Source organism: Methylobacterium sp. J-059 (genome assembly GCF_022829485.1).
Classification (GTDB): Bacteria; Pseudomonadota; Alphaproteobacteria; order Rhizobiales; family Beijerinckiaceae; genus Methylobacterium.
The window spans coordinates 1-42,526 of record NZ_JAKSYA010000097.1 but is presented as its reverse complement, the minus strand read 5'-3'; the positions used below and the strand labels follow the sequence as shown (position 1 = coordinate 42,526).

General features: G+C 70.8%; 47 protein-coding genes and 1 pseudogene. 23 read left to right on the top strand and 25 right to left on the bottom strand.

Features of this window, described 5'->3' with window-relative positions; all coding sequences use genetic code 11:
• The 3 genes and pseudogenes from xoxF5 to xoxJ form a co-directional block, all read left to right on the top strand.
• A pseudogene (xoxF5, locus tag MKK55_RS10995) lies at window positions 1–532 on the top strand (lanthanide-dependent methanol dehydrogenase XoxF5); the annotation flags it as partial.
• 206 nt (window positions 533–738) lie between these two features.
• Window positions 739–1,284, top strand: coding sequence for a c-type cytochrome, methanol metabolism-related (locus MKK55_RS10990; RefSeq protein ID WP_210247496.1), 546 nt, complete (start codon window positions 739–741; stop codon window positions 1,282–1,284).
• Window positions 1,284–2,138, top strand: a complete 855-nt coding sequence (gene xoxJ, locus MKK55_RS10985) for a rare earth element methanol dehydrogenase accessory protein XoxJ (protein ID WP_243934690.1) — start codon at window positions 1,284–1,286, stop codon at window positions 2,136–2,138. The genes MKK55_RS10990 and xoxJ overlap by 1 nt, the downstream gene beginning before the upstream one ends.
• A gap of 77 nt (window positions 2,139–2,215) precedes the next feature.
• On the opposite strand, the gene folK is transcribed toward xoxJ, so the two are convergent.
• The 13 genes from folK to MKK55_RS10920 all read right to left on the bottom strand — a co-directional run bounded on the left by folK (window position 2,216) and on the right by MKK55_RS10920 (window position 12,913).
• Window positions 2,216–2,689, bottom strand: coding sequence for a 2-amino-4-hydroxy-6-hydroxymethyldihydropteridine diphosphokinase (gene folK / locus MKK55_RS10980; protein ID WP_243934689.1), 474 nt, complete (start codon window positions 2,687–2,689; stop codon window positions 2,216–2,218).
• On the bottom strand, window positions 2,686–3,060 hold the full coding sequence (gene folB / locus MKK55_RS10975) for a dihydroneopterin aldolase (RefSeq protein ID WP_243934687.1): 375 nt from the start codon (window positions 3,058–3,060) through the stop codon (window positions 2,686–2,688). Before folB ends, folK begins: the two co-directional genes overlap by 4 nt.
• The gene (folP, locus tag MKK55_RS10970) at window positions 3,057–3,836 is read right to left on the bottom strand and encodes a dihydropteroate synthase (protein ID WP_243934691.1); all 780 of its coding nucleotides are present in this window, start codon (window positions 3,834–3,836) and stop codon (window positions 3,057–3,059) included. The genes folB and folP overlap by 4 nt, the downstream gene beginning before the upstream one ends.
• 213 nt (window positions 3,837–4,049) lie before the next feature.
• The gene (locus MKK55_RS10965) at window positions 4,050–4,415 is read right to left on the bottom strand and encodes a hypothetical protein (RefSeq protein ID WP_147725787.1); all 366 of its coding nucleotides are present in this window, start codon (window positions 4,413–4,415) and stop codon (window positions 4,050–4,052) included.
• Entirely contained in the window at window positions 4,396–5,124 is a 729-nt protein-coding gene (locus MKK55_RS10960; RefSeq protein ID WP_243934686.1) for a hypothetical protein, read from the bottom strand. The genes MKK55_RS10965 and MKK55_RS10960 overlap by 20 nt, the downstream gene beginning before the upstream one ends.
• On the bottom strand, window positions 5,121–6,266 hold the full coding sequence (pqqE, locus tag MKK55_RS10955) for a pyrroloquinoline quinone biosynthesis protein PqqE (protein ID WP_147842604.1): 1,146 nt from the start codon (window positions 6,264–6,266) through the stop codon (window positions 5,121–5,123). The genes MKK55_RS10960 and pqqE overlap by 4 nt, the downstream gene beginning before the upstream one ends.
• Entirely contained in the window at window positions 6,263–7,342 is a 1,080-nt protein-coding gene (gene pqqC / locus MKK55_RS10950) for a pyrroloquinoline-quinone synthase PqqC (protein ID WP_147842605.1), read from the bottom strand. The genes pqqE and pqqC overlap by 4 nt, the downstream gene beginning before the upstream one ends.
• 151 nt (window positions 7,343–7,493) lie before the next feature.
• The gene (gene pqqB / locus MKK55_RS10945) at window positions 7,494–8,393 is read right to left on the bottom strand and encodes a pyrroloquinoline quinone biosynthesis protein PqqB (protein ID WP_243934684.1); all 900 of its coding nucleotides are present in this window, start codon (window positions 8,391–8,393) and stop codon (window positions 7,494–7,496) included.
• Window positions 8,394–8,438: 45 nt separating this feature from the next.
• Window positions 8,439–8,528 carry a pyrroloquinoline quinone precursor peptide PqqA gene (gene pqqA / locus MKK55_RS10940; RefSeq protein ID WP_243934682.1) on the bottom strand — a complete coding sequence of 30 codons (90 nt, stop codon included), beginning with the start codon at window positions 8,526–8,528 and terminating at the stop codon, window positions 8,439–8,441.
• A 212-nt stretch (window positions 8,529–8,740) separates the two neighbouring features.
• Complete coding sequence (locus MKK55_RS10935) at window positions 8,741–9,445, bottom strand: response regulator transcription factor (protein WP_243934681.1); 705 nt, start codon at window positions 9,443–9,445, stop codon at window positions 8,741–8,743.
• The gene (locus MKK55_RS10930; RefSeq protein WP_243934680.1) at window positions 9,442–11,064 is read right to left on the bottom strand and encodes a sensor histidine kinase; all 1,623 of its coding nucleotides are present in this window, start codon (window positions 11,062–11,064) and stop codon (window positions 9,442–9,444) included. Before MKK55_RS10930 ends, MKK55_RS10935 begins: the two co-directional genes overlap by 4 nt.
• A gap of 189 nt (window positions 11,065–11,253) precedes the next feature.
• Entirely contained in the window at window positions 11,254–12,129 is an 876-nt protein-coding gene (locus MKK55_RS10925; RefSeq protein WP_243934679.1) for a formate/nitrite transporter family protein, read from the bottom strand.
• A gap of 43 nt (window positions 12,130–12,172) precedes the next feature.
• Window positions 12,173–12,913, bottom strand: coding sequence for a competence/damage-inducible protein A (locus MKK55_RS10920; protein WP_243934678.1), 741 nt, complete (start codon window positions 12,911–12,913; stop codon window positions 12,173–12,175).
• 122 nt (window positions 12,914–13,035) lie between these two features.
• Between MKK55_RS10920 and sfsA the strand changes: the two genes are divergently transcribed.
• A complete protein-coding gene (sfsA, locus tag MKK55_RS10915) occupies window positions 13,036–13,752 on the top strand; it encodes a DNA/RNA nuclease SfsA (RefSeq protein ID WP_243934677.1) in 717 nt (238 codons plus the stop codon).
• A gap of 81 nt (window positions 13,753–13,833) precedes the next feature.
• Entirely contained in the window at window positions 13,834–14,451 is a 618-nt protein-coding gene (locus tag MKK55_RS10910; protein WP_243934675.1) for a Uma2 family endonuclease, read from the top strand.
• Window positions 14,452–14,483: 32 nt separating this feature from the next.
• Here the strand turns inward: MKK55_RS10910 and MKK55_RS10905 are convergent, their stop codons facing one another.
• Entirely contained in the window at window positions 14,484–15,314 is an 831-nt protein-coding gene (locus tag MKK55_RS10905; protein WP_147842613.1) for an FkbM family methyltransferase, read from the bottom strand.
• Between the two features lie 122 nt (window positions 15,315–15,436).
• On the opposite strand from MKK55_RS10905, the gene MKK55_RS10900 reads away from it, so the two are divergent.
• Window positions 15,437–16,201: an alpha/beta fold hydrolase gene (locus MKK55_RS10900; RefSeq protein WP_243934673.1), complete on the top strand. Its 765-nt coding sequence runs from the start codon at window positions 15,437–15,439 to the stop codon at window positions 16,199–16,201.
• Window positions 16,202–16,217: 16 nt separating this feature from the next.
• Here the strand turns inward: MKK55_RS10900 and MKK55_RS10895 are convergent, their stop codons facing one another.
• Window positions 16,218–16,544, bottom strand: coding sequence for a hypothetical protein (locus tag MKK55_RS10895; protein ID WP_147725775.1), 327 nt, complete (start codon window positions 16,542–16,544; stop codon window positions 16,218–16,220).
• 360 nt (window positions 16,545–16,904) lie between these two features.
• Here MKK55_RS10895 and rpsD point away from each other — a divergent pair, with 360 nt between their 5' ends.
• Window positions 16,905–17,522, top strand: a complete 618-nt coding sequence (gene rpsD / locus MKK55_RS10890) for a 30S ribosomal protein S4 (protein ID WP_147725774.1) — start codon at window positions 16,905–16,907, stop codon at window positions 17,520–17,522.
• Window positions 17,523–17,845: 323 nt separating this feature from the next.
• Here rpsD and MKK55_RS10885 read toward each other — a convergent pair whose 3' ends face one another.
• Complete coding sequence (locus tag MKK55_RS10885; protein ID WP_147842612.1) at window positions 17,846–18,793, bottom strand: ABC transporter ATP-binding protein; 948 nt, start codon at window positions 18,791–18,793, stop codon at window positions 17,846–17,848.
• A 30-nt stretch (window positions 18,794–18,823) separates the two neighbouring features.
• A complete protein-coding gene (locus MKK55_RS10880) occupies window positions 18,824–19,081 on the bottom strand; it encodes a hypothetical protein (protein ID WP_243934406.1) in 258 nt (85 codons plus the stop codon).
• Between the two features lie 108 nt (window positions 19,082–19,189).
• On the opposite strand from MKK55_RS10880, the gene MKK55_RS10875 reads away from it, so the two are divergent.
• The 6 genes from MKK55_RS10875 to MKK55_RS10850 all read left to right on the top strand — a co-directional run bounded on the left by MKK55_RS10875 (window position 19,190) and on the right by MKK55_RS10850 (window position 23,589).
• A complete protein-coding gene (locus MKK55_RS10875; protein WP_409566051.1) occupies window positions 19,190–19,597 on the top strand; it encodes a DUF2293 domain-containing protein in 408 nt (135 codons plus the stop codon).
• A gap of 87 nt (window positions 19,598–19,684) precedes the next feature.
• Complete coding sequence (gene tsaD / locus MKK55_RS10870) at window positions 19,685–20,740, top strand: tRNA (adenosine(37)-N6)-threonylcarbamoyltransferase complex transferase subunit TsaD (RefSeq protein ID WP_243934669.1); 1,056 nt, start codon at window positions 19,685–19,687, stop codon at window positions 20,738–20,740.
• Window positions 20,737–21,693, top strand: coding sequence for a GNAT family N-acetyltransferase (locus MKK55_RS10865; protein WP_243934667.1), 957 nt, complete (start codon window positions 20,737–20,739; stop codon window positions 21,691–21,693). The genes tsaD and MKK55_RS10865 overlap by 4 nt, the downstream gene beginning before the upstream one ends.
• A complete protein-coding gene (locus tag MKK55_RS10860) occupies window positions 21,690–22,694 on the top strand; it encodes an NAD(P)H-dependent glycerol-3-phosphate dehydrogenase (RefSeq protein ID WP_243934666.1) in 1,005 nt (334 codons plus the stop codon). Before MKK55_RS10865 ends, MKK55_RS10860 begins: the two co-directional genes overlap by 4 nt.
• Window positions 22,691–23,149: an opioid growth factor receptor-related protein gene (locus tag MKK55_RS10855; protein ID WP_243934665.1), complete on the top strand. Its 459-nt coding sequence runs from the start codon at window positions 22,691–22,693 to the stop codon at window positions 23,147–23,149. Before MKK55_RS10860 ends, MKK55_RS10855 begins: the two co-directional genes overlap by 4 nt.
• 23 nt (window positions 23,150–23,172) lie before the next feature.
• On the top strand, window positions 23,173–23,589 hold the full coding sequence (locus MKK55_RS10850) for an EVE domain-containing protein (protein WP_243934664.1): 417 nt from the start codon (window positions 23,173–23,175) through the stop codon (window positions 23,587–23,589).
• 72 nt (window positions 23,590–23,661) lie between these two features.
• Here MKK55_RS10850 and MKK55_RS10845 read toward each other — a convergent pair whose 3' ends face one another.
• Complete coding sequence (locus MKK55_RS10845) at window positions 23,662–25,212, bottom strand: sensor histidine kinase (RefSeq protein ID WP_243934663.1); 1,551 nt, start codon at window positions 25,210–25,212, stop codon at window positions 23,662–23,664.
• Between the two features lie 244 nt (window positions 25,213–25,456).
• Here MKK55_RS10845 and MKK55_RS10840 point away from each other — a divergent pair, with 244 nt between their 5' ends.
• From MKK55_RS10840 to MKK55_RS10820, 5 genes are all read left to right on the top strand, one after another.
• Entirely contained in the window at window positions 25,457–25,912 is a 456-nt protein-coding gene (locus MKK55_RS10840; RefSeq protein WP_147726027.1) for a (2Fe-2S)-binding protein, read from the top strand.
• A 99-nt stretch (window positions 25,913–26,011) separates the two neighbouring features.
• Window positions 26,012–28,228, top strand: a complete 2,217-nt coding sequence (locus MKK55_RS10835; RefSeq protein WP_243934662.1) for a xanthine dehydrogenase family protein molybdopterin-binding subunit — start codon at window positions 26,012–26,014, stop codon at window positions 28,226–28,228.
• A gap of 164 nt (window positions 28,229–28,392) precedes the next feature.
• Window positions 28,393–29,094 carry a uracil-DNA glycosylase family protein gene (locus tag MKK55_RS10830; RefSeq protein WP_243934660.1) on the top strand — a complete coding sequence of 234 codons (702 nt, stop codon included), beginning with the start codon at window positions 28,393–28,395 and terminating at the stop codon, window positions 29,092–29,094.
• A gap of 12 nt (window positions 29,095–29,106) precedes the next feature.
• Complete coding sequence (gene pyrF / locus MKK55_RS10825; protein WP_243934658.1) at window positions 29,107–29,826, top strand: orotidine-5'-phosphate decarboxylase; 720 nt, start codon at window positions 29,107–29,109, stop codon at window positions 29,824–29,826.
• 5 nt (window positions 29,827–29,831) lie between these two features.
• Window positions 29,832–30,176 (top strand): DUF1330 domain-containing protein, encoded by a 345-nt coding sequence (locus MKK55_RS10820; protein WP_147726031.1) that lies wholly within the window; start codon window positions 29,832–29,834, stop codon window positions 30,174–30,176.
• A 10-nt stretch (window positions 30,177–30,186) separates the two neighbouring features.
• On the opposite strand, the gene MKK55_RS10815 is transcribed toward MKK55_RS10820, so the two are convergent.
• A complete protein-coding gene (locus MKK55_RS10815; protein ID WP_147726032.1) occupies window positions 30,187–30,813 on the bottom strand; it encodes a TetR/AcrR family transcriptional regulator in 627 nt (208 codons plus the stop codon).
• A 144-nt stretch (window positions 30,814–30,957) separates the two neighbouring features.
• Between MKK55_RS10815 and MKK55_RS10810 the strand changes: the two genes are divergently transcribed.
• Window positions 30,958–31,728, top strand: a complete 771-nt coding sequence (locus tag MKK55_RS10810; protein WP_243934380.1) for an SDR family NAD(P)-dependent oxidoreductase — start codon at window positions 30,958–30,960, stop codon at window positions 31,726–31,728.
• A gap of 87 nt (window positions 31,729–31,815) precedes the next feature.
• Window positions 31,816–33,555, top strand: a complete 1,740-nt coding sequence (locus MKK55_RS10805) for a methyl-accepting chemotaxis protein (RefSeq protein ID WP_243934656.1) — start codon at window positions 31,816–31,818, stop codon at window positions 33,553–33,555.
• Between the two features lie 61 nt (window positions 33,556–33,616).
• On the opposite strand, the gene MKK55_RS10800 is transcribed toward MKK55_RS10805, so the two are convergent.
• From MKK55_RS10800 to MKK55_RS10775, 6 genes are all read right to left on the bottom strand, one after another.
• Complete coding sequence (locus MKK55_RS10800) at window positions 33,617–33,814, bottom strand: hypothetical protein (RefSeq protein ID WP_147842373.1); 198 nt, start codon at window positions 33,812–33,814, stop codon at window positions 33,617–33,619.
• Between the two features lie 353 nt (window positions 33,815–34,167).
• Window positions 34,168–34,734 carry a Gfo/Idh/MocA family oxidoreductase gene (locus MKK55_RS10795; RefSeq protein ID WP_313898960.1) on the bottom strand — a complete coding sequence of 189 codons (567 nt, stop codon included), beginning with the start codon at window positions 34,732–34,734 and terminating at the stop codon, window positions 34,168–34,170.
• Window positions 34,735–34,743: 9 nt separating this feature from the next.
• Window positions 34,744–35,265, bottom strand: a complete 522-nt coding sequence (locus tag MKK55_RS10790) for a Gfo/Idh/MocA family protein (RefSeq protein WP_243934651.1) — start codon at window positions 35,263–35,265, stop codon at window positions 34,744–34,746.
• Window positions 35,266–35,352: 87 nt separating this feature from the next.
• Window positions 35,353–37,149, bottom strand: coding sequence for an NADPH-dependent assimilatory sulfite reductase hemoprotein subunit (locus MKK55_RS10785; RefSeq protein WP_243934650.1), 1,797 nt, complete (start codon window positions 37,147–37,149; stop codon window positions 35,353–35,355).
• Between the two features lie 187 nt (window positions 37,150–37,336).
• On the bottom strand, window positions 37,337–39,109 hold the full coding sequence (locus MKK55_RS10780) for a sulfite reductase flavoprotein subunit alpha (protein ID WP_243934649.1): 1,773 nt from the start codon (window positions 39,107–39,109) through the stop codon (window positions 37,337–37,339).
• Between the two features lie 111 nt (window positions 39,110–39,220).
• A complete protein-coding gene (locus tag MKK55_RS10775; protein ID WP_147725948.1) occupies window positions 39,221–39,736 on the bottom strand; it encodes an Lrp/AsnC family transcriptional regulator in 516 nt (171 codons plus the stop codon).
• Window positions 39,737–39,970: 234 nt separating this feature from the next.
• Between MKK55_RS10775 and MKK55_RS10770 the strand changes: the two genes are divergently transcribed.
• From MKK55_RS10770 to MKK55_RS10760, 3 genes are all read left to right on the top strand, one after another.
• Window positions 39,971–40,765, top strand: a complete 795-nt coding sequence (locus MKK55_RS10770) for a phosphoadenylyl-sulfate reductase (RefSeq protein ID WP_243934372.1) — start codon at window positions 39,971–39,973, stop codon at window positions 40,763–40,765.
• A complete protein-coding gene (cysD, locus tag MKK55_RS10765; protein WP_243934648.1) occupies window positions 40,762–41,697 on the top strand; it encodes a sulfate adenylyltransferase subunit CysD in 936 nt (311 codons plus the stop codon). The genes MKK55_RS10770 and cysD overlap by 4 nt, the downstream gene beginning before the upstream one ends.
• A partial coding sequence (locus MKK55_RS10760) for a sulfate adenylyltransferase subunit 1 (RefSeq protein ID WP_243934647.1) occupies window positions 41,697–42,526 on the top strand: 830 nt, incomplete at its 3' end. The genes cysD and MKK55_RS10760, both read left to right, overlap by 1 nt.

The following is a 42,526-nucleotide window of genomic DNA, read 5'->3' as shown; positions in this document are numbered from 1 at the left end:
GAAGACCAACCTGTTCTACGTGCCCACCAACCACGTCTGCATGGACTACGAGCCGTTCCGGGTGACCTACACCCCGGGCCAGCCCTACGTCGGTGCGACCCTGTCGATGTACCCCGCGCCGAACAGCCATGGCGGCATGGGTAACTTCATCGCCTGGGACGGCGTCGAGGGTAAGATCAAGTGGTCGAACGCCGAGCAGTTCTCGGTCTGGTCGGGCGCTCTCGCCACCGCCGGCGACGTGGTCTTCTACGGCACGCTCGAGGGCTACCTGAAGGCCGTCGACTCCAAGACGGGTAAGGAACTGTACAAGTTCAAGACCCCGTCGGGCATCATCGGCAACGTGATGACCTACCAGCACAAGGGCAAGCAGTACGTCGGCATCCTGTCGGGTGTCGGTGGCTGGGCCGGCATCGGCCTCGCGGCCGGCCTGACCGACCCGAACGCCGGTCTCGGCGCGGTGGGTGGTTACGCCGCCCTCTCGAGCTACACCAACCTCGGTGGTCAGCTCACCGTCTTCGCGCTGCCGAACTAATCGGTCGCACGAAGCCGCTTTGAAATGAATGCCGGCGCGGGTTTCCGCGCCGGCATTCTTATGATTAGAATGCCCTCAAGAAGGCTGCGAAAGGCCGCCTGAGAGCGGCTCGACCTTCAGGTCCCAGGGAGATTTTTGCGTTGCATTACCTCAGCAAATCCGTCACGCGGCCGTTCCTGGCCGCCCTCGCCCTAGCGTCCGTCTCGATGGTCGCCGTACATGCTGAGGATGCCAAGCCCGCCGATCCCGCCCTCGCCAACTCGCTGAACACCGACGACAAGTCGGCCGAGCCCGACGACAAGCTCCTCAAGAAGGATGCCGCGGTGAAGGTCGAAGAGGGCAAGTACTTCGATGCCGAAGGTCACCCGACCTTCCACATCACCGACGCGGGCAAGAAGTTCGACTGGTACACCTACTCCGGCTACCGCCGCTATCACGCCGAGTGCCACGTCTGCCACGGTCCGGACGGCATGGGCTCGACCTACGCGCCGGCGCTCAAGGACTCGCTCAAGCACCTCTCCTACGAGGAGTTCATCGGGATCCTGGCCGGCGGCAAGCAGGACGTGAGCTCGTCCGACCAGAAGGTCATGCCCGCCTTCGGCGATAACAAGAACGTCATGTGCTACTCGGACGACCTCTACGTCTACCTGAAGGCCCGCGCTTCCGGCGCGATGGGCCGCGTCCGCCCGGGCGACAAGGAAGACAAGCCCGAGGCCGCCAAGAAGGCCGAGAAGGAGTGCATGGGCGGCTGATGCGCCGCGCACGCACCCACGCCGCCGTCGCGATCGCGCTCCTGCCTCTCTTGGCAGGGGTGCGGGACGCGGCGGCGCAGAACGTCCCCGATCTCGTCACCGCCGACGTGCTTCGCGTCTGCGGCGACCCGGGCAACATGCCGTTCTCCGAGCGCAAGGAGGACGGCTTCGAGAACCGCATCGCGGCGATCATCGCCGACGAGCTGAAGATCAAGGTCCGCTACTACTGGCTGACCCAGGGGCCCGGCTTCGTCCGCAACACCCTCGGCACCGGCCTGTGCGACCTGATCGTCGGGTCGGCCCTCGGCAGCGAGGGCGTCCAGAACACCAATCCGTACTATCGCTCGGTCTACACGCTCATCGTGAAGCGGGGCGATCTGGCGGGGGTGTCCGGGCTCGACGACCCCAAGCTCAAGGGCAAGCGCATCGGCGTCATCGCCGGGACGCCGCCGGTCAACCGGATGGGCGACCTCGGCCTGATCTCGAGCATGAAGGCCTACGCGCCGTATCAGCTCGACCCGGCACGCAAGAACCAGACGGTGGGTGCCGAGATCGTGTCCGACCTTGCGGCCGGGCAGATCGACGCCGCGGTGCTCTGGGGACCGTCCGCCGGATGGCTGGCCAAGCAGAGCGGCACGGCGATGGACGTGATCCCGCTCCTGAAGGAGCCGGATCGCCCGCCGATGAGCTACCGTATCGCCATGGCGGTACGGATCGGCGAGAACGACTGGAAGCGGTCGCTGAACACCATCCTGCGCAAGCGCCGCTCCGACATCGAAGCGGTGCTCCGCGACTTCGACGTGCCGCTGCTCGAAGAGGAAGAGAACAAGCTGCTCGCGCCGAACGCGCACTGAACGCGTCGTCGCCAGGATGTCATAACACCCGCGAAGGGTCGGGCGAACGCCCGGCCCTTCGTCGTTCCGGGATGCGTTCAGTTCCGCTCGATGCCGCTGCGGTCGAGCTTGGCCAGCGCGTCGGCGACGGTCTCGCCGCCGATGACGAGGTCGGGCGCGATCTCGGCGAGCGGCACCAGCACGAAGGCGCGCTCGCGGACGTAGCGGTGCGGAAGGACGAGGCGCTCGTCCGAGACCTCGGCGCCGGCATAGGACAGCACGTCGATGTCGATCACGCGCGGCCCCCAGCGGCGCTCGCGGATGCGGCCGAGATCGCGCTCGACGCCGAGGCAGGCATCGAGCAGGGCGTGCGGGTCGAGGTCGGTCTCGATGGCGAGGGCGCCGTTGAGGAACCAGTCCTGATCGGTCTCGCCCCAGGGCGGGGTGCGGTAGTCGGACGACCGCGCGGTGATCCGGATGCCGGGAACCGCCGCGAGCCCCCGCACCGCGGCGGCGAGATGCCCGGCCTTGTCGCCGATGTTGCTGCCGAGGCCGAGATAGGCTCGCGTCATGCCTGGGCCTCCCGCCTGCGGGTGATCAGGACCGCGATCCCGTCGAGGTTCGCGGGAACCGGCGCGCTCGGCTTGTCGACCCGGACGGTGATCGCCTCGAGAGCCGGAAACCGCGTAAGGATCTCGCCGGCGATCGCCTCGGCCAGCGCCTCGATCAGGTCGAAGCGCCGCTCGGTGGCGATCGAGACCGCGATGGCGGCGAGGTCGGCGTAGCTCACCGTCCGCGTCACGTCATCGGAGCGGCCGGCGGGCGCCAGATCGAGGGCCGCATCGAGCGACAGGTAGAAGCGCTGCCCGAGGCGCGTCTCCTCGGGCAGCACGCCGTGATGGGCGAAGACCGCGATGCGCTCGACGAGGATGCGGTCGCTCATCGGCGGTCTCCCGGGCGCAGGACGGCGTCGACCACGCGCATCGCGTCGACATGGGCGGCGACGTCGTGGACGCGGACGATGTCGGCGCCGAGCGTCGCGGCAAGCGCATGCGCCGCGAGCGATCCGTTGAGCCGGTCGGCCGGCGCGGTCTCGCGGTCGTGCAGCCGGCCGAGCAGCGACTTGCGCGAGACGCCCACGAGGATGGGGAAGCCGAGGGCGCGGATCTCGGGCAGGCGCCGCAACGCTTCGAGGTGCTGGTTCCAGCTCTTGCCGAAGCCGATGCCCGGATCGAGCACGATGTCGCCGTCGGGGATGCCGGCCCGGCGGGCGATGCCGAGCGAGACCTCGAAGAAGCGCAGCATGTCCGAGACGATGTCGAGGCCGGCGTCGATCGTCTCGCGGTTGTGCATGATCATCACCGGCGCGCCGTGGTCGGCGGCGACGAGGGCGATGTCGGGCTCGCGCTGCAGGCCCCAGACGTCGTTGACGATGCGGGCGCCGGCCGCCAGCGCGCTCTCGGCGGTCGAGGCCTTGTAGGTGTCGATCGAGATCGGGACGGAGAGCCGGTTCGCCAGGGCCCGGATCGCCGGAAGGACGCGGGCCTGCTCCTCCTCGGCCGGCACCGGAACGTGGCCGGGGCGGGTGGACTCGCCGCCGATATCGACCAGCGCGGCGCCCTCGGCAGCCAGCGCGTCGGCCTGCCGGCAGGCGGCTTCCTCGCCGACGAAGCGGCCGCCATCCGAGAAGGAATCCGGCGTGACGTTGAGGATGCCCATCACGAGGGTCCGCCGGCCCAGTTCGGGCAGCAAGCCGGCGAGGGCGGCGGGTCGATGGCTCACGGGGCGTCGCTTCTCTGGCTCGTCGCGGGCGGCTCCCGCCGCGTCGATGTGGCCGGTTTTTCCGGGCGAAGCAACGGCGCCCCTTGCCATGAGAAAAGGCCGCCCGGTGCCGGGCGGCCTCTCGTCGGTTCGTGGGCGACGCGCGACGCCTCAGCCGCGGTAGCAGCGGATCTCGGCCTCGGCCTGGGCACGGCGGAGGTCGGCGACCTTGTCGTCGAACACCTTGGTCGACTTGAACTCGTTCGAGCGCGCGCCGATGCCCTGGCGCATCGAGAGCACGGTGCTCGCCTGCACGTACTTGTCGTAGGGCAGGATCGCCGCGAGCTGGTCGATCGAGCAGGTGCAGCGCTGCATCGCCTCGCGGGTCTGGCCGTTGGCGGCCATGCAGCCGAAGACGTAATCGACGCGCGCGTCGGTCGGGTAGTCGTTCTCGGCATCCGCCGCGACGACCGGCATCGCCAGCATCGTCAGCGCGACACCGGACAGGGCAAAGCCCTCAACCAGCTTTCTGATCATAGCTCAGCCGCTCCTCCAAGAGTTCGCCGCCCTCGGCATTCTTCGATTGCGCCTCGATCGAGACGATCTCGCCGGGCACCTCGGGAGAGGTGACGAAGGTGTAGGTCATGTTGTCCATGCCGCGCATGCGCTGGGCCATCCCATCGCCGAGGAAGGGCCTGGACACCACCTGCCAGGCGTCGACCGAGCGGCCCTTGTAGTCGACCTTGATCGGCGTGACGGTGGCGCCGTCGCGAAGGCCCTTGCGGATCGCGAGCTTCAGGTAGCGCGGGTTGGCCTGCAGCACCCGGGCGAGATTGGTCAGGTGGTTCTCCAGGAACAGCGGGATCACCGGGTTGCCGGACATGTCCTCGAACGGGCCGGCGGGGAACCGGTTGGTGCCCGAGAACATCTCGACGGCGATGTTGCGGCCGTCGCCGCCCGTGCCCGGCTCGAGGGTGAGCTTGATCGTGTCGTCGAGCGGCGGCCCGAACGGGCCCTTCGCGATGCCGGACCGGCGCAGGTAGTCGTAGGTCAGCGTCGAGCCGGCGGCGGCGTTCTTCAGCTGCGGCTGCTCGAACAGCAGGTCGGCCGCGCTCGGGGGCGCCGCGGCGTTCGCCTGTTCCGGCGCGGCTGCGGCGGGGTCAGGAGCCGGGGCGGCGGGTGCCCCCTCGACGGCGAGCGCCGGGGTTGCGGCAAGCAGCGCAGCGACGATCACGAAACACTTCACGAGAGGGCGTCCTCCTTGCGTGGCGCCGGGATGTTGGCCCCGATCGTCCGGTAGGTGTAGTCGGGCGGCGTCTCGGCCGCCTCCTCGACGGCGAGCGCCCGCACCTTGGCGTGCAGGGGCGACAGCGAGCAGGCGGGGTCCGTCGCGGCTGCATCGCCGGCGAGCGCCAGCGCCTGGCAGCGGCAGCCGCCCCAATCCTTCTCGCGCCGGTCGCAGGAGCGGCAGGGCTCCTGCATCCAGTCGGTGCCGCGATAGGCGGTGAAGGCCGGGGCGTTCGCCCAGATGTCGCCGAGCGAATGCTCGGTCACGTGCCAGAACTCGAGATGGCTGATCGTCTCGGCCGCATGGCACGGCAGCACCTTGCCCTGCGGCGTCACGTTGATCAGCTTGCGGCCCCAGCCGCCGGCACAGGCCTTCGGGTACTTCGCGTAGTAGTCCGGCACGACGAGATCGATGACGAGCTGGCCCTTGAGGCGCTCGCGGGCCGCCTCGACGATGCGGATCGACTGATCGACCTGGGCCTTGTCCGGCATCAGCGCGGCGCGGTTGACGTAGGCCCAGCCGTAATACTGCGTGTGCGCCACCTCGAGGCGCTTGGCGCCGAGCTTCACCGCGAGGTCGATGAAGCCCTCGACCTCGTGGATGTTGCCGCGGTGGATCACCGAGTTCAGCGTCAGCGGCAGGCCGAGCTCGGTCACCTTGGCGGCGAACTCCATCTTCTGCGGCTGCGCGTTCTTCAGGCCGCCGATCTTCTCGGCGTTGGCCGCGTCCACGCCCTGCACCGAGAGCTGCACGTGGTCGAGGCCGACGTCGTAGAGCGCCTGGAGCTTGGACAGGGCGCCGCCGACGCCGGAGGTGATCAGGTTCGAGTACAGCCCGAGCTTGGCGCAGGTCTCGGTGATCTCGACGATGTCGTTGCGCGCCGTCGGCTCGCCGCCGGACAGGTGGACATGGAGCACGCCGAGGCCCGCGGCCTCGGTCAGCACCCGCTGCCAGGTCGCGGTGTCGAGCTCGCGCGAGCGTCGGTCGAGGTCGAGCGGGTTCGAGCAGTACGGGCAGCGCAGCGGGCAGCGGTGCGTCAGCTCGGCGAGCAGCCCGACCGGGGCCGGGATCGCCGCCGCGTTCGGGGTCAGCGCGTTCATCGCTCCAGCACCCTCTTTCCGGCGAGGTCGTTCAGCATGGCCAGCACGTCGACCTCGATCGCGCGCGGGTCGGCGGCGTAGGTCTCGCCGAGCCGGTCGGCGATGGCGGCGACGCTGGTCTTGCCGTCGACGAGGTTGAGGACCGCGACGGCGTTGGCGTCGAGGTCGAAGGTGCGCTCGGGGGCGAGCAGCACGTGCTTGTCGCGGGTCTGGTCGAACCGCATCCGCACGCCGCGGGGCAGGCGCGGCACGTCGGTCGCCGACAGGCGGCCGGTGCCGGGCGCCCCCCCTTGCGTCTCGGCGACGAGCCCGGTGCCGGGCGTCCAGGCGTCGGGCGGGATCATCCCGGGCGCGACGTAGGCGAAGTACAGCGCGTCGAGCTGGGTCCACAGCACGTTGCACTTGAAGGTCAGCGCCGCCATCGCCTGACGTTGCAGCTCGGGCGTGGTGGCATGGCGCTTGACGTAGTCGAGGGCGAAGTCGGCGTCGCGCGGCGCCTGGGTCATGCGCTTCTCGAAGTACGCCAGCGTCTCCTTGGTGATGAAGTCGTAGTTCTTCAGCATGCCCGAAACGCGCTCGGAGATGATGTTCGGCGAGAACATCTCGGTGAGCGACGAGGCGATCGCCTCCAGCAGCGAGCGCTCCGCGACGAAGTGCACGTAGGCCTCGACCGAGAACTTGGTGGCCGACAGGATGCCGGCGGTCGACTCGACGTAGTCGCGCCGGAAGCCCACGCCCTCGGCGAGCTTCAGCCAGCGCTCGATGCCGCCGTCGCCCGGCGCATCGCCGTCGTGGTCGACGATGCGCTGGCGCCAGACGCGGCGGAGCGCGGCGTCGGTCATCCGCGCCAGCACCGCGGCGTCCTTCACCGGGATCATCGCTTGGTAGTAGTAGCGGTTCAGCGCCCAGGCCCGGACCTGATCCTTGCTCAGCTTGCCGTCGTGCAGCAGGCGGTGGAACGGATGCAGGTTGTGATACCGCCGGGCGCCGATGTCGCGCAGCGCCGCCTCGAGCTCGTCGGGGCTGAGCAGGCGCTCGGACGTGTCGGATTGAGGGGTCGGGAACACTGCGTTCATGGCGTCACCAAGCGTCCGTTCGGAGGCGTTTCCTGGTCGTCTGTCGATCACCGCGTCTGGCGGCGGCTTCGCGGCGCAATCGAATCGCGCACGTCCCGTCATGAGATAGGTCGCGGGGCCGACAAATGCCAACCGCGCCCGGTCGTCGCCGTCAGAGGCTCAGGGTGAGCCCGTCATGGGCGACGACCCATCCGTCCGCCTCGACCGCCGCGCGCTCGGGCGAGCCTTCGACGAGGACGGGGTTGGTGTTGTTGATGTGGACGAAGACGCGCGAACCGATCGCGACGTCCTTCAGGGCGGCGACCGAGCCGCCGTCGCCCCGCATCGGCACGTGCCCCATGCGCCATCCGGTCTTGGTGCCGACGCCGGCGCGGATCATGTCGTCGTTGTGCAGCACCGTGCCGTCGAAGAGCAGCGCGTCGACCCCGCCGATCCGGGCCTTCAGATCCTCGGTGACGCGGGCGCAGCCGGGAATGTAGGCGAGGCGGCGGCCGCCGGCCTCGATCATCGCGCCGACCGTGCTCTCGGATTCGGCGCCGAGCTCGAGATCGGCATCCTCGAGCCAGAGCGGGACCTTGCCGGGCACCGAGAACAGCGTGACCGCAAGTCCCGGCAGCGGCTCGAAGCGCTGGCCGAGCGTGATCGCCTCCCGGACGACGACGCCCTCGGCCATCACGTCGAAGACGCGGTTCTCGGCGACCGAGCCGAGGATGCTGCCGGTGCCGTAGAGCGTGTAGGGCTGGCCCTCGCGCAGCGTCAGAAGGCCGGCGACGTGATCGACGTCGCCGTTGGTGAGCAGCACCGCGCGGATCGGCGAGTGGCGCAGGCCTTCCCGCGGATGCATCGCCGGGTTGTCGAAGAGTTGCTGCCGGATGTCCGGCGAGGCGTTCACCAGGAGCCAATCCCCGCCATCGGTGGAGACGGCGATGCTCGACTGGGTCCGCGGCCTGACGCGGTCGGGCTCGCTGCGGGCGAGCCGGCAGTTCGGGCAGCGGCAATTCCACTGGGGAAGCCCGCCGCCGGCAGCCGAGCCGAGGATCAGGACGCGCATGGAGTGGTCCGATGCAGCCAACAACCCTCAGCTCGGCGCAACACCTCAGTTGAAGGTGTCGATCTCGGCGGAATCGTAGCTGGTGACTTCCATGCCGACGCAGATTTCGGAAACGATCGGGGCAGCCCAGGTCATGGTGTTTCTCCGTCTGATTACGAACATCCGGTGCCGAAAGGTAAACTTAAGAGTACCCTAAGACACTGATGGCGCTTTTGTTTTCCGGCGCGGCACGGGTATCCGCAATTCCGGCCCCGGCATCAAGCACTAAATTGCCTAATGCTCCCAAATTTTTTGTGAGGCTTCGGCGTCGCAGGCTCCCGCGGGACGCGACGTCTCCGTGGCGAGCGTCAGTGCCGGTAGTCCGGCCCACGCGAGTCCAGCATGAAGCCGCGGCCGCGCACCGTGACCAGAAGCGGGCCGCCGTGCCGGACGAAGTCGGCCATCTTCGAGCGTAGGTAGCCGACATAGACGTCGACCACGTTGAGGGAGAGGCCGCCCTGGCTCGCCCACAGCCGCTTGAAGATGTCGGCTCGGGTGACCGGGCGGTTCACGCTCTCCATCAGCATGGCCAGAAGCTCGGCCTCGCGCGGGGTCAGGCGGGCTGAGGCATCGCCGCAGGTGACCTGGCGGGTGTCGAGGTCGAGGACGAGCTTGCCGGCGTTGATCAGCGTGCGCGGCCCTTCCGCCGCCTGCCGGCGCAGCAGGTGCGTGCGCAGCCGCGCCACCAGCTCGTCGAAGACGAACGGTTTCACGATGTAGTCGTCGGCGCCGAGCGCGAGGCCTTCGGCGCGGTCGCGGATCTCGTCGCGGGCCGAGAGGAACAGGATCGGCCCGGGATAGCCGCCCTCGCGCAGGCTGCGGCAGACGTCGTGCCCCGAGCCGTCGGGCAGGGTGATGTCGAGAACCACCGCCTCGGGGCTCTCGTTCCGCGCCGACGCGAGCGCGTCGCCGACGCAGCCGGCGGTGCCGACGGAGAACCCCTCCGCCTCGAGGCCGCGGGTGAGAAGGCCGCGGATGTCGATGTCGTCCTCGACCACGAGGATTCGCGTCATGCCGCGTCGTCCTTCCGAATCTGTCGTTCGTCTCGGCTCGTCACGTCGTCGAGCGTCAGGTCGAGGAGCGGGATCTCCAGGGTCACCCGCGCCCCGGCGCCGTTCTCGCCGGCGCCGAGAACGATGGTGCCATCATGCTGCTCGATCAGCCAGCGCGCCAGGGCCAATCCGATCCCGAACCCCATCTCCGCCGGGCGGTCGCCGCGGCGGAAGCGCTCGAACAGGCTCTGCTCGCCGTCGCCGAAACCCGGCCCGTCGTCGGTGACGGTGATGCGGGCCGGCGCCGTGCCGCCGCCGGACAGGGCGACCTCGACCCGGGTGAGGCCGGTGGCATGGCGCAGGGCGTTGTCGATCAGGCTCTCGACGACCTGGCGCAGCCATTCCCGGTCGGCCAGCACCTCCAGGTTCCGCGGGCCCGGCTCGAACGCGAGCGCGACGCGGCGGCGGGCGCCCTCCGAGGCGAGGTTGTCGACCGCCTCGGCCAGGACCGGCGCGAGCTCGAGGGCGCGGCGGTCGAGCTCGATCTCGCCCGATTCTGAGCGCGCCACCCGCAGAAGATCCTCGACGCGCAGCTTGAGGCGCATCGCGCGCTTCCGGATGGTGGCGAAGGCGGGGGCGTGGTCGGTGATGCGCGGGCCGGCGCGGGCCGCGAGGTCGCATTCCCCGAGGATGACGGTGAGCGGAGTGCGAAGCTCGTGGCTGACGTCGGCGAAGAAGCGGCGTCGCGACCGGTCGACCGCCTCGAGGCGCGCATTGGCGGCGCGGAGGTCGGCGGTGCGCGCCTCCACCGTGTCCTCCAAGGCCGCGCGGTCGGCGGCGACGCGGCCCTCGCGCCGGGACAGGCGCGCGGCCATGCGGTTGACGTTGGCGACCAGCAGGCCGAGCTCGTCCCGGGTCGCGACGGAGAGACGCGTGTCGAGCTTGCCGCCGCCGATGGCGCCCGCGGCGCGACGCACCGCCTCGATCCGCGCCAGGGTCGGGCGGGTGATGCTGCGCCACAGCAGCACGACGAGGCCGAGCGCCGCGAGCACCGCCAGCGCGGCCGCGATCCGCAGGCGCTGCGAGAGGTCGCGCGCCGCATCCGAGCCGAGCACCATGCTGCGGCGCTCCGCCTCGATCAGGAACGAGAGCGGCTGGCCGGTCATCGCACCGAAGCCGTTGAGCGCGCCCTTGATGGAGTTCTGACGCTTCTCCGGATCGGTCTGGCGGACGATCTGCGCCACCTGCCGGTCGAGGATCACGCGGGCGGCGCGCAGCTGCGCCATCGGACGGCTTCGCAGGGCGTACTGCATCCGGTCCTGCGGGTCGTCACTGCCAGCGACGGATCTCGACAGCGCCTCGTCGACGGTCGTGAGCGCCCGGTCGACGTTGCTGCGCGCGATCCCCATTGCCTCCGGTGCGAGATCGGGATTGCCGATGGTCTCGACCGCCGCCATGCCGAACTGCGTCATCCGGCCCGACAGCTCGGCCAGAAGCTCAAGGCGGCCCTGCGCCGCCAGCGTCCGGTCGATGGTGCGCTCGGCCGCCCCGATCGCCGCGAGCACGCCCGCCGCCGCCAGGACGACGACGAGGGCGATCGACCCGAGCAGCAAGGCGAAGCGGACCTTCAGCGAGCGCATCGTCCCATTCCCGGCCGCATGCGCGGCGCTCCTCGTCCTCGGTTTCCTCAGGGCGCGACCGCGTCGAGAACCGGGCACGGACGCGCCCCCCGCGTTTCGAGAGAGGGTTTTGTGTCGTTTCAGCGCGAAAGCCAACACGAGCCGCGCCCCGTCACGCCTCTCCGTCGCGAAGCGGATGCAGTCCCCCTCTCAGTCCTGGCTCGGGCCGCCCTCGGCCTCCTCGACTTCGCGGCTCTCCTCGACCTCGGGCGCGACCTGGCCGTAATTCAGCACCGCGACCAGGGTGATGCCGCCGAAGACGTTGCCGAGCAGCGTCGGCACGAAGAAGCGCTCGGCGTACTCGCCCATCGTCGCCGCGCCGGTGACCACGAGGTAGAACGCCTCGACCGAGCCGGCGACGATGTGGGCGAGCCCGCAGAGCGAGACCAGCCAGGTCATCAGGAAGATCACGAACGGCGCCGCGGTCCCGGTGGCCGGCAGGAACCACACCATCAGGGCGATCATCCACCCGGCGAAGATCGCCTTCAGCACCGTGTCCCAGAACGGAAACGCGATGGCCTGGTGGCTGATCTCGGCGAAGGCGGCCTTCACCGACGGCTCGAACGCGCCGGAATGCGCCAGCACGGCGGCGATCGCCAGCGTCGCCAGGATGTTGCCCGACAGCACGACGATCCACAGCCGCAGCACCCGCCACGCGGTCTTGGCCGAGCGGTCGTGCAGCAGCGGCAGGATCGGCGTGATGGTGTTCTCGGTGAACAGCTGCTGGCGCCCGAGCACCACCACCAGGAAGCCGACCGCGTAGCCCATCGTCGTCAGGATCTTGGTCCACTCGCCCTCGGGCAGGTGGGTCTTGAGCACCCCCGGCACGATCAGCGAGAGCGCGATGCTGAGCCCCGCCGCGAAGGCCGAGAGGAACAGCGCCCCCCCGTTCCGCCGCAGTTCCTCGTTGCCCTCGCGCCGGATCACCTCGTGCAGGACGAAGGCGTCGGGGCGACCGATCCCGGCCACCGCCTCCTTGTGCGCGTCGCGCCGAGCTTCCTTGTCGTCCTGCTTCGGCTCGGCCATCACGCAAACGCTCCACGAACCGGATTCAGGGACGGATCGGCCGTCAGCCGCGAAGGCGCGACACCAGCGCCTCGATCTCGGCCCGCGCGCGCGCCACCGAGGCGGCGTCCTTGCCGCGGGCGACGATGCGGTTGGCGAACCCGTCCTGCGTCATCGACGGATAGGAGCCAATCGACACGTCGGCGTAGGCCTTCGCGATCTCGGCGAGGTCGGCGGCGTAGTTGCCCTCGGGCAGGTTGCCCGCCTCCACCGTCTCGGACAGCATCCGCGCGCCGGTCGGCAGCGTTGGGCCGATCTGGTTGAGCATCGCCTGCATGATCGACGGCACGCCGGCCATGACGAAGACGTTGCCGATGCGGAAGCCCGGCGCCTTCGAGATCGGGTTGGCGATCAGGTCCGCGCCGTCCGGGATCCGCGCCATGCGCAGGCGCGCGGCGTTCAGGTCCTCCGGCTTGTGGCGCTCCAGCAGCATCGCCCTGGCGCGGGGATCGACGTCGATGCCGACGCCGAAGGCCTTGGCGACGCAATCGGCGGTGATGTCGTCGTGGGTCGGGCCGATGCCGCCGGTGGTGAACAGGTAGGTGTGGCCGGCCCGGAGTGCGTTCACGGCGCCGACGATGGCGTCCGGCTCGTCGGGGACGATCCGAACCTCGCGCAGGTCGATGCCGACGGCGGTGAGATAGTCGGCGATCGTGCCGATGTTCTTGTCCTTCGTCCGGCCGGATAGGATCTCGTCGCCGATCACCAGGATCGCGGCGGTGATGCTCGTGGAATCGATTGTCATGGGGCTCGCCGTCCTCGGTCCCGCCGCAGATAGCGCGGCGGCGGCTGCGCGACCACCGACGGCGCTTTCATGCGCGGGCGCCTGTCGGCTATGGACCACCACCGCGACGCAGCCCGGACCCCATGCGCTTTCCCGAACCCCTGATCGAAGGCCGCCTGGTGCAGCGCTACAAGCGCTTCCTCGCCGACGTGGACCTCGCCGACGGCACGCGCGTCACGGCGCATTGCGCCAATCCCGGCGCGATGATGGGCCTGAACGCGGCCGGCAACCGGGTGCTGCTCTCGCCGGCCAACGGCCCGACGCGCAAGCTGAAGTATTCCTGGGAGCTGGTGGAGGCCGACCTGCCCGGCGGCCCGCAATGGGTCGGGATCAATACGATGCGCCCGAACGCGCTCGTCGCCGAGGCCTTCGCCGCCGGCGGTCTCGCGCCGCTCGACGGTTACGCGGCATTGAGGCCGGAGGTCCGCTACGGCGCGGCGAGCCGCGTCGACTTCGTGGCGAGCGGCGAGGGGCTGCCGCCGGTCCACGTCGAGGTGAAGAACTGCCACCTGATGCGGCGGGCGGGCCTCGCCGAGTTTCCCGACTGCATCGCCGCCCGCAGCGCGCGGCACATGCGGGACCTCGCCGAGGTCGTCGCGGCCGGCGGGCGCGCGATGGTGATCGTCGTGGTCCAGATGCGGGCGGACGCCTTCGACGTCGCCCGCGACATCGATCCCGCCTTCGACCGGGCTTTTCGCTTGGCGCGTGCGGCGGGGGTCGAGACCTACGCCTATCGCTGCCGGATCGACCGAGAGGGCGTGACGATCGCCGACGCGATCCCGATCGTCACGCCGCCCTGACGCGCGTTTTCCGCGCTCCCCGGCGCATGGTACGGTGGTGGCGAGGCTGCGGCGTGCGTTCCGGCCGCCCGAGGCATCCCGATGGCCGATCGCGCGATCCGTGAACCCGTCCTGTTCGATGTCGCCGACTTCCGCGAGTTCCTCGAGACGCGTCCGTCGGAGGAGCGATGGGAACTGATCGCGGGGCTTCCCATGCAGTCGGCGGCACCGCGGATCGGGCATCAGCGCATCGCCAGCAACTTCGAGCGCCATCTCAACGCGGCGCTCAGGAGCCGCCGCCCGGAATGGCACGCCGACCGCGAGATCGGGATCGAGGTCTCGCCGGATTCGCCCTATCGACCCGAGCTGACGATGATCGACACCGACATCGACACCGAGCGCAATTTCACGGATCGCTTCCATCTCGTGATGGAGGTGCCGTCGGCGAGCGACCGCGGGCGCATCCTGGCGAGCAAGCTCCGGTTCTATCGGGACCACCCGCCGAACCGCTGCATCGTCATCGTCGACCAGGATGCGGTCGCGGTGACGATCCACGAGCGCGACGCGGCGGACCGTTGGGCGGTCCGGGTCCTCCGCTCGGCCGGCGACGTGATCGAATTCGCCGGGCTCGGCTCGATCTGCACGGTCGGCGACCTCTACGAGAACACGCATCTCGACCCGCGGCGCGCGGCGCCGACCCGATCCTCGCAGGATCGGTGAAACCGGCGGCCGGTTTCGCGATCGGAGCCTGCTCAGGCGCTCCGCTCGAACATCCGGTTCAGCCGGGTGCGGCCGATCTCGCGATAGCCGTGGCCTTCCAGGAGCTTGGGCAGATCGATCTGCCACTGGTCGGTGCCGTCCTCGATCACCAGCAGCGTCGGCAGCAGGGCAGGGGGCGCCTCGCGCAGGAACGGCTCGAGGATCAGGTCCTCGGCGCCCTCCACGTCGAGCTTGATCGCGTCGATCCGGGTCAGGCCCTCGCTGCGCACGAGGTCCATCAGGGTCACCGCAGGCACCTTGATCTGCGCGCTCTCGTTGGTGCCGACGATCTTGAGGCTCGATTCGCCGCGATTGCGCGGATCGACGAACAGCGTCAGCTCGCCGGCCTTGTCGGCGACCGCGCAGGCCACGGCCTTGACCGAATGGAATGCATTCTGCGCGATGTTGAAGGTCAGCCGGTCGAACACGTCGGGCTGCGGCTCGACCGCGACGATCCGTGCCTGCGGGCCGGCGAACGCGGCCACGAACAGGGCGTAGGCGCCGATGTTGGCGCCGATGTCGAGGAAGACGCAGCCCGGCCGAAGCCGCGCCTTGAGCAGGGCGCGCTCCTGCGGGTCGAAGAATTGCGGCGTGAACAGCACCTTCTTCTCGCAGTTGTTGTTGTAGGGGTGCAGCCGCATCCGGGCGCCGAGGCGCTCGACGTCGAGGGGCTTGCCGCGCATCAGCGTGATCGCGAGGCGGCGCAGGAACATCGCCATCCGCCGTCCGCGCCAGGACTCGGGTGAGATCCGCACGGTCCGCCGGGCGATCGCCGCGACGAGGCCGGCCGGGGCGTAGGTGCCGTAGGGCTGAAGGTCGCTCATGCCGGGCTGATGCCAGCCGCGCCGCCCGCGGGCAAGCATCACGCGCGTTGCCGATCGGCGCCGCGGCTCTTACAGCCGGCACGGACCGCGCGGGCCGGTACGCATGACGAGGAGCGGCGACCATGGACAGCTTCGATTCGGACGGCGTGCGCATCGCCTACATCGACGTGCCGGCCTCCGGCGGCAGCGGCGACCCGATCCTGCTCATCCACGGCTTCGCCTCGAACCACGTGGTCAACTGGGTCAACACGACGTGGGTGCGCACGCTCACGCAGGCCGGCTACCGCACCATCGCGTTGGACAACCGCGGCCACGGCGAGAGCGAGAAGCTCTACGACCCGGCCCGCTACGGCTCCGAGGACATGGCCGGCGACGCCGTGCGCCTCCTCGACCATCTCGGGATCGAGCGCGCCGACGTGATGGGCTACTCGATGGGCGGGCGCATCACTGCGCACCTCGCCCTCGACCACGCCGCGCGGGTGCGCTCGGCGCTGATCGGCGGCCTCGGCCTGCATCTCGTCGAGGGCAAGGGCCTGCCCTCCGGCATCGCCGAGGCGTTGGAGGCGCCGGCGGGCGCGAAGGCGGCGAACCCGACGGCCGCCGCCTTCCGCACCTTCGCCGAGCAGACGAAGAGCGACCTGCGAGCGCTCGCCGCCTGCATCCGCGGCTCGCGCCAGACGCTGTCGCGCGCCGAGATCGGGCAGATCGACGTGCCGGTTCTCGTCAGCGTCGGCACCCTCGACACCGTCGCGGGCTCCGGCCCGGGCCTCGCGGCCTTGATGCCGAACGCGCGAAGCCTCGAGCTCGAAGGCCGCGACCACAGCTCCGCCGTCGGCGCCAAGCCGCATCGCGACGGCGTGCTGGCCTTCCTCGCCGCGCGGCCCTGAGGCCGGCGCGGCCGCGTCACTTCAGCTTCGCATAAGCCTCGTCGAAGGCGGACTTCACCTCGGCGCAGGTGGCCGCGTCGGGCGCCGACATCGAGCGCACGCCGTCGGCGACGCCCTCCTTGAAGCGGGTCATCGCAGGGCTCGGGCCGCCGGTGTCGATGCCCGAGCCCGTGAGCATGGTGTCGGCGAGCTGAGAGACCTGATCCTTCGGCATCTTGCAGAAGGTGGCGGCGCCCGTGAACTGGCCGAAGCCGAAGGCGAGCTCCTCGGGCGTCTCGGCCGAGGCGGGGGCCGGGCCGGCAAGCGCGCAGGCGAGCAGGAGCGTAGAGAGGGCACGGTTCATCGATCGTCGTCCAGGCAGTGGCGTGAAGTCCAGCGACGAGGCATGCCGGCCCGGCCGTTCGCGGTCCAGGCGCGCGCAGGCGGTCCCGACGCGTTTGGGACGTACGGTCAAGGATACGGGACGGCGCGTTTCCCGGCGCGGCAGCGGCCGGTCGAGAGGCGCGGGCGGGGGCTTAGGATTGACCGGCCCGGCCGCCTCGACTACGAACCGCTCGTCACCGCGGCTCCTTCAGGGGCCGCTTGGCGTTTTCATACGCACCCGTGAGTCGCCTTCGAGGCGGCTCTGTCGTCCCGGGCCGCAAGGCCGGCGGGAAGAGGAGGGCGCGTTCCTCACTATCTCGTTTGCGAGAGGACACGCGATATGTCGAAGCGGATTCAGGCCAAGCACAAGCTCGACCGCCGCATGGGCCAGAACATCTGGGGCCGCCCGAAGAGCCCCGTGAACCGCCGCGAGTACGGCCCCGGCCAACACGGCCAGCGCCGCAAGGGCAAGATGAGCGACTTCGGCACGCAGCTGCGCGCCAAGCAGAAGCTCAAGGGCTATTACGGCAACATCACCGAGAAGCAGTTCCGCCGCTACTACGCCGAGGCGATCCGCCTGCGCGGCGACTCGAGCGAGAACCTGATCGGCCTGCTCGAGCGCCGCCTCGATGCCGTGGTGTACCGCTCGAAGTTCGTGGCGACGCCGTTCGCCGCCCGCCAGTTCGTCAACCACGGCCACATCAAGGTCAACGGGCGCCGGGTCAACATCCCGAGCTACCTCGTGAAGCCGGGCGACCTGATCGAGGTCAAGGAAGCCTCGCGCCAGCTCGAGATCGTGGTCGTCGCCTCGCAGCTCCCCGAGCGCGACGTGCCAGACTACATCGAGGTCGACCACCAGAAGATGACCGCCCGCGTCACCCGCGTGCCGGGCCTGACCGAGGTGCCGTACCCGGTGCAGATGGAACCGAACCTGGTGATCGAGTTCTACTCGCGCTGAGCCGATCGACGGATCACCGTCGTGCCGCTGGGAAGGGTCGTCCGAAAGGGCGGCCCTTTTCCATGTCCAGGGGGCGGACGTGTCGCGCGCTCGCGCGCGTTCACGCGTCCCTCCGTCGCCCGTCATAGCCGCCCGGCATTTCCGGAGCGCCGGTGGCGAGCCCGGAATTCGGAACCGCAGGTCGTGCTCCCACCTGCCGCTTCGGCGACTCTGGCTTTCGGGCTCCGCTGCGCGGACTCGGACCGACGGCGCGGGTCGGAAGTGCCGGGTCGGGGCAGGCCGGATCGCCTGTGCAGAACCGGCGACGGCCGAGCCGTTCGGTATCAGGCTTCGCGCTTGCCGACCGCGCCCGCCCGCCGGACCGCATCGAGCGTCACCACGTGCGGCCCGGCGGGACCGGCGACCGCGAGCCGGGTGCGACCGCCTGCCAGCATCATGGACAGCGCATCGCGCAACGTCGCCGTGTCCGCGATCTCCGGCGCGTCGGCGGCCGTTCCGGGCTCGGCGGCTTCGGAGACCGTGAGCAGCGCGAGGCGCCGCAGCGCCCGGTCCTCGCCGACGAAGGAGGCGACGAACGGGTCGGCCGGCGCGGCCAGCAGCGCCTGCGGCGCATCGGCCTGGACGACGCGGCCAGCCCGCATCAGCACGACGCGGTCGCCCATCAGCATCGCCTCGTCGATGTCGTGGGTGACGATCAGCACGGTCTTGGACAGGCGCTTGAGGATCGCGCCGATCTCGGCTTGGAGCCGGCCGCGCGCCACCGGATCGACCGCGCCGAAGGGCTCGTCCATCAGGATCACCGGCGGGTCGGCGGCGAGCGCGCGGGCGACGCCGACGCGCTGGCGCTGTCCGCCGGAGAGCGCGTCCGGGCGGCGGTCGCGGTAGAGCGCCGGATCGAGCCCGACGAGGTCGAGCATCGCGTCGACGCGCGCCGCGATCCGCGTCTTCGGCCAGCCGAGCAGCTCGGGCACGGTCGCGACGTTCCGCGCGACGCTGCGGTGCGGGAACAGGCCGATGCCCTGGAGCACGTAGCCGATGCCGCGCCGAAGCGCGATCGGGTCGACGGCCGCGACGTCGTGCCCGCCGAGCGTGATGCGGCCGGCATCCGGCTCGATCAGGCGGTTGACCAGGCGCAGGGTCGTCGACTTGCCGCAGCCGGACGGCCCGATCAGCACGCAGGTGGTGCCCTCGGGGATCGTCAGGTCAAGCCGGTCGACGGCGGGGCCGGGCGCCCCAGCGAAGTGCTTGGAGACGCCCTCGAACCGGATCACCGTCGGTGCGGCGCGCTCGGACCCGTGCCCTCAGCAGCCCTTGCAGATCGAGGACATCGAGTTGCGCGTGCGGGCGTCCCAGGCCTTGTCGCGGGCGGCCGAGGCCTTCTGCGCCTTGATCATCTCGGCCTCGTTCGCCGCCTTCATCGCGGAGGCCTTGCTCGCCTCGCTGGCGGGGGGCGCGCCGGACGGCCGCGGCACGGTCGCGCCGGTGGCGGCCTTCTCGGCGAGGGCGGGGGCGGTCGCGAGGGCGGGGATCAGCAGGAGGAAGGCGAGGCGGCGGATCATGGTCGTCTCCGGGGCGTCGCGCGTGCGGCCGGCCGCACGTCCTCGTGCGGATCCCGATCGGGCGCGTCGTCGATGCAACCCATCCTAACGTGCACCTGGTCGAAAACTATGGCACGCCGACATCGAGGCCGGGCGATCGCGCCGGAGCGGAGAGGGGAGCGTCGATTGCCCGCAGCGCGACAGGACGGCGGGGCACCGTGCAACCGTCGCGAGCAGGTCGCCGATGCGCTCGCGCGGCTCGCCCGGCGCCTGCCCGGGTTCGAGGCCGAGGCGATCGTCGATTCGGCGCTCGCCAGCCCGGGCCTGCGCGGGGCGGCGCCCGAGACGGCGGCCCGGCTTGCGCTCGTCGCCTATGCCCGCCACGTCTTCACCGATTACGACGACCTCCTCGCCGAGGGCTACGACCGCGACAGCGCCCGCCACTTCGTCCTCGACGAGCTCAACGCCGTGCTGGCCGGCTGGGGCGCGGCGCCGATCCCGGAGGCCGATCCGGCCGACGACGCCGACGCGCCCTGAGGCGGTCCCGGTCGTTGCCGGGGGGCGTCCGGTGCGGATACACGGGGCGGGCGGGTTCGCGCGGAAACGGAAGCGTCAATCGTCACCATGAACGTGCTGGGCATCGAGACCACCTGCGACGAGACCGCCGCCGCGATCGTCGCGCCGGGGGAGGACGGCCGCGGCGTCATCCTGTCGAACGAGGTGCTGAGCCAGATCGCCGAGCACGCGGCCTATGGCGGCGTGGTGCCGGAGATCGCCGCCCGCGCCCATGTCGAGGTGCTCGACCGGCTGATCGCGCGGGCGCTCGACCGCGCCGGCTTGGCCCTCAAGGACGTGGACGGCATCGCGGTGGCGGCCGGCCCCGGCCTGATCGGCGGGGTGCTGATCGGCCTCGTCACCGCCAAGACCCTGGCGCTCGTGGCGCGCAAGCCCCTGCTCGCGGTCAACCATCTGGAGGCGCACGCGCTGACCGCGCGGCTGACCGACGGCCTGGCCTTTCCCTACCTCCTGCTGCTGGCGTCCGGCGGCCACACCCAGCTCGTGGCGGTGAAGGGCGTCGGCGACTACGTGCGCCTCGGCAGCACCATCGACGACGCCATCGGCGAAGCCTTCGACAAGGTCGCCAAGCTCCTGGGTCTGGCCTATCCCGGCGGCCCCGAGGTCGAGCGCATGGCGGAAGCCGGCGATCCGGAGCGGTTCACCCTGCCGCGGCCGATGCTCGGGCGTCGCGACGCCAACTTCTCGCTGTCCGGCTTGAAGACCGCGCTGCGGATCGAGGCGGAGCGCACCGCGCCGCTCGCCGAGCGCGACGTCGCCGACCTCTGCGCCGGCTTCCAGGCCGCGGTGGTCGACGTGGTGGTCGACCGCGTCCGCGTGGCGCTGCGCACCTTCTCCACCGTCGCCGGCCACCCGACCGCGCTCGTCGCCGCCGGCGGAGTCTCGGCCAACGGCGCGATCCGGCGGGCGCTGGCCGCGCTCGCGGGCGAGGCGGGCCTCGCCTTCGTCGCCCCGCCGCTGGCGCTCTGCGGCGACAACGGCGCGATGATCGCCTGGGCCGGCATCGAGCGGCTGCGCCTCGGGCTGACCGACGACATCACCGCGCCGGCCCGCGCCCGCTGGCCCTTCGCCGACGCCCCCCGCCCCGAGGCCAGCGCCGAATGAGCGGCGCCGCCCGCCACATCCTCTCGCGCGGCAATCTCCGCGATCTCCGCGTGACGGAGCCCGAGCCGGAGGCGGCTCCAGCCCCCGTCGGCGAGCCGCAGGCGCGGTGGCGCGAGCTGGTCGACCGCCTCCTGCCGCAGGCCGCGCCGGACCATCCCGACTGGCCCGTCGTGAACGACCACTGCTTCGCCCGCATCCTGCTCGACAACGCCTGCAACGGGCCGTGGCGCGAGAGCGTGGCGGCGCCGGCCTGGGCCAACATGCCGCCCGACCGGCTCGCGGTCGCGATCGACCTCGGCAACGCCGTGCTCGCCGGCCGCGCCGACCTCGCCCTGCTCAACCGCCGCTCCCTGCTATGGCGCGGCAAGCGCCGGCTGCCCAAGGCCCCCGACACCCTGGAGACCGGTTCGCTGCGCCTGCGCCGTTGGCGCCGATCGGACGACGAGCCGTTCGCGCGCCTGAACGCCGACCCCGCCGTGATGCGCCATTTCCCGAAGCTGAAATCGCCCGCCGAGAGCCTGACCGAGGCGCGGGCGCTCGACCGCCGCTTCGAGGCCGACGGCTTCGGGCCGTGGGCGGTCGAGGAGCCGGGCGGCCCGTTCCTCGGCTTCGTCGGGGCGATGCGGCTGATGCGGTCGATGCCGTTTTCCGGGGGCGAGCGCCCGGGCAGCCTGATCGAGATCGGCTGGCGCCTGAGCCCCGAGGCCTGGGGGCGCGGCATCGCCACGCGCGCCGCGCGCTTGGCGCTCGCCGACCTGTTCGGCCGCTGCGGGCTGCCGAGCGTGGTGGCGTTCACGGCGGTGGCCAACGCGCCGTCGCGACGGGTGATGGAGCGGCTCGGCATGGTGCGCGAGGCCGATTTCGACCATCCGGCGCTGACCGCCGGCCACCCGCTGCAACGGCACGTGCTCTATCGGCTCGCGGCGGCGGATTGTTCCGGAGACCCCGCATGAGCAGCGAGAACGCGCGACCCGTCGCGGTCGTCGGCGGCGGCGCATGGGGCACCGCCCTGGCGAACGCCGCCGCCGCGGCCGGGCGCCCGGTCACCCTGTGGCTGCGCGACGCCCGATCCGCCGCCACCCTCGAAGCCGAGCGCGAGAACCCGCGCTACCTGCCGGGCGTGAACCTGCATCCGCGCATCCGGGCGACGGCCGAGGCCGACGACCTCGCCGCCGCCGGGGCGGTGCTGCTGGTCACGCCGGCGCAGACTTCCCGCGCGGTGCTCGGGCAGCTCGCGCCCGCCTTCGCGCCGGGCACGCCGGTGATCCTGTGCTCGAAGGGCATCGAGCGGACGACCGGCGCCTTCATGAGCGCGGTGGCGGCCGAGGTGCTGCCGGCGGGTACGCCCGTGGCGGTGCTGTCCGGCCCGAGCTTCGCGGTGGACGTCGCGCGCAACCTGCCGACGGCGGTCACTTTGGCGGCCGCGGATGCGGACCTCGCGGCGCGCCTCGCGCGCCTGCTGTCCGGCCCGGCCTTGCGGCTCTACCACACCGACGACGTCCGCGGCGTCGAGATCGGCGGCGCCGGCAAGAACGTGCTCGCGATCGCATCGGGCATCGTCGCCGGGCGCGGCCTCGGCGAGAGCGCGCGCGCCGCCCTGATCGCCCGCGCCTTCGCCGAGCTGATGCGGTTCGCGCGAAGCTTCGGCGGCCGGCCCGAGACGCTGATGGGCCTGTCGGGGCTCGGCGACCTGGTGCTCACCGCATCCTCCGCGCAATCGCGCAACTTCGCCTTCGGCCTCGCCCTGGGGGCGGGCGCCACGCCGGAAGCCGCCGCCGGCGGCAAGCTCGCCGAGGGCGCCTTCACCGCCACCGCCCTGGTCGGGCTCGCCCGCGGGCAGGGGATCGAGATGCCGATCGCGGAAGCCGTCGCGGCGATCGTGGCCGGGCGGGCGAGCGTCGAGGACGTGGTCGCCGCGCTGCTTGCCCGCCCGCTGAAGGCGGAATCCGAATGACTCCGATCCAGGCCTTCCTCGCGGGCGGCGGCACCGACGGCGCCGGCCGCACGCTGGCCACCGTGCTCGCCTTCGACGACGACCGCATCGAGGCGGTCCACGACTTCATCCAGTGGTGCTTCCCCCTCGAGCAGGCGAGCCGCGCGGTGCCCGGTGCGCCGGTGCTGACGCCGGCGGAGGCGGACTCGATCCGTCGCGATCCGGCCGCCCGCGAGGGCCTGCGCGCGGCGCTCGCGCGGATGCGTCGGTTCTACGCCGACACCGATCGCTGGCTCGCGCCCCACGACCACAACCACCTGCGCATCACCCGCATCCTCACGGCGATCCGCGACCTGCTCGGGGAGGCGGAGGCGCAAGACTTCTACGCGTTCGCGACCGCGCGGAACGCAGGGGCCGGATCGCCGATCAACCCGGCGAGCCTCGCCTTCTGGGCCGCGGCGGTCGGCCGGTCCTGATCTTCGAGCAAGGGACGAGACGCATGCCCCACTGGCTCTACAAGTCCGAGCCCGCGACCTGGTCGTGGGCGCAGCAGGTCGCCGCCGGGGAAACCGGCACGCACTGGAACGGGGTGCGCAACCACCTCGCCAAGAAGCAGCTCATGGCGATGCAGGTCGGCGACCTCGGGTTCTTCTACCACTCGAACGAGGGCAAGGCCGTCGTCGGGATCGTGCGGGTGATCAAGCCGTACTACCCGGATCACACCGACGCGAGCGGACGCTTCGGCATGGTCGACCTCGCCGCCGTCGAGACGCTGCCGAATCCCGTCACCCTCGACGCGATCAGGGCCGAGTCGGCGCTCAAGGACATGGTCCTTGTGAACAACTCACGCCTCTCGGTGCAGCCGGTGACGGAGGCCGAGTGGGCGCTGGTCCGGGCGATGGGCGGGCTCGGCTGATCGCCGGCCAGGGCATCGTGCGGGGTCGCATCCGCTTCGCGCGAGCCGGACCTCACCGCGCCTGGGGATGCGTCAGGCGGCCCTGGCGGCGGGCGCCTTGGCGCGGACCGACGCCGCGGGCTTCTCCGGCTCCGGGCCGACGGCGACGGCGGCGAGGGTGTCCATCACACGGCTCGCCGGCAGCGTGACGATCACCTCGGTGCCCTCGCGCGGCTTCGACTTCAGCGTGAAGTTTCCGCCATGCAGGTCGACGAGGCCCTTCACGATCGGCAGGCCGAGGCCGGAACCCTGCTCCGCGGTCTTGATCGCCAGCGAACCGCGGCCGAACGAGGACATCACGGTGCCGAGCTCGTCCTCCGGGATGCCGGGGCCGCTGTCCTTGACCGCGACGTACTGGCCGCCGGAGCTGGTCCAGCCGACCTTGATCGTGATCTCGCCGCCCGGCGGCGTGAACTTCACCGCGTTCGAGAGCAGGTTCAGCACCACCTGCCGCAACGCCCGCTCGTCGGCCCAGAGCCGCGGCAGGGTCTCGTCGACGAAGTCCAGGAAGGTCTGGTTCTTGCCGCGCGCCTTGAGCCCCATCATGTGGCGGCATTCCTCGACGATGTGGGCGAGCTTCACCGCCTCCTCGTTGAGCTCGTAGCGGCCGGCCTCGATCCGCGAGAGGTCCAGGATCTCGTTGATGAGGTTCAGGAGGTGCATCCCGCTGTCGTGGATGTCGTTGGAATACTCGCCGTAGCTCGGCGCGGTGTGCGGGCCGAAGACCTCGTTCTTCATCACCTCCGAGAAGCCGAGGATGGCGTTGAGCGGCGTGCGCAGCTCGTGGCTCATGGTGGCGAGGAAGCGCGACTTGGCGAGGTTCGCCTCCTCCGCCCGGCGCCGGGCCTCGTCGGAATTGGCCTTGGCCTCCTCCAGCTCGCCGAACACCGCGTCCTTCTCCGCCCGCGACTGCAGCGCGCCGATAGTCGAGGTGTAGATGCGGCGGGCAAGGCCGAGGAAGAAGATCTGCGAGCCGATCGCCATCGCGACCAGCATCACCGCGTCCATTTGGCGGGTGAAGGCGAGCAGGCACAGGGTCGCCAGGGCCAGCGGCACCAGGGCGGCGACGGCGGCGGCGGGAACGGTGGCGGCCACCATCGTCGCGACCGCGGCCGCGATCACCAGGCCGAACATCGAGAAGTGCCAGCCGCCGACCGCGCCGAGCCCGATCAAAGCCGACCAGCTCAGGCTCTGCAGCACCTCGCCGAAGGCGAAGCGGCGGCGCCAGCGCGCGAGCGACACCGTGTCCGGCTCGGCGCGCAGGAAGCTCCGGCTCATCGACGCGTTGAGGGTGATCATCAGGAAGGCGCACAGCGCCCAGAGCGACGCGACCAGCGGCTCGACCCAGAAGCAGGCGGCGCCGGCCAGCGCCATCGCGAACAGCCCGAGCGGGATGCCCGCGCCGGCGCGATACTGCGCGTAGAGGCGCAGCAGCTCGTAGTCGAACGCCCGTTCGAGGCCCGTCTTCGAGGTCAGCTTCTCGCGGACCGAGCGCATGTCGCGCGCGACGCCACGGCGGCGCACGGCCTCCTCCGACGAAGGACCGCGGCCGCGCTGCACCATCTCGACCGTCAGTTCGGACATCGGCCTCTTCGAAGGCTGGACGTAGGGGGCGCCGGTGCGGGGTGCCCGACCGCAACATGCGGCGGATCGACGATGCGCGGGATGTGTTAAGAACGGCCTGCCGCGAGGGCGAGGATTGTCGCCATCGCGCGAAGCGTGCACTGACGTTCCGGACCGTTCGCGGTTCGTGCGCGGACGCACATCTTGTGGATGCGTCCGAGGATTAGCCATCGACGGCATAAGCTCTGCGCGCGGGAGATCTCGGATGTTGAACCTCACCGTGAACGGCGTCCGGCACACCGTCGACGCCGATCCCGAGATGCCGCTGCTCTGGGCGCTGCGCGACCACCTCGACAAGACCGGAACCAAGTACGGCTGCGGCATCGCGCAGTGCGGCGCCTGCACGGTCCATCTCGACGGCCAGCCGGTCCGCTCCTGCCAGACCAGGATCGGCGACGTCGGCGAGGCCAAGATCACGACGATCGAGGGCATCTCGGGCCGCGTCGCGGAGGCGGTGCAGGGCGCGTGGCGCAAGCTCGACGTCGTCCAGTGCGGCTACTGCCAGTCCGGCCAGATCATGTCCGCGATCGGCCTTCTCACCGACAACCCGAAGCCGTCCGAGGCCGACATCGACGGCGCGATGGACGGCAACATCTGCCGGTGCGGCACCTATCAGCGCATCCGCGCGGCGATCCACGAGGCCGCCCGCACCCTCGCCTGATCCGGCTCGTCCGCGCGTCCCTTCGCGCGGATCGCACGGCCAGTCGCTCGCCCCCTTCGAACGCCCTTCGCCCGTTCCCGAACTGACCGGAGCCACGCCATGCTGAAGATCCGTCAGACGGACCCGCGCTCCCCGCGCGCGACCCGCCGCAGCTTCCTCGCCGGCGGCGCCGCCGCGACGGGCGCGATCGTCATCGGCTTCCGCCTCGATCTGAAGAACACCGCCCGCGCCGCCGCCGGCCCCGACCTGTCGGGTGTGAAGGCCGATCCGAACGCCTTCGTGCGGATCGGCGCCGACGACACCGTGACGGTGATCATCAAGCACCTCGACATGGGGCAGGGCAACACCACCGGCCTCGCCACCATCCTCGCCGACGAGCTCGATGCGGACTGGTCGCGGGTGCGCACCGAGTTCGCGCCGGCCGACGCCGCCCGCTACAACAACCTGCTGATGGGCCCGATCCAGGGAACCGGCGGCTCGACGGCGATCGCCAATTCTTGGTTCCAGCTGCGCAAGGCCGGCGCCGCCGCCCGCGAGATGCTGGTCGCAGCCGCCGCCTACCAGTGGAAGGTGCCGGCGGCCGAGATCACCGTCGCGAACGGCGTCGTCCGGCACGCGGCCTCGAGCCGGCAGGCCCGGTTCGGCGAGCTGGCGGCCTCCGCCGCGACGCTTCCGGTGCCGCAGGAGCCGCGCCTGAAGGACCCGAGCCAGTGGACGCTGATCGGCCAGCGTACGCCGCGCCTGGATTCCGCGGCCAAGACCGACGGCAGCGCCGTCTACGCCCTCGACATCCGTCGGCCCGGCCAGGTCACCGCCGTCGTCGCCCGCCCGCCGCGCTTCGGCGGCGCGGTGAAGAGCTTCGACGACGCCGCGACCCGCAAGGTCGCGGGCGTCGTCGACGTCGTCGCGATTCCCTCCGGCGTCGCGGTCGTCGCCAAGGACACTTGGTCGGCGATGAAGGGCCGCGAGGCGCTGAAGGTGGTGTGGGACGACGGCGCGGCCGAGACGCACTCCTCCGACGCGATCCTCGCCGGCTACCGCGAGCAGGCCAAGCGCCCCGGCCTCGTCGCCTCCGAGCGCGGCGACGCGGAGGCCGGCATCAAGGGCGCGGCCAAGGTCCTGGAGGCGGAGTTCACCTTCCCCTACCTGGCGCACGCCGCGATGGAGCCGCTGAACGCGACGATCGAGCAGGCGCCGGACGGCGGCTACGACGTCTATGCCGGCCTGCAGTTCCAGACGATCGAGCAGGCCGCGGTCGCCGCCGTGATGGGCACCACCACCGACAAGGTCCGCCTGCACACGCAATGGGCCGGCGGCTCGTTCGGCCGGCGCGCGACGCCGACCGCCGACTACATCGCCGAGGCCGCGACCATCCTCAAGGCGACCCGGGCCAAGGCGCCGGTCCACCTCGTCTGGACCCGCGAGGACGACATGTCCGGCGGCTACTACCGCCCCACGGTCTACCACAAGGTCCGCGCCGGGCTCGACGCCAAGGGCGGGATCGTCGGATGGCAGCACGTGATGATCGGCAAGTCGATCATGATCGGCTCGCCGTTCGAGGCGATGATCGTCAAGAACGGCATCGATTCGACCACCGTCGAGGGCGCCTCCGACACCGCCTACGCGCTCCCGGCCTACCGCTTCGAGGTCCACAACGCCCGCGAGGGCGTGCCGGTCCTGTGGTGGCGCTCGGTCGGGCACAGCCACACCGCGCAGGCGATGGAGGTGTTCATCGACGAGCTGGCGCATGCCGCCGACGTCGACCCGCTCGCCTACCGGCTCTCGCTTCTGACCGGAGCCCCGCGCCTCTCGGGCGTCCTCAAGCTCGCCGCCGAGAAGGCGGACTGGGACGCCGGCAGCAAGGCCAACGGCAAGGGCCGCGGCCTCGGCATCGCCGCCCACGAATCGTTCGGCTCCTACGTGGCGATGGTCGCCGACATCACGGCGGAGGACGCCAAGGTGAAGGTCAACCGCATCGTCACGGCGGTCGACGTCGGCGTGGCGGTGAACCCGGACGTGATCCGCGCGCAGGTCGAGGGCGCGGTCGGCTTCGCGCTGTCGTCGGTGCTGCGCAACCGCATCACGCTCAAGGACGGCGTGGTGCAGGAGAAGAACTTCGACACCTACGAGCCGACGCGCATGAGCGAGATGCCCGTGGTCGAGGTCCACATCATGCCGTCCTCGGCGGCACCGACCGGCATCGGCGAGCCGGGCGTGCCGGTGCTCGCGCCGTCGATCTCCAATGCGATCTTCGCCGCGACCCGGCAGCGCCTGCGCTCGCTGCCGCTCGACCTGGCCGGCTTGAAGGGCGTGTGAGGTTCGACACGCCGCGGATGCGGGGCAGGGCGTAGCGTCGGCCCGCTTCCCAGAGCTTCGAACCCAACTGCAACCACGGCGCGGGCCTCGTCCCGCGCCGTTTCTTTTGGTCGCGTCGGTCCGGGCTCGCCGAAGCGCGACGCGGTGCCCATGTCGCATCCAGCATGGACACCGCCTTCGACCGCACCGCCGCGCGCCTGCGCGCCTGCCGGATCTGCCGCGACGCGCCGCTCTACGGGCCGCCGCTGCCGCAGGAGCCGCGCCCGATCGTCCAGGGGACCGCCACGGCGCGGCTGTGCATCGCGAGCCAGGCGCCCGGAACGCGGGCGGACCGCACCGGCATTCCGTTCATGGACCCGTCGGGGGTGCGCCTCCGGTCCTGGCTCGGTCTCGACGAGCCCGCCTTCTACGACGCGAGCCGGGTGTCGATCGTGCCGATGGGCTCGTGCTTCCCGGGGCTCGATGCCAAGGGCGGCGACAAGCCGCCGCGGCGCGAATGCGCCGAGCGCTGGCGCGACGAGCTCTTCGCCGGCCTGCCGCATCTCGAGCTCGTCCTGGTGATCGGCCAGTACGCGCAGGTGTGGCACCTCGGCAAGATGCCGGACGGGCTCACCGGCACGGTGCGGCGCTGGCGCCAGATCCTCGCCGAGCCGCGTGCCCCGCGGGTGCTGCCGCTGCCCCATCCGTCCTGGCGCAACAACGGCTGGCTCAAGCGGGAGCCCTGGTTCGAGGCCGAGCTTCTGCCGGTGCTGAAGGTCGAGGTGGCCCGCGTCATGGCGGGCGGGGTCACGGCGAACGGAGTCATGGCTTCCGGCGTCATGGCTGCCCCCGCGGGGGCGCGATTGACACCGCACCCGGCCGCGTGATCGGGAACTGCGATGCGAGATCAGCCGAACCCGAGCCCGACCGACCCGCGCGACCGCCTCATCGTCGCCCTCGACCTCGACGACCCGGCGGCGGCCCGCGTGCTGATCGACCGGATCGGGGACGCGGCGACGTTCTACAAGATCGGCTACCGCCTGGCCTATGCCGGCGGGCTGTCGCTGGTGCCGGAACTCGCCGCGCGCGGGCTCAAGGTCTTCCTCGACCTCAAGCTGCACGACATCGGCAACACGGTGGAGGAGGGGGTGCGTGCGCTCTCCGGCCTCGGCGCGACCTTCCTGACGGTGCATGCCTACCCGCAGACCATGCGCGCGGCGGTGCGCGGGCGCGGCGCGTCCGACCTGAAGATCCTCGCGGTGACGGTGCTCACCTCCTACGACGAGGGCGACGCGCGCGAATCCGGCTACGCGCTGCCGATCTCCGACCTCGTCGCGCACCGCGCCTTCCAGGCGGCCGAGGCCGGCATCGACGGCATCGTCTGCAGCGCCTTCGAGGCGGAGGCCGTCCGCACCGTTGTCGGCCCGGGCAGCCTGATCGTGACGCCGGGCATCCGCCCGGCCGGCAGCGCCGCCGGCGACCAGAAGCGGGTGATGACCCCGGGCCAGGCGCGCGCGGCGGGCATCGACCACGTCGTCGTCGGCCGCCCGATCACCGCTGCCGCAGATCCGCGCGCCGTGGCACAAGCGATCCTCGCCGAGATGGCAGCACAGGAGTGACGAGAATGACGCGCGGCTACTGGATCGTCCGGGTCGATGTGCGGGACGCGGAGGCCTACAAGGACTACGCCGCCTCGAACGGCGCCGCCTTCGCCGAGTTCGGCGGCCGCTTCCTCGTGCGCGGCGGACGCTTCGAGGCGGTGACCGGGACGGCGCGTGCCCGCAACGTGGTGATCGAGTTCGCGAGCTACGACGACGCGCTCGCCTGCTGGAAGTCGGACAGCTACCAGGCCGCGCGCGCCAAGCAGAAGAACGGCGCCGACGCCGACATCCTGATCATCGAGGGCTACGACGGCGAGCAGCCGAACGTCGGCATCGCGCCGGAGCCGGCCAACCCCGCATCGGAGTGACCGACCCGTCTCAGCGGCCGGCCGGTCGCAGGCTTCGCAGCAGGAACGCGATCATCACGTCGAGGTCCGGCACGGGCGCGTCGGGATACTGGCTGACCAGCAGCGGATGGCTGTAGCGCGCGATCGCCGTGTGCAGGCAGCGCGCCGTGCCGGCCGGATCGTCCGTCTCGAACTCGCCGCGCGCGACGCCGTCGACGACGATCCGCTCGAACACCGCCCCGATCCGGTCGACGTGGTGGCGGCAGACCTCCCAGCTCTCGCTCATCGCCGCCTCGATCATCTCGTGCATGCGCGGGAAGGCGCGGCAGCGCTCGGAGGTGTCGCGGTACAAGGCCCCGATCACCGCCGTCAGGCGGTCCGCGGCGCGCGAGCCCGGGGCGTCGGCGATCGTCGAGATCAGCGCCTCGACCTCGCCGACCAGGCGCTCGACCACCGCCTCGTTGATCGCCTTCTTCGAGTCGAAGAACCGGTAGACGTTGGCCGGGCTCATCTTCAGCGTCTTGGCGATGTCGGCGACGGTGGTCTTCTGGTAGCCGATCTCGCGGAACGAGCGCTCGGCCGTCGCCAGGATCCGGCAGCGCGTCGTCGGCGCGCTCTCGTCGCTCTGGATGCGTTCTAGGTCGACGGCGATGGTCATGAACCGAGCGTATGCCGCAATCCGGCAAAGCGTCAAAATGTCGGACCGCGGACCTGTGAGGAACCGGGCCGCGACGCCCGAATTGGCCCGCTGAAACGGCCCGATGGCGGGGCCGGACCACCTCCAGCAGCGAAGCCGGCACCGATGAAGCTCGAAGGCAAGAAGGCCCTGATCACCGGTGCGGATTCCGGGATCGGCCGGGCCACCGCACTCCTGTTCGCGCAGCACGGCGCGGACGTCGCGATCACCTACAACACCGACGCGGACGGCATCGCCGAGACCGCGCGCCTGGTCGAGGAGACCGGGCGCCGGGCGCTGGTGATCCAGAACGACGTCGGCGACCCGGCCTCCGTCACCGCCACCTTCGACCGCATCGCCAGCGACCTCGGGCCGATCGACATCCTGGTGGCCAATGCCGGGCAGGCGATGAGCGGGATGGCGGTGGCGGACATGGAGGATGCGCGGCTGGAGCAGATCCTGCGCGTGAACCTGATGGGGCCGCTGTTCTGCGCCCGCGCCTTCATCAAGCTGCGCCGGGTGCAGGGCGGCCGCGGCAAGATCGTGATGGTCTCGTCGGTCGCGCAGCACCTGCCGACGCCGGAAAGCGCGCCCTACGGCATGTCGAAGGCGGGCGTCGGATCGCTCTGCCGAAGCCTGTCGCGCGAGCTCGCCGAGGACAAGATCAACGTCAACAACGTCGCGCCCGGCCTGATCGAGACGCCGATGACCGCCGACCGCTTCGAGGACCCGAAGGTGCTCGACAAGTCGCTCGAGCGGATCCCGTGGCATCGCGCCGGGCAGCCCGACGACATCGCCAAGGCGATCCTCTACCTCAGCAGCGACGATGCCGACTACGTCACCGGGCACACCCTCGTCGTCGACGGCGGCCTGACGATGCAGTGGGGCGGCGCCTGAACCGCGATCGGCCGTTTCGACCGCGTCTCTCGGGAAATCTCGGCAACGTTAACAGGATGGTAGCGGACTTCAGTCACATCTGAGGGTATGCTGTTCCAGTTCAGAACCAGAGCCCCAGCGCGCACCATCGACGCCTCCACGCCAGTGGAGGCGATCGAGCAGCTCAAGCCCGAGGCGGCCGTCGCGGCGCGCCTCGACGGCGACGTGGTGAACGCCATCGAGGAAGACGTCCGCTCCGCGATCGAAGGGGTGAGCCGCTCGATCGAGACCGCGCAGAGCGACGTCGCCGAGATGAAGGGCGGCCTCTCCGCGATCCGGGCGCAGATGGACGACCTCGTCCAGGTCTCGCGAAACGCGGCCGCCGCGACCGCGAGCCTTGCCGGCCAGACCGGAAGCCTGTCGACCCTCGCGAGCCAGACCGCCGCGGCCATGTCGCAGGCCGGCGGCCATCTCGACCATGCCGGCGATCGCGGCTCCGAGGCGCGCGCCCTGATCGCGACGCTGGCCCAGGCCGGCGACGAGATCGCCGGCATCGTCGACACGATCGCCGCGGTGGCGCGGCAGACGAACCTGCTCGCGCTGAACGCCACGATCGAGGCCGCCCGCGCCGGCGAGGCCGGGCGCGGCTTCGCGGTCGTCGCCGCCGAGGTCAAGGCGCTCTCGGTCGAGACGGCACGGGCGGCCGAGGAGGTGCGGACCCGCGTCCTGCGCCTGCGGGAAGGCGCCGCCGCCTCCGGCGCCGCGATCGAGGCCGCGGCCGGAGCCATCGAATCGGTCCGCCCGTCCTTCGCCAGCGTCCGGGAGATCGCCGACATCCAAGCCCGCACGGTCACGAGCATCGTCGACGAGGCGACCCGCACCTCGGACCTCGTCGCGCATCTCGACGCGGATGCGGGCTCGGCCAGCGCCGCCGCGTTCGACCTCGACCGCCAGGCGGAGCGCATGCAGTCGGCCACCGCGTCCGCGGCCGAGCAGGCCGGCCGCCTGGGCCAGCGCTTCGTCACCGTGGTCCGCCAGAGCGAACTCGGCGACCGGCGCCGGTTCGATCGTTACCCGGCCGACCTCCAGGTCCGCCTGCCGGATGGGCGCAGCACCCGCACGGTCGATCTGAGCGAGGGCGGCGTCCTGCTGCGCACGCCGGAGGGGGAAGCCATCGCGGTCGGCGCCGGCATCGCCATCGCGATCGACACCGTCGGCGAGGTCCAGGCGCACGTGGTGGCGACGAGCGCGATGGGGGTGCACTGCGCGTTCCAGGCGAACGACGGCGCGTTCCGCGACAAGCTGCTGGCGAAGATCGCGTCGATCCACGCGGAGCACACGCCCCTGATCGTCAAGGTCCAGGCCCTGGCGGCGCAGGCCGCGTCGATCCTCGAAGGAGAGCTGGCCGCGAAGCGCGTGTCGGAGGCGGCCCTGTTCGACACCGACTACCAGCCGATCGCCGGCTCGAACCCGGCGCAATTCATGACGCGGTCGGTCGAGCCGATCGTGCGGTTGCTCGGACCGATCCTCGAGGCGGAACTCGGGCGTGACGAGCGAATGATGTTCTGCATCCTGACCGACCGTAACGGCTTCCTGCCGTTCCACAACCGGGTCTACTCGCAGCCGCAGCGCAGCGACGACCCGATGTGGAACCACGTCAACGCGCGGAACCTGCGCATCTTCGACGACCGAACCGGCATCACGGCGGCGCGTTCAATGCGGCCGGTGACGCTTCAGGTCTACCGACGCGAACTCGGCACCCAGATCATCATGGTGACCGAGGTCGACGCACCGCTGAAGATCAACGGGCGCCACTGGGGCGGCTGCCGGACCGCCTATCGCTTGTGACCGACACGGGCCGGAGGGCCCGCATCACCCTGATCGATCGAACGCCGAAAAAGCAGCCGGCTTACGAACCGAACTGCGAGCCGAGCTGCTCGAGGTATTCGGCGAGGTCGACGCCGCCGACGCGCTTGCCGTAGTCGAAGCGCATGCCCTGGCGGATGTCGACCGCCGCGCTCTTGGTCGTCAGCGTGAACGGGCGGACGCAGACCCAGGCGCCGTCGCGGCGGTGTTCGAAGTATCCGAGGATTTCGTGCTTGGCCATGTCTCGGTCCCGTACGGATTTTCGGGATAACGAGCACGGCCCGACTTCGTTCGACGCGCGCGGAGATTTATCCGCATCTTACCGTCAAGCTTTGGTCTTTGCAGGGCAGCACGTGTTTGCTGCGAAGCAACATGGCGACGCACGACGAACCTTGTTCCGACGCGCATGAGCTGGGCGCTTCGTCGATCGCCGCCTCCCGCGCGTCCCTGGTGCCGAGATGCCGCGCAGCGACACCGCAGACGGCCGCGTGATCCCACGAGCTTGCTGCTTCCGAGGTCCACTCGGCGCGATCACTTCAGCACGCGGTGATGGGTAAGAGCGAGGCCGGTCGCAACGCCGGCCGCTCGCCGCGTTCAGCCGCCCGGCTTGGCGGCGTTGACGAGGTCCGGAGGCGTGATCTCGGGCAGCGCGATCGCCTGCGACGCATCCGGCCGCGTCCGGCGTCGCATCGGCGCGAGGGCCTGCGGCTGGCCGGTCTCGAGCGCGCGCTCGATCGCGGCGAGGATGCGGACGTCGGCCAGCCCCTCCTCGCCGTCCGGCTCCGGCACGCGGCCGTTCAGGATGCAATCCGAGAAGTACCGCGTCTCGGCCCCGAACTGGTCGACGCTCGGATAGGACAGGGCTTCGGTCTCGCCGCCACGGGTCAGCTCGCCCGCGAGCGACTGGCCGAAGGTGAAGCCCGGCGCCATCAGGAGGTCGCCCTCGGTCCCGGCGATGCGGTAGGCGTCGACCGAGTCGGTCTCGTAGGAGACGGTGAACTGCGCGAGGCGGTCGCCGGGGAAGCGGAGCGTGACCGCGACGGTGCCGTGGAAGGCGTAGGGGCTTCCCGGCCGGCGGGCACCGTGGGCGTGGACCTCGACCGGCTCGTCGGCGAACAGGTTGCGCACGGCGTTGATCGGGTAAGTGCCCATGTCCGGCACCGGCCCGGCTCAGTAGCCCTGGTGCGCGCGGTGGTTCTCGGTCGCGACGTGCTGGCCGAAGGTCGCGGTGAAGACCAGCGGCTCGCCGATCGCGCCGGTCCGCACCCGCTCGATCGCGTCGAGGGTGCCGGGCTCGAAGTGCAGGCGGTAGGCCAGCATCAGCCGGGCGTTGCCGCGCTCGGCCGCGGCGATGATCGCCTCGCACTCGGCGACGCTCGTCGCCATCGGCTTCTCGAGCAGCACATGGATGCCGGCCTCCAGCGCGGGCACGGCGAATTCGCGGTGCATCCCGTTCGGCAGCGAGAGGTAGACGGCATCGAACAGGCCGGAGGCCAGCGCCTCAGCGTAGCGGTCGTAGGAGAAGGTGGTTAGGCGATAGCGTTCGCCGAGCGAAGCGGCCTTCTCTGGATCGCCGGTGACCAGCGCCGTGATCGTGGAATTGCCGGTCTGCGCCACCGCCGGCATGAAGGCGGCCTGCGAGATCCAGCCGCCGCCGACCACCGCGTAGCGGATCGCCTTCGCATCACTCATGGTCGCCCCCGGGTTACGCCGATGCAGGCGCAACGCGAGGTGCGAGCCGAGGTTTCCGAACGCTCGCGGCGCGGAGGCGGTTTCGCGTCAGGCGGCGGGCTTCAGGGCGCCGATGTTGTCGTGGAAGTCGGGCCCGTTGGTGGTCTTCGCCACGTGGCCGGCGCGGACGAGGTAGTCGCCGAAGCGCTCGCCCGGATTCCGGCCGCGCGCGTAGGCGGCGAAGAGCGGGTCGAGGGTGTCGCGGATCTCGTCGGCCTTCACGTCCTCGCGGTAGAGCTTGCCCAGGCGCGAGCCGTCGAAGGCGGCGCCGAGGTAGAGGTGGTAGCGCTCGGGGCCGCGGCCGACGAGGCCGATCTCGGCGATGAACGGGCGGGCGCAGCCGTTCGGGCAGCCGGTCGAGCGGATCGTGATCTCGTCGTCCTGCAGGCCGTGGCGGGCGAGGCTCGCCTCCAGCTCGGTCATCAGGTCGGGCAGGTAGCGCTCGCTCTCGGCCAGGGCGAGGCCGCAGGTCGGCAGCGCGACGCAGGCGATCGAGTTGCGCCGCAGGGCGCCGGCGCCCTTGGTCAGACCGTATTCGTCGACCAGCGCCTCGATCGCCGCCCGCTTCTCGGAGGGCACGTTGGCGATGATCACGTTCTGGTTGCCGGTGAGCCGGAAGTCGCCCTCATGCTCGGTGGCGATCCGGCGCAGGCCACTCAGGAACTTCGGGCCGTCCTCGTAATCCTTGATCCGGCCCGACGGCACGTAGAGCGTCAGGTGGTGGCGGCCGTCGTCGCCTTCGGTCCAACCGTAGCGGTCGCCGTTGCCGGTGAAGGCGAACGGCTTCGGGTCGGCGAAGGCCTTACCGACGCGCGCCTCGACCTCGGCGCGGAACGCCTTCAGGCCGTAGCGCTCGATCGTGTACTTGAGCCGGGCGTTCTTGCGGTTGGTGCGGTTGCCCCAGTCGCGCTGCACCGTCATCACCGCTTCGGCGACCTTCACCGCCTCGTCCGGCTTGCAGAACAGCATCAGGTCGGCGGTGCGCGGGAAGGTGTCCGGCTCGCCGTGGGTCATGCCCATGCCGCCGCCGACGGTGACGTTCCAGCCGGTGAGCTTGTTGGCCTTGTCGAGGATCGCGATGAAGCCGAGGTCGTGCGCGAACACGTCGACCTCGTTCGAGGGCGGCACCGCGACGACGATCTTGAACTTCCGCGGCAGGTAGGTCTTGCCGTAGACCGGCTCGAACTCCTCCTCGCCGCCGACGACCTTCTCGCCGTCGAGCCAGATCTCGCGCCAGGCGTTGGTCCGCGGCAGCAGCGAATCGGAGATGTCCTTGGCCAGCTCGTAGGCCGCGGCGTGCGCGTGGGTCTGGGCCGGGTTGGTCGCGGCCATGACGTTGCGGTTGACGTCGCCGCAGGCAGCGATGGTGTCGAGCAGCGCGGCGTCGATCGCCGCCATGGTGCGCTTGAGGTTCGACTTGATCACGCCGTGATACTGGAAGGTCTGGCGCGTCGTCGCGCGGATCGCGTCGCCGGCATAGGTCGTGGCGATGTCGTCCAGCGCAAGCCACTGTTTCGGGCTGATGACGCCGCCGGCGATGCGCAGGCGGATCATGAAGGCGTAGGCCTTGTCGAGCTTCTTCTTGGTCCGCTCCGGGCGCAGGTCGCGATCGTCCTGCAGGTACATCCCGTGGAACTTCACGAGCTGGCCGTCATCGTCGGAGATCGCGCCGGTGGCGTGCTTGAGCAGCCCGTCGGCCAAGCCGCCGCGGAGATAGCCGCTGGCGATCTTCAGATGCTCGTTGTGCGCGAGCCCCGCAGCCCGCGCGGCCTCCGCCTCGTCGATCGGGCGGCCGGTCGGCGGGGTCTCGTAGACGCGCTCGGAAGCAGGCTTGTGGTCGTCCATGGCGGTGATCCGTCTCGATTCGTTTCGACTGCCGACGCATCTCCCTCCCCCCCTTTGCGGGGGAGGGTGGCCCCTGCGTCAGCAGGGGTCGGGAGAGGGGAGCGCCGTATCCGGCATCGTCGCTCCCCTCTCCCGACCCGCTTCGCGGGCCACCCTCTCCCGCAGGGGGGAGAGGGACGAGGTGGCGTCAGTACACGTCCTGCTGGTAACGCCCGGCGCGCTCAAGGGCCGACACCGCCGCTGCGGCATCGTCGGCACTCAGGCCCTTCACCGCCGCGTAGGCGTTCTCGACCGCGACGCGGACGTCCTTAGCCATCGCCTTGGCGTCGCCGCAGACGTAGAGGTGCGCGCCGCCCTCCAGCCACTCCACCAGCTCCTCGCGATGCTGGTCGATGCGGTGCTGCACGTAGAGCTTCTCCGGCTGGTCGCGCGAGAACGCCACGTCGATCTTGGTAAGCGAGCGGTCCTCCAGCGCCTCCTGCCATTCGAGCTGGTACAGGAAGTCGTGGGTGAAGTGCCGGTCGCCGAAGAACAGCCAGGAGCGGCCAGTGGCCTCGACCGCGCGGCGCTCCTGCACGAAGGCGCGGAACGGGGCGACGCCGGTGCCGGGCCCGACCATGATGATGTCGGTCGCCGGGTCGGCGGGCAGGCGGAAGTGGCGGTTCGGCTTCAGGCGGACCCGGAGCTTGGCGCCGTCCGACATTCGGTCGGCGACGTGGGTCGAGGCGACTCCGGTCCGCGCCCGGCCGTGGGTCTCGTAGCGCACGGCGGCGATCACGAGGTGGACCTCGTCGCCGACTTCCTTGCGCGAGGAGGCGATCGAGTAGGCGCGCGCCGGCAGCGGACGGGTGATGCCGCCGAGATGCTCGGCGGTCAGGGCCGCCGGGTAGGTCTCGATCAGGTCGATGAGGTGGCGGCCCTCGATCCAGGCGCGGACCTCGCCGCTCTCGATCAGCCGCTTGGCCTCGTCGTGCCCGGTCGCCTTCACGAAGCGCTCGACCGTGGCGGCCGAGAGGGTGGTGATGTCGCGCTCGGCGAGCAGCGAGCGGCGCAGGGCCTCGTCGCCGGTCAGGCCGGTCGCCTTCAGGATCTCCTCGACCAGGGCCGGATCGTTCTCCGGGTAGATCTCGAGCGAGTCGCCGGGCTCGTAGGCGGGCGCGCCGTCCTCGAAGGCCAGCGCGAGGTGGATCGTCTCCTTGTCCGAGCGCGACGAGTTGAGGTTCACGTGCTCGACCACCTCGACCACGACCGGCTCGCGGCTCGGCTCGGCATCCTCGTCCTCGGCAGCCGTGGCGCGGGCGAAGTCGACCGCCACGACGTTGTCGGCGGCGACCGGGGCCGGCGCCAGCGCCTTCAGCGTGTCCTTGATCCAGGCGGCGGCCGGCGTCTCGTAGTCGAGGTCGAGGTCGGCGCGCTCGGCCGCCCGCTTGCCGCCCAGCGCCTCGAAGCGCGCGTCGAGCGCCTTACCGATGGCGCAGAACTCGGCGTAGGAGGTGTCGCCGAGCGCGAGCACCGCGAACTCGACGCCGTCGAGGCGCGGGGCGCCGTCGCCCATCAGGGCGTTGTAGGTGTGGGTCGCGCGGGCGGGCGGCTCGCCTTCGCCCCAGGTCGCGGCGATGGCGACGAGCTTGCCGGCCTTCGGCAGCACGGCGAGGTCGAGGTCGGCGAAGTCGATGACCTTCGGCTTGAAGCCCTGCTTGCGCGCGAGCTTGGCGACGGTGCCGGCCAGGGCCTCGCAGTTGCCGGATTCGCTGGCGTAGATGATCGTCAGCGGCTCGGCGGCCTTCGGCGGAGCGGCCGGTGCCGCCGCAGGCTGCCCGCCGGCCGCGTCGATCCCGGCGAGGAAGCCGGCGAGCCAGGCGCGCTGGATTGCGGTGGCGCTGCCGAGCACGGCGTCGAGGCTGGCCCGCTCGCTGTCGCCGAACGGCGCGGTGCGGGGAAGAAGGCTTTGGCGTGACATCGGAAGACCATGTCGTGGGGCGGAAGGCCCCTGTCAACGGGAAAACGTCCGTTTTACAGAACGCTTGATTTGGAGAAGGAGTCGATCGTCGTTGCGGCGCAAAAAAGAACTTTATTCTCCGACCGCCACGAGGGTCGGCGGCAATCCCTGGATCTGGCGGCCGTTCGTCGGCGGCGCGGGCAGCGGCAGGGCCGTCGTCGACTTCACCTTCTCCATCGCGAAGCGCGAGGTGACGTTCTTCAACGGCAGCGTCGCGATCAGGCGCTTATAGAACGTGTCGTAGGCGCTCATGTCGGCCACGACGACGCGGAGCATGTAATCGACGTCGCCGGCCATGCGGTAGAATTCCAGCACCTCGGGCATCGCCGAGACGGTGCCGGCGAATCGCTCCAGCCACTCGCGCGAATGGTCGGCGGTCTCGATCGAAACGAACACGGTGAGCCCGAGGCCGAGCTTGACCGGGTCGAGCACGGCGACGCGGCGGTCGATCACCCCGTCGGCCTCAAGGCGCTGGATGCGCTTCCAGCACGGGGTCTGCGACAGGCCGACCCGCTCGCCGATCGCGGCGATCGACAGGGTCGCGTCCGTCTGCAGCAGCGCCAGGATCTTCAGATCGATCGAATCCACGGCCAACCTCGCATCTCGACGTCGCTTCGCCATGCGGCCCATGCAGGGCGCCCATGAGAAGGAACTTCCATTTCCGCGCAACCGATCCCGATTGCGGCGTGTTGCCAGGGCTTACTGCATCGCAGCGCAGGGAATCCGGGCCTCGCGGCGGCGCCTTGACACCGTTCGTTATAGCGAACATCTCAGGGAACAACCAGTGCCCCTGGCACGACCCGGCCCGCGAACGAACAGGCGATGACCCTTCCCACCCCCCAGGCGGCGGCCGATCTCGCCGCCCAGCTCAAGCTCCTCGACCTCAAGGGGCGGATCGCGCTGATCGAGGCGACGATTTCCGGACGCCTCGTCTTCACCACGAGCCTCGGCATCGAGGATCAGGCGCTGACGCACGCGCTCGCAATGGCCAAGGGCCGGACCGAGATCGTCACCCTGGATACCGGGCGGCTCTATCCCGAGACCTACGACGTCTGGGCGGAGACGGAATCGGCTTACGGCATCCGCATCCGCGCCTACGCCCCCGAGCGGCGATCCGAGGAAGCGTTCGTGCGCGAGTCCGGTATCAACGGCTTCCGCCACTCGGTCGAGGCGCGGCAGGCCTGCTGCGGCTTCCGCAAGGTCGAGCCGCTGGGCCGCGCCCTCGACGGGGCGGCCGGCTGGCTCACCGGCCTGCGCGCCGGCCAGTCCGCCAACCGCGCCGACACGCCGCTCGCGGAGTTCGACGAGAGCCGCAACTTGATCAAGCTCAATCCGCTGGCCGACTGGACGCGCGAGGACGTCGACCGTTTCGTGCGCGACAACTACGTGCCCTACAACGTGCTGCACGATCGCGGCTTCCCCTCCATCGGCTGCGCCCCGTGCACCCGTGCCGTCCGCGTCGGCGAGCCGGAGCGTGCCGGCCGCTGGTGGTGGGAGCAGGAATCCAAGAAGGAATGCGGCCTGCACGTCCACGTGCCCGAGGCCGACGTCGCGCCCGGCGAGGAAGCCGCGGCATTCGAGACCACGCAATCCCACAGACCGGAGATGGCCCGATGAGCGCCGCACCCGCGATCCAGGCGCAAGCCGGCAGCCGCCTCACGCACCTGCAGCGGCTGGAAGCCGAGAGCATCCACATCTTCTGGGAGACGGTCGCCGAGACCGAGAACCCAGTGATGCTCTACTCGATCGGCAAGGATTCGTCGGTGCTGCTGCACTTGGCGCTGAAGGCGTTCGCCCCCGGCCGCCTGCCGTTCCCGCTGATGCACATCGACACGACCTGGAAGTTCCGCGAGATGATCGCCTTCCGCGACGCCCGCGCGAAGGAGCTCGGCCTCGACCTGATCGTCCACACCAACCAGGACGGGCTCGCCCGCGGCGTCGGCCCGATCAGCCACGGCTCGGAAGTCCACACCGACGTGATGAAGACTCAGGCGCTGCGGCAGGCGCTCGACAAGCACAAGTTCGACGCGGCCTTCGGCGGCGCCCGCCGCGACGAGGAGGCCTCGCGCGCCAAGGAGCGGATCGTCTCCCTGCGCACGGCCCAGCACCGCTGGGACCCGAAGCGCCAGCGGGCCGAGCCCTGGCACCTCTACAACCTGCGCAAGAAGCGCGGCGAGAGCCTGCGCATCTTCCCGCTCTCCAATTGGACCGAACTCGATATCTGGCTCTACATCGAGCAGGAGCGGATCCCGATCGTGCCGCTCTACTTCGCAGAGCCGCGGCCGGTGGTCGAGCGCGACGGGCAGCTGATCATGGTCGACGACGACCGCCTGCCGCTGGAGCCCGGCGAGACGCCGACCTTGCGCAAGGTCCGCTTCCGCACGCTCGGCGACTATCCGCTCACCGGCGCGGTCGAGAGCGGCGCCGACACGCTGCCGGCGATCATCGGCGAGACGCTGGCCGCCCGCACCTCGGAGCGGCAGGGCCGGGTGATCGACAAGGACGGCGCCGGCGCCATGGAGCGCAAGAAGCAGGAAGGCTACTTCTGATGACGGTCCACCCCTCCAAGGACGCGTTCGACGCGCCCGAGTTCGGCTACGCGTCGTTCCTGGCCGCGCATCAGAGCAAGGAAGTCCTGCGCTTCATCGCCTGCGGCTCGGTGGACGACGGCAAGTCGACGCTGATCGGCCGCCTGCTGCACGACACCAAGCAGATCTTCGACGACCAGATCACCGCGCTCCAGCGCGATTCGAAGAAGCACGGCACGCAAGGGCAGGAGGTCGACCTGGCGCTTCTCGTCGACGGCCTCCAGGCCGAGCGCGAGCAGGGCATCACCATCGACGTCGCCTATCGGTTCTTCTCCACCGACAAGCGCTCGTTCATCGTCGCCGACACGCCAGGCCACGAGCAGTACACCCGCAACATGGCCACCGGCGCCTCGACCGCCGACGTGGCTGTGATCCTGGTCGACGCCCGCCAGGGCCTGACCCGCCAGACCCGGCGCCATGCCCTGCTGGTCTCGATGCTCGGCATCCGCCGCGTCGTGCTCGCCATCAACAAGATGGACCTCGTCGGCTGGTCGCAGGCCACCTTCGACGGGCTGGTGGCGGGCTTCTCCGCCTTCACCCGGGATTTCGGCTTCGTCGAGGTCCGGGCGATCCCGCTCTCGGCCAAGAACGGCGACAACGTCGTGCTGCCGGCGGTCTCCGCGCCGTGGTACCAGGGCGGCCCGTTGCTGGCCTATCTCGAGAGCGTGCCGGTGCACGAGGAGGCGCTGGCCGCGCCGTTCCGCATGGCGGTGCAGTGGGTTAACCGGCCGAACTCGGAGTTCCGCGGGTTCTCGGGCCTCATCGCCGCCGGCACGGTGAAGCCGGGCGA

Bases quoted from the DNA above. Each gene is read 5' to 3' on its own strand.
- pqqE (WP_147842604.1), bottom strand. From the start codon at position 6,266: ATGAACGCGCTGACCCCGAACGCGGCGGCGATCCCGGCCCCGGTCGGG.
- MKK55_RS10840 (WP_147726027.1), top strand. From the start codon at position 25,457: ATGTTGAACCTCACCGTGAACGGCGTCCGGCACACCGTCGACGCCGAT.
- MKK55_RS10845 (WP_243934663.1), bottom strand. From the start codon at position 25,212: ATGTCCGAACTGACGGTCGAGATGGTGCAGCGCGGCCGCGGTCCTTCG.
- MKK55_RS10770 (WP_243934372.1), top strand. From the start codon at position 39,971: ATGACCCTTCCCACCCCCCAGGCGGCGGCCGATCTCGCCGCCCAGCTC.
- MKK55_RS10815 (WP_147726032.1), bottom strand. From the start codon at position 30,813: ATGACCATCGCCGTCGACCTAGAACGCATCCAGAGCGACGAGAGCGCG.
- MKK55_RS10935 (WP_243934681.1), bottom strand. From the start codon at position 9,445: ATGACGCGAATCCTCGTGGTCGAGGACGACATCGACATCCGCGGCCTT.
- MKK55_RS10820 (WP_147726031.1), top strand. From the start codon at position 29,832: ATGACGCGCGGCTACTGGATCGTCCGGGTCGATGTGCGGGACGCGGAG.
- MKK55_RS10855 (WP_243934665.1), top strand. From the start codon at position 22,691: ATGACTCCGATCCAGGCCTTCCTCGCGGGCGGCGGCACCGACGGCGCC.
- MKK55_RS10810 (WP_243934380.1), top strand. From the start codon at position 30,958: ATGAAGCTCGAAGGCAAGAAGGCCCTGATCACCGGTGCGGATTCCGGG.
- MKK55_RS10800 (WP_147842373.1), bottom strand. From the start codon at position 33,814: ATGGCCAAGCACGAAATCCTCGGATACTTCGAACACCGCCGCGACGGC.
- pyrF (WP_243934658.1), top strand. From the start codon at position 29,107: ATGCGAGATCAGCCGAACCCGAGCCCGACCGACCCGCGCGACCGCCTC.
- tsaD (WP_243934669.1), top strand. From the start codon at position 19,685: ATGAACGTGCTGGGCATCGAGACCACCTGCGACGAGACCGCCGCCGCG.
- pqqB (WP_243934684.1), bottom strand. From the start codon at position 8,393: ATGCGCGTCCTGATCCTCGGCTCGGCTGCCGGCGGCGGGCTTCCCCAG.
- MKK55_RS10895 (WP_147725775.1), bottom strand. From the start codon at position 16,544: ATGAACCGTGCCCTCTCTACGCTCCTGCTCGCCTGCGCGCTTGCCGGC.
- pqqA (WP_243934682.1), bottom strand. From the start codon at position 8,528: ATGACCTGGGCTGCCCCGATCGTTTCCGAAATCTGCGTCGGCATGGAA.
- MKK55_RS10930 (WP_243934680.1), bottom strand. From the start codon at position 11,064: ATGCGCTCGCTGAAGGTCCGCTTCGCCTTGCTGCTCGGGTCGATCGCC.
- MKK55_RS10785 (WP_243934650.1), bottom strand. From the start codon at position 37,149: ATGGACGACCACAAGCCTGCTTCCGAGCGCGTCTACGAGACCCCGCCG.
- folK (WP_243934689.1), bottom strand. From the start codon at position 2,689: ATGACGCGAGCCTATCTCGGCCTCGGCAGCAACATCGGCGACAAGGCC.
- MKK55_RS10805 (WP_243934656.1), top strand. From the start codon at position 31,816: ATGCTGTTCCAGTTCAGAACCAGAGCCCCAGCGCGCACCATCGACGCC.
- MKK55_RS10790 (WP_243934651.1), bottom strand. From the start codon at position 35,265: ATGAGTGATGCGAAGGCGATCCGCTACGCGGTGGTCGGCGGCGGCTGG.
- MKK55_RS10990 (WP_210247496.1), top strand. From the start codon at position 739: ATGGTCGCCGTACATGCTGAGGATGCCAAGCCCGCCGATCCCGCCCTC.
- cysD (WP_243934648.1), top strand. From the start codon at position 40,762: ATGAGCGCCGCACCCGCGATCCAGGCGCAAGCCGGCAGCCGCCTCACG.
- MKK55_RS10905 (WP_147842613.1), bottom strand. From the start codon at position 15,314: ATGAGCGACCTTCAGCCCTACGGCACCTACGCCCCGGCCGGCCTCGTC.
- MKK55_RS10860 (WP_243934666.1), top strand. From the start codon at position 21,690: ATGAGCAGCGAGAACGCGCGACCCGTCGCGGTCGTCGGCGGCGGCGCA.
- MKK55_RS10925 (WP_243934679.1), bottom strand. From the start codon at position 12,129: ATGGCCGAGCCGAAGCAGGACGACAAGGAAGCTCGGCGCGACGCGCAC.
- MKK55_RS10850 (WP_243934664.1), top strand. From the start codon at position 23,173: ATGCCCCACTGGCTCTACAAGTCCGAGCCCGCGACCTGGTCGTGGGCG.
- MKK55_RS10830 (WP_243934660.1), top strand. From the start codon at position 28,393: ATGGACACCGCCTTCGACCGCACCGCCGCGCGCCTGCGCGCCTGCCGG.
- MKK55_RS10835 (WP_243934662.1), top strand. From the start codon at position 26,012: ATGCTGAAGATCCGTCAGACGGACCCGCGCTCCCCGCGCGCGACCCGC.
- pqqC (WP_147842605.1), bottom strand. From the start codon at position 7,342: ATGAACGCAGTGTTCCCGACCCCTCAATCCGACACGTCCGAGCGCCTG.
- MKK55_RS10865 (WP_243934667.1), top strand. From the start codon at position 20,737: ATGAGCGGCGCCGCCCGCCACATCCTCTCGCGCGGCAATCTCCGCGAT.
- MKK55_RS10880 (WP_243934406.1), bottom strand. From the start codon at position 19,081: ATGATCCGCCGCCTCGCCTTCCTCCTGCTGATCCCCGCCCTCGCGACC.
- xoxJ (WP_243934690.1), top strand. From the start codon at position 1,284: ATGCGCCGCGCACGCACCCACGCCGCCGTCGCGATCGCGCTCCTGCCT.
- MKK55_RS10920 (WP_243934678.1), bottom strand. From the start codon at position 12,913: ATGACAATCGATTCCACGAGCATCACCGCCGCGATCCTGGTGATCGGC.
- MKK55_RS10780 (WP_243934649.1), bottom strand. From the start codon at position 39,109: ATGTCACGCCAAAGCCTTCTTCCCCGCACCGCGCCGTTCGGCGACAGC.
- MKK55_RS10965 (WP_147725787.1), bottom strand. From the start codon at position 4,415: ATGATCAGAAAGCTGGTTGAGGGCTTTGCCCTGTCCGGTGTCGCGCTG.
- rpsD (WP_147725774.1), top strand. From the start codon at position 16,905: ATGTCGAAGCGGATTCAGGCCAAGCACAAGCTCGACCGCCGCATGGGC.
- MKK55_RS10875 (WP_409566051.1), top strand. From the start codon at position 19,190: ATGGCACGCCGACATCGAGGCCGGGCGATCGCGCCGGAGCGGAGAGGG.
- folP (WP_243934691.1), bottom strand. From the start codon at position 3,836: ATGGGCATCCTCAACGTCACGCCGGATTCCTTCTCGGATGGCGGCCGC.
- sfsA (WP_243934677.1), top strand. From the start codon at position 13,036: ATGCGCTTTCCCGAACCCCTGATCGAAGGCCGCCTGGTGCAGCGCTAC.
- MKK55_RS10900 (WP_243934673.1), top strand. From the start codon at position 15,437: ATGGACAGCTTCGATTCGGACGGCGTGCGCATCGCCTACATCGACGTG.
- folB (WP_243934687.1), bottom strand. From the start codon at position 3,060: ATGAGCGACCGCATCCTCGTCGAGCGCATCGCGGTCTTCGCCCATCAC.
- MKK55_RS10910 (WP_243934675.1), top strand. From the start codon at position 13,834: ATGGCCGATCGCGCGATCCGTGAACCCGTCCTGTTCGATGTCGCCGAC.